The organism is Salinicola sp. CPA57 (genome assembly GCF_003206035.1).
GTDB lineage: Bacteria > Pseudomonadota > Gammaproteobacteria > Pseudomonadales > Halomonadaceae > Salinicola > Salinicola socius.
This window is the reverse complement of sequence record NZ_PZJR01000018.1, coordinates 56,617-102,590: the sequence shown is the minus strand read 5'-3', so window position 1 is coordinate 102,590 and position 45,974 is coordinate 56,617. Positions and strand designations below refer to the sequence as shown.

General features: G+C 63.4%; 41 protein-coding genes and 1 tRNA gene (1 of these 42 running past the window's edge). 14 read left to right on the top strand and 28 right to left on the bottom strand.

Features of this window, described 5'->3' with window-relative positions; translation table 11 throughout:
• Nucleotides 1–51: 51 nt before the first annotated feature.
• Both pssA and ilvC read right to left on the bottom strand, forming a co-directional pair.
• Nucleotides 52–939 carry a CDP-diacylglycerol--serine O-phosphatidyltransferase gene (pssA, locus tag DOM36_RS18715; RefSeq protein WP_075570186.1) on the bottom strand — a complete coding sequence of 296 codons (888 nt, stop codon included), beginning with the start codon at nt 937–939 and terminating at the stop codon, nt 52–54.
• A gap of 175 nt (nt 940–1,114) precedes the next feature.
• On the bottom strand, nt 1,115–2,131 hold the full coding sequence (gene ilvC / locus DOM36_RS18710; protein WP_075570187.1) for a ketol-acid reductoisomerase: 1,017 nt from the start codon (nt 2,129–2,131) through the stop codon (nt 1,115–1,117).
• Nucleotides 2,132–2,341: 210 nt separating this feature from the next.
• Here ilvC and ilvY point away from each other — a divergent pair, with 210 nt between their 5' ends.
• A complete protein-coding gene (gene ilvY / locus DOM36_RS18705; RefSeq protein ID WP_075570188.1) occupies nt 2,342–3,226 on the top strand; it encodes an HTH-type transcriptional activator IlvY in 885 nt (294 codons plus the stop codon).
• Nucleotides 3,227–3,306: 80 nt separating this feature from the next.
• On the opposite strand, the gene ilvN is transcribed toward ilvY, so the two are convergent.
• Together ilvN and DOM36_RS18695 are read right to left on the bottom strand one after the other, a co-directional pair.
• A complete protein-coding gene (gene ilvN, locus DOM36_RS18700; RefSeq protein ID WP_075561369.1) occupies nt 3,307–3,798 on the bottom strand; it encodes an acetolactate synthase small subunit in 492 nt (163 codons plus the stop codon).
• Entirely contained in the window at nt 3,798–5,522 is a 1,725-nt protein-coding gene (locus tag DOM36_RS18695; RefSeq protein WP_110643998.1) for an acetolactate synthase 3 large subunit, read from the bottom strand. Before DOM36_RS18695 ends, ilvN begins: the two co-directional genes overlap by 1 nt.
• Nucleotides 5,523–6,120: 598 nt before the next feature.
• Here DOM36_RS18695 and DOM36_RS18690 point away from each other — a divergent pair.
• Nucleotides 6,121–7,464 (top strand): sugar porter family MFS transporter, encoded by a 1,344-nt coding sequence (locus DOM36_RS18690; RefSeq protein WP_110643997.1) that lies wholly within the window; start codon nt 6,121–6,123, stop codon nt 7,462–7,464.
• A gap of 108 nt (nt 7,465–7,572) precedes the next feature.
• Here the strand turns inward: DOM36_RS18690 and clpB are convergent, their stop codons facing one another.
• The 3 genes from clpB to rluD form a co-directional block, all read right to left on the bottom strand.
• The gene (gene clpB / locus DOM36_RS18685; RefSeq protein WP_075570191.1) at nt 7,573–10,158 is read right to left on the bottom strand and encodes an ATP-dependent chaperone ClpB; all 2,586 of its coding nucleotides are present in this window, start codon (nt 10,156–10,158) and stop codon (nt 7,573–7,575) included.
• A gap of 181 nt (nt 10,159–10,339) precedes the next feature.
• Nucleotides 10,340–11,092, bottom strand: a complete 753-nt coding sequence (gene pgeF / locus DOM36_RS18680; RefSeq protein WP_232823926.1) for a peptidoglycan editing factor PgeF — start codon at nt 11,090–11,092, stop codon at nt 10,340–10,342.
• Nucleotides 11,093–11,145: 53 nt separating this feature from the next.
• Nucleotides 11,146–12,102, bottom strand: a complete 957-nt coding sequence (rluD, locus tag DOM36_RS18675) for a 23S rRNA pseudouridine(1911/1915/1917) synthase RluD (RefSeq protein ID WP_075570192.1) — start codon at nt 12,100–12,102, stop codon at nt 11,146–11,148.
• Nucleotides 12,103–12,273: 171 nt separating this feature from the next.
• Between rluD and DOM36_RS18670 the strand changes: the two genes are divergently transcribed.
• A complete protein-coding gene (locus tag DOM36_RS18670; protein WP_075570228.1) occupies nt 12,274–13,086 on the top strand; it encodes an outer membrane protein assembly factor BamD in 813 nt (270 codons plus the stop codon).
• Nucleotides 13,087–13,190: 104 nt separating this feature from the next.
• Here the strand turns inward: DOM36_RS18670 and DOM36_RS18665 are convergent, their stop codons facing one another.
• Both DOM36_RS18665 and thiO read right to left on the bottom strand, forming a co-directional pair.
• Entirely contained in the window at nt 13,191–14,831 is a 1,641-nt protein-coding gene (locus DOM36_RS18665; protein ID WP_075570229.1) for an NAD+ synthase, read from the bottom strand.
• 191 nt (nt 14,832–15,022) lie between these two features.
• Entirely contained in the window at nt 15,023–16,138 is a 1,116-nt protein-coding gene (thiO, locus tag DOM36_RS18660) for a glycine oxidase ThiO (RefSeq protein ID WP_075570193.1), read from the bottom strand.
• Between the two features lie 59 nt (nt 16,139–16,197).
• On the opposite strand from thiO, the gene DOM36_RS18655 reads away from it, so the two are divergent.
• The gene (locus DOM36_RS18655; RefSeq protein ID WP_083941772.1) at nt 16,198–16,728 is read left to right on the top strand and encodes a prepilin-type N-terminal cleavage/methylation domain-containing protein; all 531 of its coding nucleotides are present in this window, start codon (nt 16,198–16,200) and stop codon (nt 16,726–16,728) included.
• Nucleotides 16,729–16,755: 27 nt separating this feature from the next.
• Here DOM36_RS18655 and DOM36_RS18650 read toward each other — a convergent pair whose 3' ends face one another.
• From DOM36_RS18650 to rplU, 17 genes are all read right to left on the bottom strand, one after another.
• The gene (locus tag DOM36_RS18650) at nt 16,756–17,028 is read right to left on the bottom strand and encodes a hypothetical protein (RefSeq protein ID WP_075570194.1); all 273 of its coding nucleotides are present in this window, start codon (nt 17,026–17,028) and stop codon (nt 16,756–16,758) included.
• Complete coding sequence (locus tag DOM36_RS18645; RefSeq protein ID WP_280952812.1) at nt 17,022–17,450, bottom strand: type IV pilin protein; 429 nt, start codon at nt 17,448–17,450, stop codon at nt 17,022–17,024. Before DOM36_RS18645 ends, DOM36_RS18650 begins: the two co-directional genes overlap by 7 nt.
• The gene (locus tag DOM36_RS18640) at nt 17,447–20,560 is read right to left on the bottom strand and encodes a PilC/PilY family type IV pilus protein (RefSeq protein WP_110643995.1); all 3,114 of its coding nucleotides are present in this window, start codon (nt 20,558–20,560) and stop codon (nt 17,447–17,449) included. Before DOM36_RS18640 ends, DOM36_RS18645 begins: the two co-directional genes overlap by 4 nt.
• A complete protein-coding gene (locus DOM36_RS18635; protein ID WP_110643994.1) occupies nt 20,557–21,096 on the bottom strand; it encodes a hypothetical protein in 540 nt (179 codons plus the stop codon). Before DOM36_RS18635 ends, DOM36_RS18640 begins: the two co-directional genes overlap by 4 nt.
• Nucleotides 21,089–22,006, bottom strand: coding sequence for a prepilin-type N-terminal cleavage/methylation domain-containing protein (locus DOM36_RS18630; protein WP_110643993.1), 918 nt, complete (start codon nt 22,004–22,006; stop codon nt 21,089–21,091). Before DOM36_RS18630 ends, DOM36_RS18635 begins: the two co-directional genes overlap by 8 nt.
• A complete protein-coding gene (pilV, locus tag DOM36_RS18625) occupies nt 22,003–22,512 on the bottom strand; it encodes a type IV pilus modification protein PilV (RefSeq protein ID WP_157958684.1) in 510 nt (169 codons plus the stop codon). Before pilV ends, DOM36_RS18630 begins: the two co-directional genes overlap by 4 nt.
• A gap of 105 nt (nt 22,513–22,617) precedes the next feature.
• The gene (gene ispH / locus DOM36_RS18620) at nt 22,618–23,589 is read right to left on the bottom strand and encodes a 4-hydroxy-3-methylbut-2-enyl diphosphate reductase (protein ID WP_075570200.1); all 972 of its coding nucleotides are present in this window, start codon (nt 23,587–23,589) and stop codon (nt 22,618–22,620) included.
• A 51-nt stretch (nt 23,590–23,640) separates the two neighbouring features.
• Nucleotides 23,641–24,108, bottom strand: a complete 468-nt coding sequence (gene fkpB, locus DOM36_RS18615; protein WP_110643991.1) for an FKBP-type peptidyl-prolyl cis-trans isomerase — start codon at nt 24,106–24,108, stop codon at nt 23,641–23,643.
• Nucleotides 24,105–24,653, bottom strand: coding sequence for a signal peptidase II (gene lspA / locus DOM36_RS18610; RefSeq protein ID WP_110643990.1), 549 nt, complete (start codon nt 24,651–24,653; stop codon nt 24,105–24,107). The genes fkpB and lspA overlap by 4 nt, the downstream gene beginning before the upstream one ends.
• A 37-nt stretch (nt 24,654–24,690) precedes the next feature.
• Entirely contained in the window at nt 24,691–27,540 is a 2,850-nt protein-coding gene (gene ileS / locus DOM36_RS18605; RefSeq protein WP_110643989.1) for an isoleucine--tRNA ligase, read from the bottom strand.
• Between the two features lie 181 nt (nt 27,541–27,721).
• Nucleotides 27,722–28,849 carry a bifunctional riboflavin kinase/FAD synthetase gene (ribF, locus tag DOM36_RS18600; RefSeq protein WP_110643988.1) on the bottom strand — a complete coding sequence of 376 codons (1,128 nt, stop codon included), beginning with the start codon at nt 28,847–28,849 and terminating at the stop codon, nt 27,722–27,724.
• Nucleotides 28,850–28,923: 74 nt separating this feature from the next.
• On the bottom strand, nt 28,924–30,489 hold the full coding sequence (gene murJ / locus DOM36_RS18595; protein ID WP_110644000.1) for a murein biosynthesis integral membrane protein MurJ: 1,566 nt from the start codon (nt 30,487–30,489) through the stop codon (nt 28,924–28,926).
• Between the two features lie 234 nt (nt 30,490–30,723).
• A complete protein-coding gene (gene rpsT / locus DOM36_RS18590) occupies nt 30,724–30,990 on the bottom strand; it encodes a 30S ribosomal protein S20 (protein WP_075570205.1) in 267 nt (88 codons plus the stop codon).
• 243 nt (nt 30,991–31,233) lie between these two features.
• The gene (proB, locus tag DOM36_RS18585) at nt 31,234–32,370 is read right to left on the bottom strand and encodes a glutamate 5-kinase (RefSeq protein WP_110643987.1); all 1,137 of its coding nucleotides are present in this window, start codon (nt 32,368–32,370) and stop codon (nt 31,234–31,236) included.
• Nucleotides 32,371–32,421: 51 nt separating this feature from the next.
• Nucleotides 32,422–33,615 (bottom strand): GTPase ObgE, encoded by a 1,194-nt coding sequence (gene obgE, locus DOM36_RS18580; protein WP_075570207.1) that lies wholly within the window; start codon nt 33,613–33,615, stop codon nt 32,422–32,424.
• 129 nt (nt 33,616–33,744) lie between these two features.
• Entirely contained in the window at nt 33,745–34,002 is a 258-nt protein-coding gene (gene rpmA, locus DOM36_RS18575) for a 50S ribosomal protein L27 (protein WP_110643986.1), read from the bottom strand.
• Nucleotides 34,003–34,034: 32 nt separating this feature from the next.
• A complete protein-coding gene (rplU, locus tag DOM36_RS18570; protein WP_075570209.1) occupies nt 34,035–34,346 on the bottom strand; it encodes a 50S ribosomal protein L21 in 312 nt (103 codons plus the stop codon).
• 328 nt (nt 34,347–34,674) lie between these two features.
• On the opposite strand from rplU, the gene ispB reads away from it, so the two are divergent.
• The 3 genes from ispB (at nt 34,675) to DOM36_RS18550 (ending at nt 36,460) form a co-directional block, all read left to right on the top strand.
• The gene (gene ispB / locus DOM36_RS18560; RefSeq protein ID WP_110643984.1) at nt 34,675–35,667 is read left to right on the top strand and encodes an octaprenyl diphosphate synthase; all 993 of its coding nucleotides are present in this window, start codon (nt 34,675–34,677) and stop codon (nt 35,665–35,667) included.
• A gap of 93 nt (nt 35,668–35,760) precedes the next feature.
• Nucleotides 35,761–35,837 (top strand) — tRNA-Pro (locus DOM36_RS18555).
• A gap of 275 nt (nt 35,838–36,112) precedes the next feature.
• Nucleotides 36,113–36,460 carry a hypothetical protein gene (locus DOM36_RS18550; protein WP_075570212.1) on the top strand — a complete coding sequence of 116 codons (348 nt, stop codon included), beginning with the start codon at nt 36,113–36,115 and terminating at the stop codon, nt 36,458–36,460.
• A 50-nt stretch (nt 36,461–36,510) separates the two neighbouring features.
• Here DOM36_RS18550 and DOM36_RS18545 read toward each other — a convergent pair whose 3' ends face one another.
• Nucleotides 36,511–36,738 carry a hypothetical protein gene (locus tag DOM36_RS18545; protein WP_110643983.1) on the bottom strand — a complete coding sequence of 76 codons (228 nt, stop codon included), beginning with the start codon at nt 36,736–36,738 and terminating at the stop codon, nt 36,511–36,513.
• A gap of 178 nt (nt 36,739–36,916) precedes the next feature.
• Between DOM36_RS18545 and rapA the strand changes: the two genes are divergently transcribed.
• Nucleotides 36,917–39,871 carry an RNA polymerase-associated protein RapA gene (gene rapA, locus DOM36_RS18540; RefSeq protein ID WP_110643982.1) on the top strand — a complete coding sequence of 985 codons (2,955 nt, stop codon included), beginning with the start codon at nt 36,917–36,919 and terminating at the stop codon, nt 39,869–39,871.
• Nucleotides 39,872–39,931: 60 nt separating this feature from the next.
• Here rapA and DOM36_RS18535 read toward each other — a convergent pair whose 3' ends face one another.
• A complete protein-coding gene (locus tag DOM36_RS18535; RefSeq protein ID WP_075570215.1) occupies nt 39,932–40,837 on the bottom strand; it encodes a TIGR01777 family oxidoreductase in 906 nt (301 codons plus the stop codon).
• 288 nt (nt 40,838–41,125) lie between these two features.
• Here DOM36_RS18535 and DOM36_RS18530 point away from each other — a divergent pair, with 288 nt between their 5' ends.
• The 6 genes from DOM36_RS18530 to DOM36_RS18505 all read left to right on the top strand — a co-directional run.
• Nucleotides 41,126–41,299 (top strand): CbiX/SirB N-terminal domain-containing protein, encoded by a 174-nt coding sequence (locus tag DOM36_RS18530; RefSeq protein WP_110643981.1) that lies wholly within the window; start codon nt 41,126–41,128, stop codon nt 41,297–41,299.
• 412 nt (nt 41,300–41,711) lie between these two features.
• A complete protein-coding gene (locus tag DOM36_RS18525) occupies nt 41,712–42,629 on the top strand; it encodes a MerR family transcriptional regulator (protein ID WP_110643980.1) in 918 nt (305 codons plus the stop codon).
• A gap of 136 nt (nt 42,630–42,765) precedes the next feature.
• On the top strand, nt 42,766–44,202 hold the full coding sequence (phrB, locus tag DOM36_RS18520; protein ID WP_110643979.1) for a deoxyribodipyrimidine photo-lyase: 1,437 nt from the start codon (nt 42,766–42,768) through the stop codon (nt 44,200–44,202).
• 42 nt (nt 44,203–44,244) lie between these two features.
• Entirely contained in the window at nt 44,245–44,688 is a 444-nt protein-coding gene (locus DOM36_RS18515) for a nuclear transport factor 2 family protein (protein ID WP_110643978.1), read from the top strand.
• 50 nt (nt 44,689–44,738) lie between these two features.
• Nucleotides 44,739–45,530, top strand: coding sequence for an SDR family NAD(P)-dependent oxidoreductase (locus tag DOM36_RS18510; RefSeq protein ID WP_110643977.1), 792 nt, complete (start codon nt 44,739–44,741; stop codon nt 45,528–45,530).
• Nucleotides 45,527–45,974: the 5' portion of an FAD-dependent oxidoreductase gene (locus DOM36_RS18505; protein WP_110643976.1), read on the top strand. It continues 881 nt past the right edge of the window; the window shows 448 of its 1,329 coding nt (coding positions 1–448); its start codon is at nt 45,527–45,529; its stop codon lies beyond the right edge, outside the window. Before DOM36_RS18510 ends, DOM36_RS18505 begins: the two co-directional genes overlap by 4 nt.

Below are 45,974 nucleotides of genomic sequence, written 5' to 3'. Positions count from 1 at the left end.
CGACGCCCGCGCAGGGCGGGCGTTTCAGCAATGCGAGAGCAATTTCAGATTTTAATCATCCTGGGCGTTCTGGCCGCCCGCTTCGCTTCGCCGCTTCTCTCTACGCGCCTTGTTCAAGCGTCCCAGCGCCAGAACCGGACCGGAAACGACATAGCAACCGAACAGTGCCAGCAGCATGACCGAGGGTTCGATAGAGATCAGCACGAACAGCAGCACGATCGCCAACAGGAAGACGAATGGCACCGGCCCCTTGAAATCGATCTCCTTGAAGCTGTGATAGCGAACGTTACTGACCATCAACACACCAGCCGCGGCTACCACGATGATCATCAGCACCTTGAAGCCCAGCGATTCGGCATCGAAGGTGTGAAAGACCCAGACGCAAGCCGCCACGACTGCCGCTGCCGAGGGACTGGGCAAACCGACGAACCACTTCTTGTCGACACTGCCGATCTGGACGTTGAACCGCGCCAGACGCAGGGCGGCACCCGCGACGAAGATGAACGCCGCGATCCAACCGAGCTTGCCGACGTCCTGCAGAATCCAGGTAAACGCGACCAGAGCCGGCGCCATGCCGAACGAGACCATGTCGGCGAGGCTGTCGAACTCGGCGCCGAAGGCGCTCTGTGTATTGGTCAACCGGGCTACGCGCCCGTCCAGTCCGTCGAGGACCATGGCGACGAAGATAGCGATGGCCGCCTTGGCGTAGTCCCCGTTCATGGCTGCCACGATGGAATAGAAACCCGCGAACAGTGCCGAGAGCGTGAACAGGTTGGGCAGCAGATAGATACCGCGACGGCGTATCCGCTTGCCGTTTTCGACCGTCTCCTCGATGACTTCATCTTCGTCGTCATACAACGGAGAGTCGTACAGTGGGGAGGTAGCACCGATGGTTATGGTTTCGGGCTCTTGCTCGTGGTGGCGGTCATCCTGCGTCATGAAGCGAGTCCTATTAGTGGCGAGTGCGCTCGGGCATAAAAGCCGGCTCATTCTACAGCCTAGCGGGAATCTCGACAGATGCCTGTATAAAAAGCCGCGTCCCCCACCGACGGATGCGCAAAAAAACAGGGGCGCGACCCTCGTCGCGCCCCTGCTGGAACTCACGGATCGAGCTTCAGTTCTTGCTCTTGTCGACCAGCTGGTTGGCGGTGATCCACGGCATCATGCCGCGCAGCTTGGCACCCACCTGTTCGACCGGGTGTTCGGCGGTCTGACGACGGCGTGCGTTCAGGGAGGCGTAGTTACAGGCGCCCTCGGCAATGAACATCTTGGCGTATTCACCGTCCTGGATGCGCTGCAGCGCCTTTTTCATGGCGGCGCGCGATTGATCGTTGATGATCTCGCGACCGGTCACGTACTCACCGTACTCGGCGTTGTTCGAGATCGAGTAGTTCATGTTGGCAATGCCGCCTTCATACATCAGGTCGACGATCAGCTTGAGCTCGTGCAGACACTCGAAGTAGGCCATCTCCGGCGCGTAGCCGGCTTCGGTCAGCGTTTCGAAACCGGCCTTGACCAGTTCGACCGCGCCGCCGCAGAGAACGGCCTGCTCACCGAACAGATCGGTTTCGGTCTCGTCCTTGAAGGTCGTCTCGATGATACCGCTACGGCCGCCGCCGATGGCCGCCGCGTAGGAGAGTGCGATCTCCTTGGCCTGGCCGGACGCATCCTGATGGATGGCGATCAGATCCGGGATGCCGCCACCGCGGACGAACTCGGAGCGCACGGTATGGCCCGGCGCCTTGGGCGCGATCATGATGACGTCGAGATCGGCGCGCGGTTCCACCTGACTGTAATGGATATTGAAGCCGTGAGCGAAGGCGATCGTGGCGCCCTCTTTCAGGTTCGGCTCGATATCCTGCTCATAGATGACCTTCTGGTTTTCGTCCGGCGCGAGAATCATGACCACGTCGGCGGTCTTGCACGCCTCGGCGACGCTCGCCACCTTGAGGCCGGCGCTCTCGGCCTTGGCCGCCGAGGAAGAACCCTTGCGCAGACCGACCGTCACGTCAACGCCGGACTCTTTCAGGTTATTGGCATGGGCATGGCCCTGGGAGCCGTAGCCAACGATAGTGACCTGCTTGGCCTGGATCAGCGAAAGGTCGCAATCCTTGTCGTAATAAACGTGCATATCGAACTCCGGAAATCGAATCTGGTGAGCGTGGCGCTCGGAACTGTCATCGTCGAAAAACAGACGTCTTTACAAAAGTGACAGCGTTGACGGCCGCCGCCGGCGTCTGCCGCGACGGGCTTCGTTCTAGCCTGGCGCCACGATAAGCCAGGCAACGTGTTGCGTAAAACGCTATATTTGCAACACGACATTTCGATAAATGAAACGACCATGGATTACCGTCCCCTCACCCAGTTCCTCGCCTTGGCCGATCATCTTCACTTCGGCCGAGCCAGCGATGCCTGCCATGTCAGTCCATCCACGCTGAGTCGTTCGATCCGCCAGCTGGAGGAGACGCTCGGCGTCACGCTGTTTGAGCGCGACAACCGTCATGTCACGCTGACGCGGGAAGGTCAGCTGTTTCACTCCTACGCTCGGGAAACCCTGGAGCAGTGGCAGGCGATGCAGGCCACGCTGATGGCGGAAACCCGCGAGCTGGCCGGCGAGATCAGCATCTACTGCTCGGTCACCGCCAGCTACAGCTTCCTCTACCGATTGTTGAGCGAGTTCCGCCAGCGTCATGCGCGTATCGAGATCAAGCTGCATACCGGCGATCCCGCGGACGCCATTGCCCGGGTCCAGGCCGAAAACGAGGACATCGCCATCACCGCGCGCCCCCGTAGCCTGCCGGACGCACTGGCCTTCAAGCCGCTGACCACCTCGCCGCTGGTGTTCATTGCCCCGCGTGATGGCGCCGACTGGCTGCCCGCCACGCCGGAAACGCCAACGCCCTCGCAGTGGAAAGGCGTCCCGATGATCCTGTCCGAATCCGGCCTGTCGCGGGATCATGCCGATACCTGGTTCCGAGCCATGGGCATCAGCCCCCGCATCTATGCCCAGGTAGCCGGTAACGAAGCGATCGTCAGCATGGTCGGACTGGGTTTCGGAGTCGGTATCGTGCCGCGCATCGTGCTCGACAACAGCCCCCTGCTGGATCGGATCACGATTCTGCCGGTCAAGCCGGAGCTACCTCATTACGATGTCGGCCTGTGCGTGCTCAAGCGCCGCTTGAAGAGTGCGCTGATCGAGGCGCTGTGGGCCCAGCTGCCTAACTGACCCGGCCCCGACGCGTCTGAAAACGCAAAACGCCCGACAGAATCGCTTCTGCCGGGCGTGGGTCTGGCGATGGATCGTAGTTACAGCGTGAGCAGCTTGTCCCCACGGGCAATGCCCGAGACGCCGGTGCGTGCCACTTCCAGAATGCCGATCGGCGCCATCGCCTGAACGAAAGCATCGAGCTTGCCGGCATCGCCGGTAATCTGGACTGTGTAGACGCTCGGCGTGACGTCGACGACCTGCGCGCGGAAGATGTCCGCCGTACGCTTGACCTCGTCGCGGGCCGCGCCCAGCGCCTTGACCTTGACCAGCATCAGTTCGCGCTCGATGTGATTGCCCTCGGTCAGGTCGACCAGCTTGACCACGTCGATCAGCTTGTTGAGATGCTTGGTGATCTGCTCTATCACCCGGTCATCGCCCACCGTGGTCACGGTCAGACGCGACAGCGACGGGTCTTCGGTCGGCGCCACGTTGAGGGTTTCGATATTGAAGTTGCGCTGGGAAAACAGCCCCACCACGCGGGACAGGGCGCCGGGTTCGTTTTCCAGCAGGATCGAGATGATATGGCGCATCAGGTCCGCTCCGTCTTCGAAAGCAGCATGTCACGCATGGAGCCCAGCGGCACCTGCATCGGATAGACGTGCTCGAATGGATCGACATAGATATCGAGGAACACGAGCTCGTTGGTATCGGCGAAGGCACGCTCCAGCGCCGGAGCCAGCTCGTCGTGCGTCTTCACCTTGATCGCGGTGAAGCCGTAGGCCTCGATCAACTTGGTGAAGTCCGGCAGCGACTCCATGTAGGAGTGGGCGTGGCGCGACTTGTAGTTCAAGTCCTGCCACTGGCGCACCATCCCCAGCGATTGGTTGTTGAGGTTGACGATCTTGACGCCGACGTCGAACTGCTTACAGGTCGACAGCTCCTGCATCATCATCTGGAAGCTGCCTTCGCCGGTGAAGCAGACCACGTCGTCCTGCGGATAGCTGAGCTTGACGCCCATCGCCGCCGGGAAGCCGAACCCCATGGTGCCGAGGCCGCCGGAGGTAATGAAACGGTTGGGCTTGGCGAACTTGTAGTACTGCGCCGCGAACATCTGGTGCTGACCCACGTCGGTGGTCACGAACGCCTCGCCGTGGGTGGCGCGATAGACCGCTTCGATCACCTCCTGCGGCTTCAGCGCTTCGCCTGGCTTCGAAGGCTCGTAGAGCTTGCCTTCGCGCTCGGAACGCCAGCCCTCGATGCTCTTCCACCACTCGCCCAGCGACTCTGCGTTGGACGCCTCGCGGCCCTGGATCAGGCTGATCATCTCGTCGATGACGCTGCCGGCCGCACCAACGATCGGCACGTCCGCGCGCACGGTCTTGGAGATCGAACTGGGATCGATATCCACATGCACGATCTTGGCCGTGGGACAGAACTTCGAGGTGTTGTTGGTGACGCGGTCGTCGAAGCGCGCGCCGATGGCGATGATCAGATCGGCATGATGCATCGCCATGTTGGCCTCGAAACTGCCGTGCATGCCGAGCCAGCCCAGCGACTGGCGGTCGCCCTGCGGATAACCGCCGATCCCCATCAGCGTGGTGGTGATCGGAAAGCCGAGCCGCTGGACCAGATCGGTCAACGCCTCCGACGCCCGGCCGGTGACGATACCGCCGCCAGTGTAGAACACCGGCCGGCGCGCCTTGAGCATCATGTCGACGGCCTTCTTGATCTGGCCGCTGTGCCCACGGGTCACCGGGTTGTAGGAACGAATCTTGACCTTCTTCGGATAGACGTATTCATAGCGCTCGGTGGGCGCGGTCATATCCTTGGGAATATCCACGACCACCGGCCCTGGCCGACCGGTCGCGGCCAGGTAGAACGCTTTCTTCAGCACCTCGGGAATCTGGCTGGGGTGCCTGATCGAGAAGCTATGTTTCACCACCGGCCGGGTAACGCCGACGATATCGGTCTCCTGAAAGGCATCTTCGCCGATCAGGTGACTGGCGACCTGGCCGCACAGCACCACCATCGGGATCGAATCCATGTAGGCGGTAGCGATGCCGGTGACGGCGTTGGTCGCGCCGGGGCCGGAGGTGACCAGCACCACGCCGGGTTTGCCGGAGGCTCGGGCGTAGCCATCGGCGGCGTGGGTCGCAGCCTGTTCATGCCGAACGAGAATGTGTTGAACGCTATCCTGACGGAACAGGGCATCGTAGATGTGCAACGCCGCTCCGCCCGGGTAGCCATAGATACGCTCGACGCCTTCGTCTTTCAGAAAGCGGGCGATCATATCGGCGCCGGAAAGTAATTCCACTGGTGAGTCTCCCCTGGAAGTTCGAGTGCCGCTTCGCGGTTTTGATCACAAAACCCGATCCGTGAACGATTGGCGCGATACACGGAAACGAAGCTCAATCACGGCGGTAAGCCGCTGTCGACCTGCGGTCGACGCCTGATGCCATATCCTGGCGTCCTGGGCCCGGGGTGAGGACCCGCACTCATAGGAATCGGTCGCGCCTGGGCGTTGGCGATTCCTGATACGGCAGATCGCCGCATCGGGGTTGGCGGGGAACAGGCGTTTGGCCCGCGCCCTTGGTTTCCCAACAAAGCTGAGAAAGGTCTCCTTCGACAGGCGGGTAGAGGTCACTGGGAACCTACCCTTCACGCAGCGGCCGGGGATCACCCGTCATTGGCTGCGCCCGCAATCAGGAATCGCATAGATTCCCCCAGCACTCCGGGGCTGTCAACCTTCGACGCCGCCAGTCGAGTCTTCGGCGGGAATATCGTCTGAATACCGCGGCTGACGCCGACTAAAGTTGGATCGCTTTGCGCGGCGCCAACGAGACATCACTGCTGTACTGGATGTGAGCATCGATGATGATCGGCAGACAAACCCACTCGTTGGAGTAACGCGCATGTCCCCCATTGTGAAATGGTCCGCGTTCGTGGCCATGGCCGGCTTTCTATTCGGCTTCGATACCGCGGTGATCTCCGGTGCCGACAAACCCATCCAGGCGCTGTGGGGGCTGAGCGATCTCGAGCATGGCCTTTTCATCATGTCGATGGCGCTGTGGGGCACGGTACTCGGCGCCATTTTCGGCAACTGGCCGACCGACCGGCTAGGCCGACGCACGACGCTCTTCGTCATTGGCGTGCTCTATTTAGTTTCCGCCGTGGGATCGGCGCTGGCGACCGATCCGTTCTGGTTTTCGTTCTTCCGTCTGATCGGCGGCTTCGGGGTGGGGATGTCCTCGGTCGCGGCGCCGGCCTACATTTCCGAGATCGCGCCGGCTGAACGTCGCGGCAACCTGGTCGCGCTGTATCAGTTCAACGTCGTGTTCGGGATCTTCATGGCCTACGTCTCCAACGCCATTCTGGGCAGCCTGCTCGGCGACGACGCCTGGCGCTGGATGGTCGGCATCGAAGCCGTCCCGGCCCTCGTCTACACGCTGGCACTACTCAAGGTGCCGGAGAGTCCGCGCTGGCTGATTCTCAACCGCAACGACACGCGCGCCGCTGCCAAGGTGCTCGATCAGATCGACCCGCAACGCGATAACCAGGCCCAGATCGAGGAGATCCAGGCCGCCGATCGCGAAGACAGCAAAGTCCAGTCGCGATTTTTCTCGCGCCGCTACCGACTGCCCATCACGCTGGCTTTCCTGATCGCCTTCTTCAACCAGTTCACCGGCATCAACTTCGTGCTCTATTACGCGCCCCGCATTCTCGAGTCGGCGCAGCTGGGCGACAACGCCGCCCTGCTCTCCACCGCCGGCATCGGGCTGATCATGGTGCTCTTCACCATGATCGGCATGGCGCTGATCGATCGCTTCGGGCGGCGAACGCTGATGTACATCGGCTCGGTGGGATACATCATCTCGCTGTCGGTCATCTCGCATGCGTTCTTTACCGATAACCTCGGCGGCGCGCTGATTCCGTTGCAGTTGTGCCTGTTCGTGGCTGCCCATGGCATCAGTCAGGGCACGGTGATCTGGGTCTTCATCTCGGAGATATTCCCCAACCGTGAACGCGCCCGCGGACAATCGCTCGGCAGTTTCACCCACTGGTTTTTCGCCGCCGTCATCACCCTGGTCACGCCTTGGGTGCTGAGCGTATTCAACGGCGGGCCGGTGTTTGCGTTCTTCGCCTTCATGATGGTGCTGCAGGTCGTCTTCGTCGCCTTCCTGATGCCCGAGACCAAGGGCGTCGCGCTGGAGAAAATGCAGGAGAAGCTGTCGCCGCGGGGCGAACCACGCTCGTAAAAAACCCGTGACGTTGGACGCCACGGGCGGGAAGACGGTCAGGACGCGACCGTTTGACTTGAAACGTTGGAAACGATGATCGGCCCGGCGCATCGCCGGGCCGACCCGTTACTTGTCGAAGACCAGGTGATCGCCGTCGGCGCGGACACGGATGGTGTCGCCCGGCAGGAAGCGGCCCGACAGCAGATCCTGCGCCAGCGGGTTCTCGATCCGGCTCTGGATCGCACGCTTGAGCGGACGCGCGCCGAACACCGGATCGAAGCCGACCACCGCCAGTTGCGCCATCGCCTCACTGCTGACCTCGAGCTCGAGGTCACGCTCGGCGAGACGGCTGCGCAGGCGATCGAGCTGGATCGAGGCAATCGCCTGAATCTGCTCCTGGCCCAGCGCATGGAACACCACGACCTCGTCGATACGGTTGATCAATTCCGGCCGGAAGTGGTTGCCTACCACCGTCATCACCGCATCGCGCATTGCCGAGTATTCCGTTTCCTCGCCACCCATGCGCTGGATGATGTCGGAGCCCAGGTTGGAGGTCATCACGATCACGGTATTGCGGAAATCCACCGTGCGCCCCTGACCATCGGTCAGGCGGCCATCTTCCAGCACCTGCAGCAGGATGTTGAACACATCCGGATGCGCCTTCTCGACCTCGTCCAGCAGCAGCACCGAGTAGGGCTTGCGGCGTACGGCCTCGGTCAGATAACCGCCCTCCTCGTAACCGACATAACCGGGAGGCGCACCGATCAGGCGAGCGACGGAGTGCTTCTCCATGAACTCCGACATGTCGATGCGCACCATCGACTCTTCGGTATCGAACAGGAAGTTGGCCAGCGACTTGCACAGCTCGGTCTTGCCCACGCCGGTGGGGCCGAGGAACAGAAACGAGCCGTTGGGCCGGTTCGGATCGGACAACCCGGCACGCGAGCGGCGTACGGCGTTGGCCACCGCCTTGACCGCTTCGTCCTGGCCGATGACCCGCTCGTGCAGCGCGTCCTCCATGCGCAGCAGCTTGTCACGCTCGCCCTCGAGCATCTTGGCGACGGGAATGCCGGTCCAGCGCGAGACGACCTCGGCGATCTCCTCCTCGGTGACGTTGGATCGCAGCAGCTGGTGCTTGGCGGGATCCGGGCCCTCGCTATCGTTGCTCTCGGCGATCTGTCGTTCGAGTTTGGGAATCACGCCGTACTGCAGTTCGGACATCCGACCCAGGTCGCCCTGACGTCGCGCCGCTTCGAGATCGATCCGCACCTGCTCGAGCTCGGCTTTGTACTGAGCCGCGCCCTGGATGCTGGCCTTCTCGGATTTCCACACCTCTTCGAGGTCGGCGTACTCGCGCTCGAGCTCGTCGATCTGGGCTTCGAGATTGTCGAGCCGCTTCTTGGACGCCTCGTCGGTCTCCTTCTTCAGCGCCTCGCGCTCCATCTTGAGCTGGATCAGGCGCCGGTCGAGCCGATCCATCTCCTCCGGCTTGGAGTCGAGCTCCATGCGGATGCGCGATGCCGCCTCGTCGATCAGATCGATCGCCTTGTCCGGCAGTTGGCGATCGGTGATGTACCGGGTCGACAGCTTGGCCGCGGCGATGATCGCCGAATCGGTGATATCGACGCCATGATGAACCTCGTAGCGCTCCTTGAGGCCGCGCAGGATGGCGATGGTGTCCTCCTCGGACGGCTCGTCGACCAGCACTTTCTGGAAACGGCGCTCCAGCGCGGCATCCTTCTCGATATACTGCCGGTACTCGTTGAGCGTGGTGGCGCCGACGCAGTGCAGCTCGCCGCGCGCCAGCGCCGGCTTGAGCATGTTGCCGGCGTCCATGGCACCTTCGCCTTTACCGGCGCCGACCATGGTATGCAGCTCGTCGATGAACAGAATGACGCGCCCTTCTTCCTTGGACAGCTCGCTGAGCACGGATTTCAGCCGCTCCTCGAACTCGCCGCGGAACTTGGCGCCGGCCAGCAGCGAGCCCATGTCGAGAGACAGCACACGCTTGTCCTTGAGCCCCTCCGGCACTTCACCGTTGACGATACGCTGCGCCAGCCCTTCGACGATGGCGGTCTTGCCCACGCCGGGCTCGCCGATCAATACCGGGTTGTTCTTGGTCCGGCGCTGCAGCACCTGAATCGTACGACGGATCTCGTCGTCGCGGCCGATCACCGGATCCAGCTTGCCTTCGGTGGCACGGGCGGTCAGATCGAGCGTGTACTTCTCCAGCGCCTCGCGTTTCTCCTCGGCGTTGGCGTCATCGACATTGGCCCCACCGCGCAGCTCACTGATCGCACTGGCGAGACGCTTACGATCCAGCCCGGCTTGCGTGAGTACCTTGGTCAGCCCGTTCTTCATGTCCAGCGCGGCGAGCAGCACCAGCTCGATGGCGATGTACTGATCGCCGCGGGTCTGGGCTTCCCGATCGGCCAGGTTGAACAGCCGTGCCAGATCCTGGCTCATGCCGACATTGCCATCGAACTGACCCACTTCGGGAAGATTGCCGAGATATTGGGTCAGCCCTTCGCGTAACCGGCTGACCTCGCCCCCGGCCTTCTGCACCAGCCCTTTGATGCCGCTGTCGCGTGACTCGAGCAGCGCCATCAGCAGATGGCCGGGGTCGAGTTGGTTATGCCCACGCCCTACCGCCAGCGACTGTGCTTCGGCGAGCGCGTTCTGCAGCTTGGTTGTCATGCGATCCATACGCATAGGTCTACCTCCAGCAGCCGACACGAGAGTTCTCGGCGGCCCGTCGTTTTCATTAGTTGACACTTAAATGGAGGTATGTTGGATCTTTTCAAGCGAGGCGAATGAAAAATTCGCCGCGACAGAACGCCACAGACGAATGAAATTCATGAAAAGAGAGCGGGCCAGCGACAGGGCAGGCGACTCAGCGCAACCAGATCGCGCTGGCCATTCGCCCCGTGTGGCCATCATCGCGGCGATGGGAGTAGAAGCGAGACTCGCAGGCCGTGCAGAAGTGTCCACCGCTGATCGAGACGATGCCGATGCGCTCCAGTCGCAGCCGGGCGAGGCGATAGAGGTCCGCCATGTAATGGTTCAGGCGATAGGGGCTGCGCTCGAACGCGTTTTCGGCTTCGGGCTGCATGGCGACGAAAGCCTCGAACACCTCCGGGCCGACCTCGAACTGGGCGTTGGAGATCGCCGGGCCCATCCATACCATCAGCTCTTCGGGATCGACGTTCAGTGCCGCCACGCTGGCTTCCAGCACGCCGCCGGCGAGACCGCGCCAGCCAGCGTGGGCCAGTCCGACACGTGTCCCCTGGCGATCGCAGAAAAAGACCGGCAGGCAATCCGCGGTCAGAATGACGCAGGCATGACCGCGGTCGAACGCTACCGAGGCATCGGCCTGCGGAGGTTGTCGACGATAGCTCGGCCGGTCGCGCTGAACGACGCCGGCGCCATGCACCTGATCGAGCCACAACAGCGGCCGCTGATCGCCGATCTCGGTGACCAGCCGATCTCGACAGCGGACCACGGTCTCATGATCGTCACCGACGTGAGCCGCCGGATTGAACGCCGCGAAATCGCCGCGGCTGGGGCCGGTTTCACGCGTGGTGACGAAAGCGCCGACCGTACTCGGCGCGGACCAGTCAGGCAGCAGCAGCGTCGGCGCGTCCATTGCCGATGTCTCGGGCTCGTTCGTCAGCGTCGACGAACACGATTCTGAATGCATCAATCGGCCTCCTGATCCTCGCGAAGCGCGTCCAGCAGCAGAAACATGTCATCCGGCAACGGCGCCTTGCACTCGATCGGCGCGCCGCTGACAGGATGCTCGAAGCGCAGTTTATGCGCATGCAGGGCCTGCCTCGGAAATTCTCTCAGCAGCGTCTTCAGGGATTCGCCAGCGCCGGGGGGCAGCTTGAACCGCCCACCGTAGACCGGATCACCGATCAGCGGATAACGAACGTGGGCCAGATGCACCCGGATCTGGTGCGTGCGGCCGGTCTCGAGTCGACAGCGAACGTGGGTATGGCCACGAAAACGCTCCTGGACCCGATAGTGCGTAACCGCCGGTTTGCCCGACTCGGTCACGGCCTGGCGCTGACGATCCTTGGGGTGGCGGCCGATCGGTGCGTCGACCTTGCCCCCCGCGGTCATCGCGCCAACCACGATGGCGTCGTACTCACGTGACACCGTTCGCGCCTGCAGCTGTGCCACCAGCGCCGTCTGCGCCCTCAACGTCTTGGCCACCATCATCAATCCGGTGGTGTCCTTGTCGAGCCGGTGGACGATGCCCGCACGCGGAATCGCCGCCAGCGCGCCATGATGATGCAGCAGGGCGTTGAGCAGGGTGCCGTCGGGGTTGCCGGCGGCAGGATGGACGACCAGACCGGCAGGCTTGTCGATCACCATGACGTCGTCATCCTCGAAGACGATGGACAAGGGAATTGCCTGAGGCTCCCAGCGAGTTTCCTCCTCGAGCTGGGTGTCGAGCGCTAGCCGCTCGCCGCCGATCACCTTATCCTTGGGCCGGGCTTTTTGCCCGTCGATCGTCAATTCCCCCTGCTGTATCCACCCCTTGAGGCGTTCTCGCGAGAATTCAGGGAACATTTCAGCGGCAGTCTGGTCGAGACGTCGCCCGGCCAGGTGCTCGGGTACGCGTTCGTCACGCTTTAGGATGTCGGCCATACGTGGGGGTCGGTTCCGTTCGCCGGTACGTTTTGCCGGTACGTTTCGTCGGCGCGTTTCGTCAGTACGTTTTGTTAGTACGTTTCGTCAGTACACGGGTTTGCTTTATAGTGAGCCGGATTCGGCGGATTCTAGCACGGCCGCCAAGGAATGGTTGATACGAGGATGATGATGCGATTTTCTGCGCGATGTTCCGCTCTGGCCGCCCTGTTGTTGGCAGGCGCCCTGCTCGCTGGCTGCGCCAGCAACGAGCCAGCCCCCGACATGCAGGAACAGGATCTGTACCAGCAGGCCCAGAGCTCCCTCGATGCCGGCCGTTACAGCGCTGCCGTGACTCAGCTGGAAGCGCTGGATACTCGTTTCCCGTTCGGGCGCTATGCCGAACAGGCCCAGCTCGAACTGATCTATGCCTATTACGAGGTCGAGGATTGGGAGAAGACCCGCGCGGCCGCCAGCCGATTCATCCGTCTTCACCCGGATCATCCGCAGGTCGATTACGCCTACTACATGCGCGGGCTCGGTGCTTACCAGGCGGGGCGTTTCAGCCTCGAGAGCCTGGCACTGATCGATATTTCCAAGCGTGATCTCGGCGCGTCCCGCGATGCCTACGTCGATTTCGGCGAACTGGTGCGGCGTTTCCCCGATAGCGCCTACGCCCCGGACGCTCGCCAGCGCATCATCTATTTGCGCAACGTCATGGCGCGCCACGAGCTGCAAGTCGCCGACTTCTATCTTCGTAAAGGCGCCTACGTCGCCGCGGTCGAACGCGGTCGCTGGGTCATCGAGCACTACCCGAAAGCCGCAGCAACGCGTGACGCCCTGGCGGTCATGGTGGAAGGCTACCTCGGCTTGAACATGCGAGACCGCGCCGAGACCGTGCTCCAGACGCTGATCGAGAACGATCCCGACAACAGCCAGCTCGATGGCGACACCTTCGTGCCAAGGCATGTCGACGTCAATCCGCCGCTGACGTTGAACGGCTAGACACCAGGAGTCACGAGCTACGAGCTACGAGCTACGAGCTACGAGCTCAGGAATAAAAGCGCCGCTTGCNNGCAAGCGGCGCTTTTCGTGGGTCACGCGGTGATCTAAGCCCCCGGCTGCCAACCGTTGACGATGGGATAACGCCGATCGCGGCCGAAGCCCCTGAGTGTCACCCGAACCCCCACTGGCGCCTGGCGTCGCTTGTATTCGCTGCGATCGACCAGCTTGACCACCCGATAGACGTCGTCGCGCTCGAAACCGGCTTCGATGATCGCCTCGGCGCTCATGTCGCGTTCGATATAGCGTTCGAGAATCGCATCCAGCACGTCATAACCCGGCAGGGAATCGCTGTCCTGCTGATCCGGCGCCAGCTCGGCAGACGGCGGACGCGTGATTACCCGCTCGGGGATCGCCGGCTCCTGAGCATTGCGCCAGTTGGCCAGGCGGTAGACCCAAGTCTTGTAGACATCCTTGAGTGCGTTGTAGCCACCGACCATGTCGCCGTAGAGCGTGGCATAGCCCACTGCCATCTCGCTCTTGTTGCCGGTAGTCTGAACCATCAGCCCCTTCTTGTTGGAGATCGCCATCAGCAGCACGCCGCGCACGCGGGACTGCAGGTTCTCTTCCGTCGTGTCGGCCGCCAGACCGCTGAAACTGTCGGCGAGCGTTGCGGTGAACGCTTCGACCATCGGCGCGATCGGCATCACCTCATAACCGACACCCAGCATCTTCGCCTGTTCGGCGGCGTCGGCCTGGGAGATCTCGGCGGTATAGTGATACGGCATCATTACCGCATGGACGCGATCCGGCCCCAGTGCATCGACCGCAATCGCCAGCGACAACGACGAGTCGATACCGCCGGAAAGCCCCATTACCACGCCCTTGAAGCCGCTCTTGTTGACGTAGTCGCGAAGCCCGGTGACCAGCGCGCAGTAGAGATTTTCCTCGGCGCCAAGCAGCGGCTCTCGCTCGCCGCCTTGCGGCTCCCAGCTCGCTTCATCTCGCGTGAAGCGCACCGGCATCAGCCCGACCTGCCAGAACGGGGCGCGAACGGCCACCTCCCCTGCGGCGTCAAGCACCAGCGAGCCGCCATCGAACACCAGTTCGTCCTGCCCGCCGATGGCGTTGACGTAGACCAGCGGCCTGCCGACTTCCCGCGCGCGCTCGGCAAACAGACGCTCGCGCTCGGCAGGCTTGTCGAGATGAAACGGCGAGGCATTGAGCGTCACCAGAATGTCGGCGCCAGCCTCGGCCGCTTGACGCACCGGCGCACCGTCCCAGAGATCCTCGCAGATCAGAATGCCGAGCCTGGCGCCTTTATGCTCGATCATCAGCGGCTCGTGCCCCGGCTCGAAATAGCGATCCTCATCGAAGACCTGATAGTTGGGCAGCGCCTGCTTGGCATACTCGCCGCGCCACTCACCGCCCAGCAGCACGCCCGCCAGATTGTAGCGCTGGCCGCGACGCACCCCCGGGTAGCCGATGATGACCAGCGTCTCCGGGGCGATCTTGTCGATCTTGCGTGCCATCTCTTCCAGCGCGTCCTGCAGGCGTGATTCCATCGCCTCGCGCAGCAGCAGATCCTCCGGCGGGTAGCCGGTCAGAAACAGCTCGCTGAACACGACGACATCCGCACCGTGTTCGAGTCGCGCCTCGCGCACTGCCTCGATGGCCGCCGCGGTGTTAGCGGCGATATCACCTACCATCGGGTCCAGTTGCGCCATCACCAGGGTCAGATCTTGCATCGCCATCGATTTCTCCAAGCAGGTGGGCTTCTCCGGATCGCGGTATCCACAGATCGAAAGCCCTCCAGATAAGCAGCGGCGCGCTGATCACTGTTCAACGGGAACCACCATCCAACGGGAAACCGTCGCTGCGGCAACCCTTTGGGCCATTTTCGCGCATGCGATCCATAGAGGCAAAACCCCATCGATGCTCAACCTGCCGGCCGCTCGGAATGGGGCGGACAAGAGCCAGGCAAGTAGGGGCGAGGGTCGACGATCGGTTCACAGCCAATCAACTGGTCCACCAGCAGCCGGGTGGCGGCCGGCGCCAGCACCAGGCCATTGCGGTAGTGGCCGGCGTTGACATGCAGCCCCTCGAACGCTGCCACGGCCCCGATCATCGGCACGCCGTCGGGCGAGCCCGGACGTAAACCCGCCCAGTGATGCTCGACCGGACAGTCGGCCAACGCGGGAACGATGGAGAGCGCGCTGGCACGAAGCGAGGCATAGGCCTCTCCGGTCGTCTGCTTGTCGAAGCCGACCTCCTCGAGCGTCGACCCCGCCAGCACCCTGCCGTCCCCGCGGGGAATCACGTAGCGTCCGTCCTTGAGCACGACACGCTCGATTAGCCCCGGCGGCGCCTTGAACAGAATCATCTGGCCCTTGACCGGCCGGACTGGCAGTTCGACGCCGATCTCCGCCAGCAGCGCTCGCGACCAGGCGCCGGCACAGACGACGGTGTGGCCGGCGCGGATCGCGCCTTGGGGCGTCGCCACGCCCCGAATGGCATCCCCCTCGCGAATCAGCGCCGATACCTCGCACTGCTCGTGCAGATTCACCGTCGGCATCTGCAGCAGGCGTGCCCGCAGCGCCTGACCCAGCCGCGGATTGCGGATGCTGCCGAGCGTCGGCATCCATAACGCGCCATCGAAGCCCGGTGCCGCATTGGGCTCCTTGGCATAGAGCCTTTCGGCATCGATGCGCGCCAGCGGTTTGGCGACGTCCCGCGCCCAGGCGAGGGCGATGTCGACATCCTCGACTCGTAGATAGAGCAGGCCTTTCTGGCGATATTCGGGATCGATGCCGGTCTCCTCGAGCAGCCGCCCGGCCAGCTCGGGGTAGCGCCCCTCGGACCAGCTGGACAACGCCGAGATCGCTTTCGAGTAACGCCACGGGTAAAGCGGCGAGACGATACCGCCGCCGGCCCAGGAGGCTTCACGGCCACACTGGCCGCGCTCGACCAGCGCCACCGAATGGCCGGCATCGGCCAACTGCAGCGCCGTCATCATGCCGATGACACCCCCGCCCACGATCAAGAAATCCTGCATGCTGTCGATATCCTGACAAAAGGGCGATTCTACCATTCGCCCGGCACCCGGACCGCATCATGCCCTCAAGCCAAGGCGCGAAGAGCGCTTTCCACCGCCAGCGTGGCTTCACTCTTATCGAGTTGATGGTCACGTTGGCGGTCATGGCAATCGTGGCCGGGATCTCCCTTTCGGCCAGCGGATGGATAGACGCTCACCGTCTTCGCGTGGAAACGCAAGCATTGCAGCAGCGGCTGGAGGGACTACGTCAGCTATCGACTTCGACGCGCCGCTCATGGCAACTGTGTCCAGTTACAGCGTCTGGCATCGCGGGCTGTGGCGATGATTGGCTGGCGGGTTATCAGTGGGATCTGGCGGACGGCAACGCCAACCGTCTGTCGGGCAGGCACGAAGTAGAAGGGGTTGAACTGCGCCGAAGCAGTTCCAGCGCCATCGTCTTCCCCAGCGCCCCCTGGCAACTTCACACATCAATGACAAGCTTCACACTGTGTAATCACAGTGGTAGCAACAAAGTCATCGTCAACGACGCGGGCAGAATCAGAGTGGAGTACGGCAATAGCGCGGGCTGTGTGGTGGCCCCCGAGCCGTGAGCCATTGATAGGTTAGCGGTCGCAGGCTCAGCGTGGCGACTTTGCGTCCCTCTCACGCGCCTTCGCCGAGTCAAAGTGCCTTCCCAGATCGATGCAACTTTCCACAATCTGTCCCGGCCGCTCATGCGCATCCAAGTAGTGCTGGAGCGTAAACGTCGCCTGGCGATCATCGGCAATCTCGATATGGCGGATCTCGAGCCCGCCACCGGGCTGGCGTACCAGGCACTTCTGCTCGTCGGCGAGAGCCGCGGCGCTTATGACGGTCATCGCCATAAAAAGATACCGAAATCGTGTCACCATGGCCCCCACTCCATGCCATTGCGGATGATCCCTCTATCACCCCGCGAATCAAGCCATAGAATGCCGTCACCCTGCTGCGGGCTATCGGCTAACGGCGTGGCGGTCATCCGCACGTATTGATCGTCGTCGGCATCGTTGCAACCTGCCTGATCGCCGCAGACCTCGATTCGATAATCGTCGGTATCGAGTGCGCCGGCCTCGTCGCTCGTCAGCACCTCGACGCTTGGCGCATAAGTCAGGTATTGGCTGTAGTAGGCCTCCTGGCGTGCCATGGCACTCTGCAAAGCCGCCTGGCCAGCGCTGCGGCGCGAACGCTCGACGTACTGCTGATAATTGGGAATGGCAATCGCCGCTAGAATGCCCACGATAGCGACGGTGATCATCAACTCGATCAGCGTAAAGCCGCGCTGCGTCCGCATCATGGTGAAGGCTCCTCCATTTCATACCAGTAGGTCCGCCGTGTGCGATAGGGCAGCGCGAGGCCGCCGGCGTCGCCACGCGCGTCCTCGCCGACGAGTTGAGCCAGATTCGCCGTCCCGATTCCCTGCAGGAAAAGCTCGCCATCACGTACGATCAGCGATGGCCGGCCAAGCAGATACTCCCCTGCCTCGACCGCCCGTGTATTGCGATCCAGCCTGTCGTCGGGAAGATTCACCCTTCGCGCCCCATGGGCTGTCAGCAGCGCCAGTCCAAACAGATAGCTGCGGCCGATGACTGGCACGCAGATCGATGTTGGCACTTCTGGCACGTAGGCGGAAAAGTAGGTCACGCCGTTGATGGTCACGCTTTCGGAAAGCACCTTGGCACCGGGGAGCGGCAGCGCATAACCGTTATCCAGGTACATGATCCACCCGGCCTCCCGCGCCCAGACATCGGCACAGAGGCGGTCGCGGTCGCTGCGGTCGTGGCTGCAGTAGGCGTCGTTGGTGACGTCGACAAGCTGATCGGGGTCGACCGGCTTGACCGGCTCGTCAGTGGAAAACTGCGCGTCGCTGACCGCATCGCGTATCGCAAAGAAGGCATCACGTACCGGCGCCCCACGCCCGCCCTCGCCGCCGGATTTGGGATTGGCGCGATCCCCGCTGCCAATCAGAAGTAGCGCCTGGCGGCGGCCTCCTGCCACTTGGCTGACGAAATCCACGCTGTTGAAGAAGCGACGGTTGTTACGCCCACTGCCGCCCAGCTTCGCAACCTGAAGGATGTGCCACGCATCGGCGCTCACGGTCGGATCGAGATCGAGCCGCCAGAGATTGCCGCCGACATCGGCGAGATAGATACGATCGGCGACGCCGTCACTGTCGATATCCACGACCTCGGGGGCTGCCGGCATGGCGTGGCCAAAAATGCCGTCGCCGATGAACCGCTCTGGCATGGACGCATCGGCGCGATAGACCAGCGAGCCGTCGAGGGCATCGACGATATAGACCGCCCGTCCCATGGCGTCCGGGTCATTGGCATCCCGCGTCGGGTCGTCGCGTCCGGTGTCATAGCCGCCAGTGATCACGAAGACCGGATTGGCATGTCCCGGCACGCGGGTCGGGATCGGCGCCGCCCAGCTCTGCCCAAGCTCTGCGAAGTCACCCTTCGGCTCGATTTCCCAGGCGAGCCGGGGCGCGAGAGGATCGCTGACATCGATTGCATAGTAGCGATCTCCGCCACGGCGTAAACCGAATGCCAGGATGACTCGGTCGCCGTCACTGGCACGAATGCGCCCATCGCCGTTGGCATCGATACGAACGTAGGCCGGTGGGCCATCAATGCCGTAAGGGTGCTGCAAGGTCTCATCCGAGGAGATCACCTCGCGGTTCTCGCGCAGCACCGCATGGAGCGGCCCGAGTGCTCGCGGCGTGAAAGCCCACTGTTCATCCCCGGTATCGCCGTCCACGAAGTGCAGGTAGCCCGCATTCGTCCCGAAGGCGAGATACAGCTTCTCCGCGTCCTGGCTCTCCCCGCCGTAGTTGAGCGCGATCGGGTCTGAATGGAGGATGTCGCCGAGAAGCCAAGGACGCGCCTCCTGGCGATTGCCGTCGCCATCCTCGTCCTCGGTATCCCGGCCCCGACTCCAGTCGATCAGCGTCGCCAATGCCGCAGCCGGGGTCTCCGCCGCCAGGCCCCAGGCCGCGGGATCACGCATCCATCCTTCCCCGGCGCGAAAATCGACCAGGGCACCCTCGACGTCGGTAACGATCTGGCGCCCATCATGGTCGGTGGTTCGCAGCGCCCGGTCGACGGTTTGGCGCAGCAGTCCGCCGACCCCGCCCGCCTCGACGGTATTGCCGTCCGGCTCGTCGAGATCCAGCCTGTCGCTCCACCAGGTGGAAGCCGTATCCAGAATGTCTCCGGTGGAAGCGTTGAAGGCGTCGCGGCCCAACCGATCCGTCCAGGAGTCTTGCGCCACGAAGCGCAAACGCTTGAGATTGCCGCTCCAACGCGGCGTGTTACGTGGCAAAAAGCGCGGCAGGTAGAGCCTGTCGAAGCTCTGGGTGTTACTGGTAAAGGCGGCGGAGACCGCCGGCGCGGAGAAGGTCGTGCTGCGCGAGAGCACGTCGTCGATCGCCACCTGGAAGGCCGTGTATAGCTGCTCGGCATTGGTGGCCGTGAAATAGCCCACGCAGGCACCAATGCCGTGATAGCGCGTATCCTGACGCGCAACCGGGCAGCTATCGCTATCGACGTTCAGCGGCGAGGCAGTATCCGCCAGCAGTTGCTGATCGGTGTCGAAGCCGATGGTATAGGTCGTGACGGGGCCGCGCGCCAGCTCGCCGTCGGAGAACGTCTGGAGCTGCTGCATGTACTCGGCCAGCTCAGGCATGCAATTTCGAGAGACCGTTCTCCGTGCTTGAGAGTCCAGCGCATCATAACGTCCACAGCCACGGTAAAACTCGCTGCCAGCAACCAGACGGGTAATCGACGAATTCGCCTCGGTGTCATTCTGAGGGACGCCGTCGGTCATGTAGATCACGTAGATCGGCTCGCAGGGACGCAGCGGAGATCGATAACGCCCGTTGGCGATGGCGGAATCCGCATAAGTCGGATTGAGATCGGCACCCTCGCGCCGTCGCGTGCCATTCCACGGCGCTTGCCCAGCGAAATAGCGATAGACCTCGTAATACGCCTCGCAGAGCGGTGTCGAGGTGCGAGGGTCCAAGTTATGAAGCGTATCAAGCAGCGCGACTTGCTGCTGGTCACTGCTATCGAGCCCCTCTCCCGGCAAAGGAAAAATGATCCGTCCACCGTCGGGCGAGGGGCCATTGTAGTTGAAGATCGACAATCCGAAGTTAACCTTGGGGTTATCTCGCACCAGGCTGTCGACCACCGATCTGGCAACGGCAATCTTGGTCTGATTGCCCTGCTGGCCGGGGATGACATCACGCATGCTCCCGGAGGTATCGAACAGGATCATCACCTGCGGGTTACCGCCTCGCTCTTCGATGTCATAAAGACTGCGATAGATATCGGTGTCGTCGGCCCCCGCGACGCAGGCGACAGCCGCCAGCAACAGTATCGGCAGGCCGCGGAGCACGATCCTCATGGTGTCTGCTCTCCTCGATGACCGGTGAATATTCCGGCGCGACTGTCGCCCCCGGAGGAGACGTTGATCGTTTCAACGACAAGACCCAGTGCCTGAAACGAATCGGCCTGACCGGCCGCCCGCTTGCCTTCCCCGCGCAGCTCCATCGGCAGGCAGCTACCGCTGGAATAGCCAGTGACAAGACAGTCGTAACCGGGCCTCAGCAGCTCGACCGAGAGCGACAGCATCTGGTCACCGGGCGCCGACGGTTGCAAGTCGGGCCCGGCCTCGGCGCGCTGTGGCCAATCGAGCGGCTCGCCTGCCTGCGCGGTCTGGGTAACCGTGCGGAGCGTGGTGTTGTCATGACTGGCAGCTTCCAGTCGGCCATGGAGGGAGTGAAACAGGCTGCGCGCCTGCTGATGCACAACCCCGAGGCGGTTCTGCGATGTCACGGTGTTTAGCAGCGCCGTTGACGCCAGCGACAGCAGCAGCAGGAAGATCAGGCTCATGATCAACACCACCCCCTGCTGGCGCCTGGCTCCGAGACGACTACTCATCGCCGTCTCCGAACCGGTGCATCTCCAGGGGAACCACAAAGGAGAAATGCCGGTAGCGCTGGCCCGGTTGCGTCGCTACCACGCGACCATCCCTCAACGGATAGGAGCGCGAGTCATGATAAGTGGCGCGGGTCTCGGTCGAGACGACCGCTTCGATTTCGACGCCGTCGACCTGCTGCATTCGGCTGACGCTCAATTGATCGGTGTTCACCCAGCCGCCATTCTCATCCTCATTGGTGTCGTGCCAGCGATAGCTCAACGCCTCGACACCGCGCAGAATTTCCTGGTTTCTCAGATTGCTGCCGGAAATTCGAAGACGCCACAGCGTGCTGTCGCGTTTCAAGTAGTAAAGGCTGCCCTCGTACTGCCAGTTATCATCGCGGTTGGCGCGCTCCGGCAGCGCGGGGGCGTTGCCCGTGAAGAAATAGATGGAAGGGTAGAAACTACGCACGGAGGGAGAATCGCAGCCGGAGGAACAGGAATCGCCAGCGTAGCGCAGCGCCACGTAGCTTTGATCGTCCATCGCCTCATCGATGTTGCAGCCATCAGGCTTCGCGTCGGCGGCCCAGATACCCAGAGGCTGATACGGCTGACTCTCCCCGTTGCGCCCGAAAGCGAACTCGCCCTCGCAATCCGCGCCCAGCGTCAGCTCGCCGAGCCTGGCCGCGTCTGCCGGCACCCGCCCCCAGAAGTCGGCACGACGAAACTCGAAGTCGAAACGCTCACGCAGCAGCCGCATCTTGTCGGTCAGTGCCGCGTGGGCTTCTGCCTCTCGGACACTTTCAGCACTGGAGAGATAGACCCGCGAAAGCGCCAGGATCATGATCAGGCCGATGACCATTGCGATCATCAACTCGATCAGCGTCACGCCTGACTGGCGGTGCGCGCTCGCTTCCAGTCGCATTCTCATATGGCGGCCGCCCAGGTGGTCAGCTCCACCCAACGCTGCTGCTGGCGCGAATCCCGGGTCGAAACACAGGTCGGAAGGTCATCTGGCGGCGTCATTTCGAGACGAGACCGCCACACCACGGTCACGCCGATCTCACTCCCTGTTCCATCCCCGGTAGACACTTTTCGGGAACACACTTTCGCACCGGGAAGGGCATGACGACGGACCCATGTCGCCGCCCAGTCGCGCAGTCCACCGGGCGCTTCAACGCCTTCGTCATCGTCAGGGCTAGCCCCGGCATCGGCAAACTCGTAATCGCCGAGATAGCGATCGACATCGGCGTCCTCGAGCTTGACACGCTCGAGCAGGTCCTCCGCCATCAACGTGGCGGTCGCCCGAAAGCCAGACTCCTGTTCCAGCTGATGTTGCTCGACGATCAACCGCGCCGCACCCAGCAAGCCCACGCTGAACACGACGATGGCAATCAAGACTTCGATCAGCGAGAGTCCGCGCTGCGAATGCAACAAGGCCGATAATCCCAAAAGTTGAGAACGAGTCTGCTGGTCAACTGCCAGCGCGCTTCATTCGTTACTTTTTGTTATCGGCCTGGTATCAGGAAGATTGAGCGGCAGTCACACTTCGCTGGCAATCACGCGTTCGCGCAGTTCGCGGGGCATGGAGAAGGTGATGGTTTCGGCGCGACCGGAAAGTTCCTCCGGCACGCTGGCGCCCAGCGCCTGGAGCTTGTCGATGACGCCTTTGACCAGCACTTCCGGCGCGCTGGCACCGGCGGTGATGCCGATGGTCTCGACACCTTCGAGCCAGTTCGAATCGATCTGTTCGGCGTCGTCGATCAGGTAGGCCGGCGTGCCGACACGTTCGGAGAGCTCGCGCAGTCGATTGGAGTTGGAGCTGTTGACGCTGCCCACGACCAGCACCAGGTCGGCACCGGTCGCGAGTTCACGCACGGCATCCTGACGGTTCTGGGTGGCGTAGCAGATGTCATCGTTGCGTGGCCCCTGAATCTCGGGAAAATGTTCGCGCAGCGCATCGATCACCTTGGCGGTGTCGTCCATCGACAGCGTGGTCTGGGTAACGAACGCCAATCGCGAGGGGTCCCGCACCGGCAGTTTGGCGACATCCTGCTCGTCCTCGACCAGATAGATCGACCCGCCGTGGCTGTCGTCGTAGCGCCCCATGGTGCCCTCGACCTCCGGATGGCCGGCGTGGCCGATCAGCACGCACTCCTGGCCACGCTTGGCGTAGCGCAGCACTTCCATATGGACCTTGGTCACCAGCGGGCAGGTGGCATCGAAAATCTTGAGCCCGCGACGCTCGGCTTCCTGCTGTACGGCACGCGAAACGCCGTGGGCGGAGAAGATCACGATGACATTATCGGGAACCTCGTCGAGTTCTTCGACGAAGATCGCCCCGCGTTCGCGCAGCGTCTCCACCACGAAGCGGTTGTGAACCACTTCATGGCGAACATAGATCGGCGGCCCGAAGACATCGAGCGCGCGATTGACGATGTCGATGGCACGATCGACGCCGGCACAGAAACCGCGGGGATTGGCCAGCTTGATTTGCATGGGAACCTTTGACATGGCGACCTCGCTTGATGCGCTCGGATGTCGGTAGAGAAGTCGGACCGGACCTCAGTGAGTCGTGGCGGGCCTCACATCCAGAATTTCCACCTCGAAGGTCAGGGTACGCCCTGCCAGCGGATGATTGAAGTCGACCTCGACATGACGCTCGTCGACGCTAGCGATCACCCCGGGCAGCTCGCCACCGGCAGCATCGGCGAACGACATCACGGTGCCCGGCTCCACCGCTTCCTCGAAGGCATCGCGACTTAGGCGTTGCACGTTCTGTGGATTGTGCTGGCCGAAGGCGTGTTCCGGCGTGACCTCGAAGGCACCGGCATCGCCCGCCGCCAAGCCCTTGAGCGGCGCCTCGAAGCCCGGCGGCAGGTTGCCGTCGCCAAGCTGGAACGTCGCCGGCTGCTTGTCACGGGTCGAGTCGACGACTTCGCCGTCCTCGAGTTTGACCGTGAAATGCAGCGTGATCTCCATGCCGTCGTCGATGCGATAGTCGCGATCGTCCTGTTGGCCGTTCTCGTTCATGAGTCACCCTTGGTTGAAGAGGATTCCCCTTTGGTGGAAGAAGGTTCGTCCTTGCTGGCGGCCTGAGAGGCTTTCGGCCGGCGCGAATCGAACAGTGACTGCAGCACCAGTCCGACCGCCCCCAGCGTGATCGCGGTATCGGCCAGGTTGAACGCCGGGTAGTACCAGTCGCCCCAGTGAAACGACAGGTAGTCGACCACGTAGCCGTGCACCAGACGGTCGTAGAGATTGCCGATGGCGCCGCCGATCACCAGCGTCAGCGAGATCGCGGTGAGCGTCTCGCCGCGTTTCAGTCTCGACAGCCATATCGTCAGACCGATACTGGCGCCGATGGCGATGAACGCGAACAGCCAGCGCTGCCAGCCCGCATGCTCGGCCAGGAAACTGAATGCTGCGCCGGTATTGTGCAAAAGCGTCAGATTGAAGATCGGCAACACTTCCAGCGGCCGACCGTAATCGAGATGGGCGGACGCCAGCGCCTTGATGCCCAGATCGAGCACGATGACCACCAGCGACAGCCACAGCCAGCGCAGCGGCCGCTGCATCGGCAGCGACCGGTCGATGGGTTGGGAAGACGTGGATTCAGGCAAAGCGACGTACCTCTCCCGGGCCATCCGGCAGATTGGCGATGGATCGGGCCGACAGCGTCGGATAGTCGGGATTCGCCCCCACGTCGGCACGGCGCTCCCAACTGCGCTCGTCCTTCTCATGCGGGCTCATGGCCACCGCGACCTTGAGACCGTCGAGCTCGGTGGCCCTGGCGTCGCCGGCCTGCGCCAGCGGCTGGAGCGTCGCCTCGGAGGTGATCAGCACGAAGCGCAGCTCATCCTCGAACCGTGACAGCAGCGCGTTCAGCGTATCGTCGACGTAGAGCGTCACTTCACTGTCCAGCGCGCCCTTGATGGTGCCAGCGTTGCGGGCATCCTCGAGCTGCTTGTTGACCGCCTGCTTGACCGCGATCACCTGCTCCCAGAACTGGCGCCCCATGGCGGCGTCTTCGGGCAGCATGGAGAGGCCGTCATAGTAGGTCTCGAGATGGACGCTCGCGCCGCGTTCGCCGGGGATGTTCTCGTAGATCTCTTCGGCGGTGAACGACAGAATCGGCGCGACCCAGCGTGCCAGCGCTTCGACGATATGATACAGCGCGGTCTGGCAACTGCGACGGGCCAGCGAATCGGGCTGGGTGGTGTACTGGCGATCCTTGATGATATCGAGATAGAAGCCGCCCATGTCCCGCGCACAGAAATCGTGGACCTGCTGATAGACATCGCGGAAACGATAGTCGCTGTAGGCCTTCTGAATACGCCCCTGCAGCTCGGCGGCACGATCCACCGCCCAACGATCCAGCGCCAGCATGTCGTCGAAGGCCACAGCGTCGCGGCTCGGCTCGAAGCCGGTCAGGTTGCCGAGCAGGAAGCGCGAGGTGTTGCGAATCCGTCGGTAGACATCGGCGGTGCGCTTGAGGATCTCATCGGAGACCGCCATCTCGCCGGAGTAGTCGGTCGAGGCGACCCACAGCCGCAGGATATCGGCACCCAACTTGTCCATCACCTGCTGCGGCGCCACCACGTTGCCCAATGACTTGGACATCTTGCGGCCTTTCTCGTCGACGGTAAAACCGTGGGTCAGCAGCGACTTGTAGGGCGGATGGCCGTCGATGGCGCAGCCGGTCAGCAGCGAGGAGTGGAACCAGCCACGGTGCTGATCCGAGCCTTCGAGATAGAGATCGGCGCGTGGCCCGTGTTCATGACCGAGCGGATGCGATCCGCGCAGCACGTGCCAATGAGTGGTGCCGGAATCGAACCAGACGTCGAGAGTGTCGGTGACCTTCTCATAGGCGTCGGCCTCGTCGCCCAGCAGCTCGCTCGGCTCGAGCTTGAACCAGGCTTCGATGCCCTCCTGCTCGACGCGGCTTGCCACCGCCTCCATCAGCTCGACGGTACGCGGATGCAGCTCGCCGCTCGCCTTGTCGAGGAAGAACGGGATCGGCACGCCCCAGTTGCGCTGACGTGAAATGCACCAGTCGGGCCGATTGGCGATCATCGAATGCAGCCGCGCCTGGCCCCAGCCGGGGATGAAATCGGTGGCATCGACGCCGGCCAGTGCCTTGTCGCGCAGCGTCTTGCCGTCGGCGCCTTCCAGGTCCATGCCCACGAACCACTGCGCGGTGGCGCGGTAGATCACCGGCGTCTTGTGGCGCCAGCAGTGCATGTAGCTATGGGTGATCTTGTCGTGGGCCATCAGCGCCCCGGCGTCTTCCAGACTGGCGACGATCTGCGGATTGGCCTTCCAGATCATCTGGCCGCCGAACAGCGGCAGATCGCCTGCGTAAACCCCGTTGCTCTGGACCGGATTGAGAATCTCGTCGAAGCTCATGCCGTAGGCGCGGCAGGTATGGAAATCGTCCTCGCCGTAGGCGGGCGAGGAGTGAACGATCCCGGTGCCCGCGCCCAGCTCGACGTAGTCGGCCAGATAGATCGGCGAGATTCGGTCGTAGCCGTCGTCCAGCCCCGCCAATGGATGACGGAAAGCGAGGTTCTCGAGACGCTCGCCCGGCGCGGTGGCGACGGTCTCGCCGGTCAGGCCGAAACGCGCGAGGCTCGACTCGACCAGCTCCTCGGCCAGCAGCAGCAGACGCTCGCCGGTGTCGACCAGGGCGTAGACGAACTCTGGGTGCACGTTCATCGCCTGATTGGCCGGGATGGTCCAGGGCGTAGTGGTCCAGATCACCGCTGCCGCCGGCTTGGGCAGCGATTCGAGCCCGAACGCGGCCGCCAGTTTGGCATCGTCGACACTGGGGAAGGCGACATCGATGGCATCGGACTGCTTGTCCTGATACTCGACCTCCGCTTCGGCCAGCGCCGACCCGCAATCGAAGCACCAGTTGACCGGTTTCAATCCCTTGAACACGTAGCCACCCTTGACCATCTCGGCAAGGGCCCGGATCTCGCCCGCTTCGTTGGCGAAATTCATGGTCAGGTACGGATTGCCCCAATCGCCCTGAACGCCGAGACGGACGAAGCCTTCCTTCTGCACTTCGACCTGGGCCGCGGCGTATTCGCGGCACAGCGCGCGAGCTTCGGCGGCCGGCAGATGCTTGCCGTGAGTGGTTTCGACCTTGTGCTCGATCGGCAGCCCGTGGCAGTCCCAGCCCGGCACGTAGGGGGCGTCGAAGCCGGCCAGACTCTTCGACTTGACGATGAAATCCTTGAGCAGCTTGTTGACCGCGTGACCGATGTGAATGCTGCCGTTGGCGTAAGGAGGGCCGTCATGGAGCACGAACCGCTCGCGGCCCTGGCGCGCTTCGCGCAACTTGGCGTAGAGGTTCATGTCGTTCCACTGCGCGATTCGACTCGGCTCCCGCGCCGGCAGGTTGCCGCGCATGGGAAAGTCGGTCGATGGCAGATTCAGCGTGTGCTTGTAGTCGCTCATGGCTATTTCGGTCCGCTCAAGGCTGGTTTCAGGTCGCTCAGGGCTGTTTCGAGTCGCTCAAGGCTGTTCGGATCGCTCAAGGCTGTGTTCGGGTCGCTCAGGCTGTAATCGGTCGCTCAAGGCTGTAGTCGGATCGCTCAGGGCTGTGTTCGGGTCGACCGGGCTGTCATCCATCGTCTATTCATTCGAGAGGCGCCGGGTTCACGGGCGCGTCGGTATTCGAGGTGTCCGGCGGCAGCGGTGCCGAGGCGAGCGGAAACTGCGCCTGAGGCAAGGTGGCGGCGCAGAGCCCTCCGGTCTTGGCCGCGTAGATCTCGGCATGCGACGTTTCGGGAACCTGCGCGGCCATCTGCCGGGGCGCCTGGAGAAAATAGTGACGAGCATCGTCCAGATCACGATGAATCTGGCTGACCAGCGCGTCGAACTCGTCGAATTTGGTTTCGCCGCGTAATTTGGCGCAAGGCACGACGGTGAGGGTCTGACCGTAAAGATCGAGTTCGCGATCCAGCAGGTGCACTTCGAGCATGGGCCGATCGGCACCGACGGTGGGTCGCCAGCCGATATTGGCGGCACCGGCGGCCCATTCACCGTTCGGCAGCCGGGTAGCGCAGGCGAATACGCCACGCAGCGCCATCGGTCGTCTCGTCAGCGGGATGTTGGCCGTGGGCACACCGATGGTACGGCCCAGTTGCCGATCACGGACGACGCGCCCCTGATAGCCATAGGGTCGCCCCAGCATGCGCGCGGCCTGGAAGAAGTTGCCGCTGGCCAGTAGTGTCCGCACCCGCGTGCTGGAGACGCGCTCGTCGTCGAGGGCAAAAGTCCGCGTATGCTCGACGGCAAAGCCGCGCTCGCGCCCGACCGCCTGCAATAGCGTGAAGTCCCCGGCGCGGTCGCAGCCGAACCGAAAGTCGTCGCCGACAACCAGGTGCTCGACCTGCAGGCCGTCGATCAACACGCGCTCGATGAACTGCTGGGCGGTCAGGCTGCGCAAGGCATCGTTGAATGGCAGACACAGAATGCGGTCGGCACCGTGCGCCTTGAGCAGCGCCACCTTGTCGCGCAGCCGGGTCAGCCGCGGCGGCGCCTGATCGCCTGCGAAATATTCCCGCGGCTGGGGCTCGAAGATCACCACCGTGACCGGCAGATCCTGCGCACGGGACAGCGTCTGCAACTGCTCGAGGATGGCCTGATGTCCAAGATGCACGCCATCGAAGTTGCCGATGGTCGCCACGCAGCCACGCGACGTCCGGCCCTGCGAGTCAGGGTTTCCGGGGGGCAAATTGTGCAAGCCTCGGATCAATTCCATGCCGACTCGCCATCCTCAAAGGGTGTCATTATAACCAAAGCGCTCGTCCCATCACCAAAGCGGCCCCGCTCGTGTCAGCCGTGCAGGCGAAAGTCCTTCAACCGAATCCCGCTGAGCGCCAGCCAACCGAAGTAGACGGCGGCGCCGCCAACCACCAGGGCTCCCATCATGCCGGCCCGATGCAGCGCGCTCCAGGTCACCCAGGTATGCCAATCCGGCGAGAACCACCACAGACCGCCACCCATCAGCAGGCAGCCGCCCAGGACCTGCAGTGCATAACGCCCCCAGCCGGGCTGGAAGCGCAACACGCCCTGCCGACGCAGCCCCAGCCCCAGCAGCCCGGCGTTGAGAAATGCCGACAGCGCAGTGGCCAGCGCCAGCCCGGCGTGAGCCAGCGGCACGATGAGAGCCAGATTCATGACCATGTTGGCGAACATGGCCACGATACCGATCTTGACCGGGGTCTTGGTGTCCTGACGGGCAAAATATCCCGGCGCCAGCACCTTGATCAGCATGAACGCCAATAGCCCCAGTGCATAGGCCCGCAGGCTGCGCGCGGCCATGATCACGTCGTGATCGGTCATCGCGCCGTAGTGAAACAGGCTGACCAGCAGCGGCTCGGCCAGAAGAATCAGCGCCAGTGCCGACGGCAACCCGATCAGCAGCACCATCCGCAGCGCCCAGTCGAGCATGCGCGCGAAGTGGTCCCGCGACTGATCGGCGTGGCGCTTGGAGAGCGCCGGCAGAATCACCGTGGCAATCGCGATCCCGAATACCCCCAGCGGGAGTTCCACCAGACGATCGGAATAGTAGAGCCACGAAACGCTACCGGAGACCAGGAACGAGGCCAGTACCGTATCCAGCAACAGATTGATCTGCGACACCGACACCCCGAACAGCGCCGGGGTCATCAAGCGCAGCACGCGTCTGACGCCGGGATGACGGAATCCCACCCGGGGACGTGGCATCAGCCCCAGGCGCACCAGAAAGGGTAGCTGGAACAGCAGCTGCGCCGCGCCGGCGATCAGCACACCCCAGGCCAGGCCCATGGCCGGGTCGCTCATCCAGGGCGTCAGCCAGAGAGCCGCCCCGATCATGCAGACATTGAGCAGTACCGGCGTGAACGCGGGTATCGCGAAACGCTCCCAGGTGTTGAGCACGCTGCCGGCGAACGCCGTCAACGAGATCAGCAGCAGGTACGGGAAGGTCAGCCGCAGCATCTCAGCGGTCAACGCCAGCTTGCCCGGGTCGGACTGGAAGCCGGGCGCGAACAGCCACGCGAGCCAGGGTGCGGCGGCGATGGCCAGCGCCGTGATCAGCGCCAGCACTACGCTTAAGCTGCCGGACACCGCATCGAGCAGCTCGCGGACCTCGGCGCGGGTACGCTGGGTGGCATATTCCGACAGTACCGGTACGAACGCCTGGTTGAACGCCCCCTCGGCGAACAGCCGACGCATGAAATTGGGGATCTTGAACGCCACGAAGAACGCATCGGCCCCGCTGCCGGCACCCAGCAGCGCGGCGATCACCACGTCCCGCGCCAATCCGAGTACGCGTGACAGCAGCGTCATGGTGCTGACCACCATACCGGAGCGCAACAATCCCCGGCGCGAGACAGGAGTCACCGTCTTCGCCGCCATCGCCTCGGTTACCGATTCATTGTCCGCAGGGTCGTCTGCAGGACCGTGCTGTTCGCTCATGACGCGCTGTCGCTCACTCCGGGAATCCGTCATCGCACGCTTCGCCATCCGTGTAGCGGCCACGCAATCGCCGTCTCGAAATCGTCGCCAAGGAGACACCCTCTCGACGCGAGGCCACGGAAGGCAGCCACAAAAAAACCGGCCGAAGCCGGTTTTTCGTCAAGCGCGTCCGGCTCAGGCAGCCAGCGCCTTAATTCGCTTGTTCAAGCGACTCTTGATACGCGCTGCCTTCTTCTTGGACATGGCGTCCTTGTCGGCAATGCGATCGATGACCGGCTGAGCGGCCTTGAACTCGGTGTTCGCCTGCGTCTGATCGCCGGCCTGGATGGCCTTGATCACGCGCTTGATATAGGTACGCACCATGGAACGCTGACTTGCGTTGAGCTTGCGGCGGTCTTCCGCCTGACGTGCGCGCTTGCGCGCCTGTTTGGTATTCGCCACCGTCGACTCCTTGGAGATGTTGACAGTCAATTCTGTAAGTTAAATCACCCAGGCCAGCCTCGAAACCGCTTCAGGCAAACCTGAATGATTCGGCCGAATGTTCAATGGCACCCGAATGTGAAGCGGTTCGGGAACCATTTTCGACTGCCGTTAGCGCAGTCTTCAACGGGCCATGTCTGAGAGGATGCGGGATTCTATCACACGCCCCCGAGGTGATCCAGCGCCAACTGGAGTGCCATCAGGTCAGATCACCACCAGATTGTCACGATGGATCAGCTCCGGCGCTTCCATGTAACCCAGGATTTCCGCAATGCGCTGGCTGGGCTGCCCCGCGATCTGCATGGCATCGACACTCGAATAGTTGATCAGCCCCTTGGCAACCCGCGCGCCCTGCTCGTCGACACAGACCACCATGTCGCCGCGCCGGAAGGTACCCTGCACCCGCTTGACGCCGACCGGCAGCAAGCTGGAGCCCTGCGAGCGCAACACGTTGACCGCGCCGGCATCCAGCGTCAGCGTGCCGCGTACCTGCAGCTGACCGGCAAGCCAGCGCTTGCGGGCGGCCAGCGGGGCATGATCCGGGTGAAGCAGCGTGCCCAGCGATTCACCTTCGAGCAGCCGAGTCAGCACTGACGGCTGACGTCCGCTGGCGATCGCCGTGACCGCCCCGGAGCGCGCCGCCAGCCGCGCCGCGCGCAGCTTGGTCGCCATGCCGCCCCGGCCCAGCGCGCCACCCCCGCCGGCGACCGCATCCAGCAGCGGGTCGTCCGCCTGACCTTCGCCGATCAGCCTGGCAGCGGGATCGTGCCGCGGATCGGCGTCGAACAGACCCTCCTGATCGGTCAGGATCAGCAGCGCATCGGCCTCGAGCAGATTGGCAACGAGCGCGCCCAGGGTATCGTTGTCGCCGAAGCGGATCTCGTCGGTGACCACGGTGTCGTTTTCATTGATCACCGGAATCACGCCGAGCTGAACCAGCGTGCGCAGCGCTGACCGCGCGTTGAGATAGCGCTTGCGATTGGAGAGATCGTCGTGGGTCAGCAGCACCTGGGCACTGCGTAGATGGTGGCGGGCGAAATGCGTTTCGTAGCATTGGGACAGCCCGCTTTGGCCGACGGCGGCGGCGGCCTGCAGCTCGTGCACGGCGGTCGGCCGCGTCTGCCAGCCCAGGCGTACCATGCCCTCGGCGATCGAGCCGGACGACACCAGCACCACCTCGACGCCATGCCGATGCAGCTCGGCCATCTGATCGACCCAGCCGCCGATCGCCGACTCGTCGAGCCCGCGACCATCATTGGTCAGCAAGGCGCTGCCGATCTTGACCACGACCCGCTTCGCGCCTTCGAGCACGCCACGCCCTACCCGCCGATCCGCCGTCATCTTTCTCTCCGCCTGATTGCCGGCCCCGAACCTCCGCCAGCCACGTTGCCGTTACCGCGTGTATTCGATCTCGACATCATGATCGTCGTCATCGTCGTCGAACTCATCGACGATTTCGCCCCGCTTGACGCGCAGGCGGGTCTGGTGCGCCTCCACCCGCTCCACCGACTCGGCCTCCATACGGCGGCGCATGTCGCGCTCACGTTCGGCAGCCTCCTCGTCTTCGTTCTCCAGCTGACGCTGCTCGGTCAGCCAGCGATGTGCCGCCTGAACCAACTCACCGGTGCCGTCGCTTGAGATCGCCGCAACCTGGAACACCGGGCCCTGCCAGCCGAGACGCGAAACGATATCCGCGACCCGCGCCTCGCGATCTTCCGCCGGCAACAGATCGAGCTTGTTGATCACCAGCCAGCGCGGCAGCTCCGAAAGCGTCGGCGAGAACTGCTCCAGCTCCTGAGCGATCGCCTCGACGGCCGCGACAGGGTCTGACTCGTCGAAAGGCGCCGCATCGACCACATGCAGCAGCAGCCGCGTGCGGGTCAAATGCTTGAGAAAGCGCAATCCGAGCCCGGCGCCATCGGAAGCTCCCTCGATCAGGCCGGGCACGTCCGCCATCACGAAATGCTCGTGAGTGCCGATCTTGACCACGCCCAGATTGGGTACCAGCGTGGTGAATGGGTAGTTGGCGACCTTCGGCTTGGCCGCGGAGACCGCGCGAATCAGCGTCGATTTGCCGGCATTGGGCAGCCCCAGCAGGCCGACGTCGGCCATCACCTTCATCTCCAGACGCAACTTGCGTCGCTCGCCTTCGGTCCCCGGCGTGGTTCGCCGCGGCGAGCGGTTGGTCGAAGACTTGAAGTGAATGTTGCCGAGCCCGCGGCGACCACCCTGGGCCACCAGTACCACCTGGCCTTCGGCGGTAACATCGGCGATCACCTCGAGGGTGTCCTCGTCGATCACCGTCGTCCCCACCGGCACCTTGACGTGCAGGTCGTCGCCGGCCCTGCCGCTCATCTGACGACCCTGACCCTGCTGGCCGCTCTGCGCCTTGTAGAAGCGCTGGAACTTGAAGTCGATCAGGGTGTTCAGCGACTCGTCGCCGATCAGGTAGACGTTGCCGCCATGGCCGCCATCGCCACCGTCGGGACCACCCCTGGGCACGTACTTCTCGCGCCGGAAGCTGAGACAGCCATTGCCGCCCCTGCCGGCTTCGACGGTGATCGAGGTTTCATCGACGAACTGCATGTCACTCTCCCGGCGGCGTGCGCCGCGCGCGTGGATGCTGCAAGACACTACCGCAAAAATGAAAAGGCACGACCGGAAAACGAAAAAGCCCCGCCTGGGCGGGGCTTTTCATGCAAGGTTCGTGACGTCTCAGGCGGAGACTACACTCACGAACTTGCGATTCTTCGGGCCTTTCTGCTCGAACTTGATGATGCCGTCACTCAGTGCGAACAGTGTATGGTCCTTGCCGATACCCACACCGGTTCCTGCATGGAACTTGGTGCCACGCTGGCGAACGATGATGTTGCCGGCTGTCGCCTTCTGTCCACCATACAGCTTGACGCCCAGGCGTTTGGATTCGGAATCGCGACCGTTACGCGTACTACCGGCGGCTTTCTTGTGAGCCATGGCGAATACCTCTCTCTGGGGGAATGTTCCGTTTAAACGGAGATTCCGGTGATCTTGACTTCAGTGAACCACTGACGGTGGCCCTGACGCTTCATGTGATGCTTCCGGCGGCGGAACTTGATGATCTGCACTTTATCGCCACGCCCGTGGGAGACGACCTCGGCAGTCACCTTGGCACCACCGATCAACGGTGCGCCGACATTGATATCGTCACCGTCGGCAACCAGCAGAACCTGGTCGAATTCCAGGGTGTCGCCGGTCGGCACTTCCAGCTTCTCGAGCTTCAGTGTCAGACCTTCCTGCACGCGGTATTGCTTACCGCCACTCTTGATAACAGCGTACATAAGATTCTCCAGGCACTCATCGGGGTTGGCGCTCTTTCATCGACCTGCGGCGAGTGGTGCCCCTTTTGGCAACCATCTGACAGGGAGCATGATGAGTTGGGCGGCGGATTATAACGACTCCACCAGCATCCGGCAACCTTTTAGCGCATCATGTCCGCGCCTGGAGCGCGTCTGCGTGGCGGCCGTGCGGTGCGCTTCCGCCCCGCTTCGGTTGACGCACCTGTAGGCGCCACCTAGCATACCCTCACACGTCCTCCTGCGGCCCAAGGCTTTCTTCAGTCCATGGCCGGTTTCGAGCGACCCCACCCGATTCATTGACAAGCCGACCATGCAATCCAACGCTGCATCCATCCATGCATCGGTGGCTGAGGACTTCGCCGCCGTCAATCGCACGATCCTCGATCAACTGACGTCGCGAATCCCGCTGGTCGAAACCATCGGTCAGTACATCATCGAGAGTGGTGGCAAACGGCTGCGCCCGCTGCTGGTGCTGCTCGCCGCGCGCGCGCTCGGCTATCCGCGAGACGGCGACGCCCCCGGTGACAAACATGTCACCCTGGCCACGCTGATCGAGTTCATGCACACCTCCACGCTGCTGCACGACGATGTCGTCGACGAGTCCAGCCGGCGGCGCGGCAAGGCCACTGCCAACGACACCTGGGGCAACGCCCCGTCGGTCCTGGTCGGCGACTTCCTCTATTCGCGCTCGTTCCAGATGATGGTCGAAGTCGGTTCGATGCGAATCATGCAGGTACTTTCCGGAGCCACCTGCGTCATCGCCGAGGGCGAAGTCCAGCAGTTGACCAACATCGGCAACGCCGACATCGAGGAAGCGGACTACTTCGACACCATTCAGGGCAAGACCGCGATGCTGTTCGAAGCAGCTTCCCATAGCGGCGCCATTCTCGCCGGCGCCGACGCCGAGCAGGAGCAGGCGCTGCGACTCTACGGCCGCTATCTGGGTCTCGCCTTCCAGCTGATCGACGACCTGCTCGATTACCAGGGTGATGCCAAGACCATGGGCAAGAACGTGGGCGACGACCTTGCCGAAGGCAAACCGACGCTGCCGTTGATCCATGCCATGCGCCGAGGGTCGCCCGAACAGGCCACCCTGATCCGTCGGGCGATCAGCGACGGTGGTCTGGAGCGGCTGGACGAAGTCCTTGCCATCGTGCGTGATACCGGCGCCCTCGAATACACCCAGCGCCGCGCCGAAGAGATGGCCGAGAAGGCTCGCGCACAGCTGGAGATTCTGGCGCCCAGCACCTATCGCGACAGCATGGAGACGCTGACCCGCGTCGCCGTAGAGCGCGACGTCTGAAAGGCAGTACGATCGGGGTTGCACCGCGTGCGCCGATGCGTATAATTCACCTCCGTCGAGCAAGCCGGACAGACAGCCACTCGACGGATCCATCGGAATATAGCTCAGCTTGGTAGAGCGCTGCCTTCGGGAGGCAGAGGTCGTAGGTTCGAATCCTGCTATTCCGACCAAGAATTTCAAAACGCCCGCTCAGGCTCTGCCTGGCGGGCGTTTTTATTCCTGGAACCGACCAGCACGCGCTTCGCTGCCGGGAAGATCGCCTGTTCGCGATTCGCTCCCCGGACGCACGCCGATGCAACCCGGCAATGCTGACTAGACAACGCAAGCGCCCGTCACACCTAAGATTAATGGCAATCGCCGGTGAAATCTCTAGAGTGAAAAAGAGCCCCCTCAGAAAGCGACTTTAGCAAAAGCCCGTTGAGGACTGCCCATCAGGAGAACGATCATGTTCATGTGGCTTCGTCCCTTCCCCGCCGTCGCGCTCTGCTTCACGCTCGCCATCACGGCACGAGCCCAGGCGCAAGACGACGAACCAGCGCCCCCGCCATGGTCGGCCAAGGCGGTCGCCGCGTCTCAGGCCCACTGTCGCGCCAACATGACTGCCAGCGGCATCGAAGGCCCCAAGGTCGAACGCTATTGCGAGTGCGCCACCGACGCCCTCCAGGCTCGCTTCACGGCGGCCGAGGTTCGCAAGATGCAGCGGGAGTACGATCCAGGCGACAAGGACGACAGCCGCCCACCCGAGCTCGACAAGACGCTCGATCAGTGTTCGCCAGTGCTGGAATCCCAGTAGCGGCTCTGCACCGCAGGGTTCATCGTGGAAGCGAGGCGCCGCAGCGCCAGTCAGACGTCGCCGCGCGCCTCGCGCCGGCGGCGTTGTCGATTACGCCGGTAGCGCCGCACCAGCGCCAGCCACGCCGCGGTCGCCAGCATCGCGGCGAGCGTCACGCCCTGCCACGGCCTGGCGGCATCGCCCATCACCGTCTCCAGCGTCAGGATCAGGATGAAACCCGTCGCCTGACTGGCAATCGCGATACGACGCAGATTGTCCCTCCGCCCTGTTCCTGCCATATCGTCTCCTCGTCACCTGGCCCACGGCCTGCCGGCCAAATCCCGCCGCGCGCCGGCGCAGTGTAACGCCATTGCCGTGGCACGCAGAATCGTTCAGTGCTTAAGGCCGCACGCGGTTTACGCTAGAATGCGTCGCCCATTCGATCCGTTCCCGCAGCGTACACACGACCGAGGCACCATGAGCGACTTCTCTCCCGGCCAGCGTTGGATCAGCGACGGCGAAACCGAGCTCGGGCTTGGCACCATTCTCACTGTCGATGCGCGCGCCGTTACCGTGCTGTTCACCGCCAGCCAGGAAACCCGCACCTACAGCGCGCGTCAGGCCCCGCTGACGCGGGTGGTCTTCGGCCCCGGCGACTGCATCGATACCGCTGACGGCGATCGACTGACCGTCGAGCGCATCGAAGAACGCGACGGCTGCGTGATCTATCACGGCCACACCGACGACACCGCGTCCGTCTCGCTCAGCGAAGCCAAGCTCTCCGACAGCATGCGCTTCCACCAGGCTCAGGATCGACTGCTGACCGGCCAGGTCGACCGCAATGATCGGTTCGAGCTGCGCTACCGCTCGCTGCACCATCATCAGCGCATCGCGCGCAGTCCGGCACTGGGCTTGGCGGGGCCGCGCATCGATCTGATCCCGCACCAGCTCTACATCGCCGATGAAGTCTCCCGCCGCCACGCCCCGCGTGTGCTGCTGGCCGACGAGGTCGGCCTGGGCAAGACCATCGAAGCCGGGCTGATCCTGCATCGTCTGCTGTTGACCGGGCGTGCCAGCCGGGCGCTGATCCTGGTGCCCGCCAGCCTGACGCATCAGTGGCTGATCGAACTGCTGCGACGCTTCTCGCTTTCGGTCACGCTGCTGGACGAAGCCCAGAGCGAAGCGTTCGACGAAGACAATCCATTCGACAGCGGCCAGTGCATTCTCGCCAGCCAGGAGTGGCTCTTCGCCAATCCGCAGCGCCAGCGGCAGGTCGAAAGCGCTCAGTGGGATCTGCTGATCGTCGACGAGGCTCACCACCTCGACTGGTCGCCTCAGGCCGAAGGGCCTGGCTACGCCTGCATCGAACGACTGTCGAAGCGCATCGCGGGCCTGTTGCTGTTGACGGCGACGCCCGAACAGATGGGGCTGGAAAGCCACTTTGCCCGGCTGCGCCTGCTCGACCCCGACCGCTATCACGATCTCGAACGTTTCCGCGAAGAAGAGAGCGGCTACACCGCCGTGGCGGAAGCGGTCGAGGCTCTCGAACGGCTGCCGGGAGAAGCCGCCGATCATGACCGGCTCGGCGCCATACTCGATGACAGCGACAGCCGCGCGCTGCTCGAGACGCTGCTGGATGCCGAGAGCGATGCTGCACAGCAGGACAGCGTCCGGCGCCAACTGCGCGAGCAGTTGCTGGATCGTCACGGCACCGGCCGGGTCATGTTTCGCAACAGCCGGCGGCATGTCGGCGGCTTCCCCGAGCGCCATCTGCATGTCGCGTCGCTGGCGATGCCGGCGGTGTACGCCGACCAGTTCGACGAGTTGCGCCAGGGCAACGACCATTTTGCCGCCCGCCTCACGGCCGCCGATCTGGGCACCCGCGACGCGCGCCTCTATCCCGAGGCGACCTATCGCGCACTTCATGATGCCGCCGTACAGAGCGACACGCCGTGGTGGCGATTCGATCCCCGCGTGGAATGGCTGATCGGCCAGCTCGACACCCTGGGCAGTCGCCAGAAGGTGCTGGTGATCGCCCACTGGCGTCAAACCGCCGTGGATCTGGCCGAGGCCCTACGGGTGCGTGCCGGCATACAGGCCCCGGTCTTCCACGAGGAGATGAGCCTGGTCGAGCGTGATCGCGCCGCCGCCGCCTTTGCTGACGACGACAGCGGCTGCCAGGTGCTGATCTGCTCAGAAATCGGCTCCGAAGGACGCAACTTCCAGTTCTGCCACCATCTGGTGATGTTCGATCTGCCCTGGCATCCCGACCTGCTCGAACAGCGTATCGGCCGGCTCGATCGTATCGGCCAGCTGCACCCCATCGATATCCACGTGCCGGTGATCGAGCGCAGTCCCAGCGCCACGCTGCTGCGCTGGTATCACGACGGCCTGGCCGCCTTCGAAGCGCCGCACGCCGCAGGTGGCGACGTGCTCGAAGCGTTCGGCGATGCGCTGCGCGAAAGTCTTGATGACGACGGTCTTGATGGAAACGGGAGCCTGGATTCCCTGATCGAGGAGACCCGCACCTTCAACGATGCCCGCCTGGCCGAGCGCGAAGCGGGCCGCAATCGCCTGCTGGAATGGAACGCCTGTCGCCCAGAGCGCGCCGACGCGGTGATCAACGCAGTGGTGGAGCAGGATAACGACAGCGCGTTACCCCGCTACGTCGATCAGGCGCTGGACGTCTTCGGCGTCGATAGCCGGGATCTTGGCAACGGTCAGATGCACCTCACCCCCGGTTCGCACATGATCGACAGCCTGCCGGGGCTGGCTCAGGGTGACGAGGGGTTTACCGTGACCTACTCGCGCACCCGGGCGCTGGCGCGTGACGACATTCAGCGCCTCTCCTGGGAGCATCCGCTGGTGACCACCGTGATGGAGCGTATTCTCGACTCGAGTCTCGGCAACACCGCGCTTGCGCTGCTCAAGCATCCCAACATCCCCGGCGGCCGGTTGATGCTCGAGCTGATCTTTCGCACCCACTGCCCGGCGCCCAGGCGGCTGCAGCTGGGGCGCTTCCTGCCGGATACAGGCGTCCGGGTACTGCTCGACGAGAGTGGCGCCAATCTGTCCGACAAGGTCACCTTCAGCGGCCTCTCGCGCAATCTGCAACGGGTCAAGAAAGGCGTTGCGCGGGAGTTGCTGAAATCGCGCCATGACACGTTGCGCGAGCTGCTGAAAAAGGGCGAGCAGGAGGCCCAGCGGGAGCTGCCGACGTTGATCGAACGCGCGCAACAGGAGATGCGGGAGGCACTCGACCTGGAACTGTCGCGACTCAAAGCACTGGCACGGCACAATGGCGCCATCCGGGACGACGAACTTCAGGCGCTCAACGACGAACGCCAGGCGCTCGACGTCGCCATCGAGGGCGCCTCGCTGCGCCTCGACGCAGTCCGGGTGATCGTCACCGTCGACAAGGATGCCCGCTAGACGGCTCCATCGCCGCGGTTTCCATTGCCTCCGCGCGCGGGCACGGGGGCGCGAGAGCACTCATCGCGAGACGATGGCGGCCAGTGCCTCGTCCAGCGTCGGGTAGCGGAAGGTGAAGCCGGCTTCCTGCAGGCGTCTGGGACGCATGCAGGCGCCGGTCAAGAGCAGACGGGACATCTCGCCCAGTCCGAGTTTCAGCACGGGTGCGGGGACGCACAGCACCGCCGGGCGATGCAGATGACGCCCCATGGCGCGGGTGAATTCGGCGTTGGTCACCGGGTTGGGCGCCGAGCCATTGAAGGCGCCGCTGAGGGTCGCCTCCTCGAGCAGAAACTCGATCGCGCCAATCAGATCCTCCCGGTGGATCCAGGGCATGTACTGACGCCCGTCCCCCAGCCGTCCGCCAAGCCCCAGCTTGAATGCCGGCATCATCTTGGCCAGCGTTCCCCCTCCCGCATCCAGCACCAGGCCGGTACGCAGGCACGCCACCCTCACCCCGAACGCCTCGGCCTTGAGCGCCTCCGTTTCCCAGGCCTGACACAGCCGATGGGCGAACTCGTCGTGCGGTGGCGTTTCCTCCGTCACGTCGCGCTCGCCCTGATCGCCGTAATAGCCCATGGCCGAACCGGAGACGAGCACTCGCGGCGCCTGGCCCCGCTGCGCCAGCTGTTCACAGAGCGCCACGACATCGCGCGTGGCGTGGCGGCGTGATTCGACCAGTCGGGTCTTCTGAGGATCGCTCCAGCGTCGGTCGGCGATCGGTTCGCCAGCGAGATTGACGATGGCGTCCGGGAGGGACGACACGAAATCCGTGGCATCGTCACCGATGCGCACGCTCTGCGGCAGCTGCTGGCGTGCGCGTTCCGGATCACGAGAGATCACCATGACCTCATGACCCGCCGCCAGGGCCCGCTCGATCAGTCGACGCCCGACGAAGCCCGTACCGCCCGTGACCAATAAACGCATGATGGATGCTCCCAGTTATACCAATGCGGTCATACCAATATTGTACAATTCGTTGAGTCTAGCAGGCCGTCGCGTGGCCGCTCGGCGTTCTCTGTGCCGTTCACCGCCGGATGGCCAGGCGACGATCCGAACCCACGACACGGGCGCATCTCGCGTGACCTGACAGGAGGCAGCATGCCACAGCCCGCCATGGTCCTGTTGACCCATGGTCAGAGCGATGTCGCTGGCGTGCCCCCTCGAGATGCTGGAGCGTAGCGGCAGCCACGGGTCGACAAGCCCGTCGTCCTCATGGCGTTGATCGGACCGCCGCTGGAAACCGGCGTGGCCGGGCTCGCCGCGCGGGGCGTTACCCGGATCGAGATACTGCCACTGTTTCTCGCGTCGGGGCGGCAACGGCGGAAAGGCTGGCGGGCCAGCTCGAAGAGACTGCCCGACACCATCCGCTCATCCTGCCACCGCTGAATTCGGTCGGCAGCATCCGGCCTTGGTCGTGCCCTCGCGGATATCGTCGAATTGCGGGCACAGGACCGATAACTGGCGCTGTTGCATTGCATGAAGATTGTACAAAGCGCTTGAACCGTACAACATATTCACCCATCCTTGGGTAATCGAGACGGTAGCATTCGTCTCGTCACGACTCGTCGAAGTCATCGACTCCGTGGCGACCGTTGCTGGATCTACCTGACGTCGGCAAATCATGAAGGCACTATTTCACGACGTAACATACCTTCAAGTCGTAACACTGCCGGCTGCGATAGACGAACGCGACCGATGCCCCAGCCACTCCGCCACACGCAGCGATGACTCGCAACATTGACATGAACCATCTCATTCGACGAGACGGCGCACGCAGAGACCTCGCAGGAGGATTTGCATGACTTACAAGGCCATGGATTCCAGTGCCGCGCCGCTCTATCCGATTCGTGAAGTATCGCGACTCACTGGAGTCAATTCCGTCACACTGCGTGCCTGGGAGCGCCGCTACGGCCTGATTCGCCCCCAGCGCACGCCGAAAGGTCACCGCCTCTACGGCCGTGACGATATCGAACGCGTCGAGCGCATCCTGCAGTGGCTCAACCGGGGCGTTCCGGTAAGCCAGGTGCGCGAACTCATCGATCAGCCGGAAACCGTCGAGACGCCTGCGCCGCAGATGGGCGACTGGGCCAGCCAGCGCCAGCATCTGATTCAGGCAGTGGAGGCTTTCGACTCCGGGCGACTGGAAGTGCTGTTCAACCAGAGTCTGGCGCTGTATCCGGTCAGTCTCTGCATCGCCGAGCTCTGGCAGCCGGTCATTTCGCAGCTGGAAGAGCGCTGGGGCGACCAGTTCGGCGCAACGCTTCAACGACGACTGCTGGAATCGTTTCTGCGCACCCGTATCGGGACTCGCATCTACCATGCCAATCAGTTGAGCAACGCCGGTGAGGTGCTGGTCGCTCGGCTGCCGGAAGACAGCAGTGGCTTCTGGGCGATGCTGATGGGACTGGCCGCTTCGGCCGCCGGCTACCGGGTACATTTGATGGATGGCGAGCTGCCATTGAGCGAGTTTCCACTGGCCGTCGAACGACTCGGCGTCACGGCGCTGCTGCTCGCCAGTGGTCATGCCGAGCGTAGCGACGTCATTCGCCGCCAGCTTCCCCGCCTTGCCGAACAGTCCAGGGCGCCGGTATGCCTGGTCGGCCCCATTGCCCGCATTCGCGTCGGCGATTTCGAGAACACCGCTGTCGCCGTGCTGGGTGAGGACATGAGCCAGGCATTGAGCCGATTGCGCGCGATGCTCGATGCCGACGGCTGAATCCGGTCTGCGGAGACGGGACCCGGCGTTCGCATCATTGGTCGAGACAACCGATCGGCAACCGGTTGCGGATTAGCGCGATGAACACCACGCGACGCAGGGACGCGTCGCTCACTTACCGGCAAGGGATGTGCCCATGTCCTCCGTGCAACTGGTCTGGTTTCGCAACGACCTGAGAACGCTCGATCATTCCGCGTTGAGCGCAGCGGCCGCCAAAGGTCCGGTCGTCGGCATCCATCTCGCCTGCAGGCGTCAGTGGCGCAGCCACGACCATGGCGCCAACAAGATCTCGTTTCTGCATCGTGGGGTCGTCGCTCTGCAGAAAGAGTTGGCCGCGCTCGACATTCCCCTGCTCTATGCGGATATCCACGATTTCGCCGCGGCTCCGAAGGCACTACTCGATGCTGCCCGACGCTGCGATGCCGAAGCGCTGCACTTCAACCGCGAGTACCCGCTGGATGAGCGCGTGCGCGACGAGAAAGTCGCCGACGCCTTCGAGCAGGCTGGGATATCGTCATTCAGCTACGCCGACCACATCGCTTTCGAACCGGGCGAGCTGCTGACGGGGCAGGATGAGTACTACAAGGTTTTCACTCCCTTTGCCAAAGCGTGGCATCAGCGTATCGATGCCGATCAGCTGGCATTGCGTGATACCCCCCGACGTCAGACTCGGCTGGATATCGCCAGCGACCCGATTCCCGAGCTTCCCGAACCGGATCGCTCTGACATTGTCTCTACGTCATCCTCCCGCGTCGAGGACGAGCCCTGGCCAGCAGGTCAGGAAGCCGCCGCCGACCGGCTATCCCATTTTCTGCAGCAGCGTGCCCGCCGTTACGACAACGACCGCGACTTTCCCGCCGTTGCCGGCACCAGCGAGCTTTCCGCCTATCTCTCGGCCGGGATGATCTCGTACCGCCAGTGCCTGCAAGCGGTGATGGCCAACAATGGCGGTCATCTCGCCGATGGTGATGCCGGCCTGGCAAGCTGGACCAACGAACTGGTCTGGCGCGAGTTCTATCAGCACATCGCGGTGGGTTTTCCCCGGGTCTGTCGGCGCCGCCCGTTCAAGCTCGAGACCGAGAAGCTGAACTGGCGCTACAGTGACAAGGATTTCGAGGCCTGGTGCGAGGGGCGCACCGGCTATCCGCTCGTCGATGCCGCCATGCGCCAGCTGGTCGCCACCGGCTGGATGCACAACCGCCTGCGGATGGTGACGGCCATGTTCCTGAGCAAGCACCTGCTCCTCGACTGGCGGCGCGGCGAATCCTTCTTCATGCAGCAGCTGGTCGACGGGGATTTCGCCTCCAACAACGGCGGCTGGCAGTGGGCGGCGTCGACCGGCACCGATGCGGCTCCCTACTTCCGGATCTTCAATCCGACCACCCAATCCCAGCGTTTCGACCCGGACGCTCGATTCATCGCCCGCTGGCTGCCGGAGCTGGCCGATCTGCCGGCCAAGCATCGCCATCAACCCAGTCCGGAACAGCGCCATCAAACAGGTTATCCGGCTCCGATCGTCGATCATCGACGCGCCAGAGAGCGGGCCCTCGAGGCATTCAAGAACCTGAGCTGACAAGCTCCCTTGCCATCGTCATCGGCGACGACCCAGGAGGTCATGGTGATCACGCCCGAAACTCCGAGTACCGAGTCCGTCACGCACTTCTGCGCCCTGTTCCAGCCGTTGACGGCCGATGGCCTGCCGGCACTGGCGGAGTGCTACAGCGACGACGTCGATTTCACCGATCCTCTTCATCACCATGTCGGCCGTGATGATCTCATGGCCTACTACGCCAAGCTGATGGAGGGCGTGCAACATTGTCATTTCGATTTTCATACGCGCCAATCGGTCGATGACACCAGTTTTCTGACCTGGACCATGCAACTGGCGCATCCAAGGTTGCGTGACGGACGTAACGTTACCGTGGCCGGCTGTTCTCATCTGCAGTGGCGGGGGCAACGCGTCTGCCGTCACCGGGATTATTTCGATGTCGGAGCGATGCTGTACGAACATTTGCCGGTGATGGGCTGGATGGTCAGGGGCGTCAAGAAGCGCCTGTAGTGGTCATCAGCGCTAGCGGATCGTGATTTTCAAGCAAACGAGGAAGGGTCATGGCGAGTCTATCGGGAACCCGGCGCATCTGGCTGACGGGTGCGACGTCGGGAATCGGTGAGGCGCTGGCCAAACGTCTGCTGGCCGAAGGTCACCGGGTGGCATTGACCGCACGCGGAGAAGAGGCGCTACAAGCGCTGGCCTCCGGCTACGACAACGCGCTGGTGGTACCGGCCGATCTCACCGATCGCGACGCCACGCGCCGCGCCGGCAACGCCATCGACAACGCCTTTGGCGGTCTCGACATCGCCCTGCTCAACGCCGGCACCTGCGAATATCTGGATGTTCGCCAGTTTGATGTCGAGCTGGTCGAACGGGTGTTCTCGACCAATTTCCGGGGAACGCTCCACGCCATCGAGGCAGCGCTGCCGCTGCTGCGCCAGGCGAAAGGCGGAGATCGTCGTCCTTTGTTGGCCGGCGTATCGAGCGCGGCCGCCTATCTGCCCTTGCCACGTGCAGAGGCTTACGGCGCTTCCAAGGCCGCCATCTCGCATTTTCTGGAGTCGCTGCGGCTCGATCTCGCGGCGGAGGCGATCGATGTCAGCGTGATTCATCCGGGTTTCGTCAAGACGCCGCTGACGGCGCGCAACGATTTCTCGATGCCGATGCAGATCGATGCCGACCAGGCTGCCGATTACATCATCGACGGTCTCGAGCGACGCCGGCTCGACATTCACTTCCCGAAACGTTTCACCTTCCTGATCAAGGCACTGGGGATTCTTCCGCCGACGCTTCGCCTCCGTCTCGGCCTGCGGGTCGCCAACCGGGATCGCGCCGGAGCATCGTCATGACGCCCCCCGCCCAGCGGATTGCCGTGATCGGCGGCGGCATCGCCGGCATGACCGCCGCGCACTACCTTTCCCGTCGGCACCAGGTCACACTGTTCGAGGCCGACTCACGCCTGGGCGGCCATACCGCAACGATCGATGTCGACACGGGTGCGGAACGGCAGTCGATCGACACCGGATTCATCGTCTACAACGATCGCACCTATCCGCATTTCGAGAATCTGATGGCCTCGCTGGGGGTGGCCGGCCAGGACACCGAGATGAGCTTTTCGGTTCACGAGACAGGTCGCGACTTCGAATACAATGGCCACACGCTGACCAGTCTGTTCGCCCAGCGCCGCAACCTGCTACGCCCGCGCTTCCATCGCCTGCTCAGCGACATCGTTCGCTTCAACCGGCGCGCAACTCGCGATCATCGGTCCGGCAGCCTGCCCGCGTCGCTGTCGC

Coding starts and splice junctions, on each gene's coding strand:
- ilvY (WP_075570188.1), top strand. CDS start 2,342: ATGGATTACCGTCCCCTCACCCAGTTCCTCGCCTTGGCCGATCATCTT.
- DOM36_RS18690 (WP_110643997.1), top strand. CDS start 6,121: ATGTCCCCCATTGTGAAATGGTCCGCGTTCGTGGCCATGGCCGGCTTT.
- rpmA (WP_110643986.1), bottom strand. CDS start 34,002: ATGGCTCACAAGAAAGCCGCCGGTAGTACGCGTAACGGTCGCGATTCC.
- DOM36_RS18545 (WP_110643983.1), bottom strand. CDS start 36,738: ATGGCAGGAACAGGGCGGAGGGACAATCTGCGTCGTATCGCGATTGCC.
- ispH (WP_075570200.1), bottom strand. CDS start 23,589: ATGTCAAAGGTTCCCATGCAAATCAAGCTGGCCAATCCCCGCGGTTTC.
- pgeF (WP_232823926.1), bottom strand. CDS start 11,092: ATGGACGCGCCGACGCTGCTGCTGCCTGACTGGTCCGCGCCGAGTACG.
- ilvN (WP_075561369.1), bottom strand. CDS start 3,798: ATGCGCCATATCATCTCGATCCTGCTGGAAAACGAACCCGGCGCCCTG.
- DOM36_RS18510 (WP_110643977.1), top strand. CDS start 44,739: ATGGCGAGTCTATCGGGAACCCGGCGCATCTGGCTGACGGGTGCGACG.
- clpB (WP_075570191.1), bottom strand. CDS start 10,158: ATGCGTATGGATCGCATGACAACCAAGCTGCAGAACGCGCTCGCCGAA.
- rapA (WP_110643982.1), top strand. CDS start 36,917: ATGAGCGACTTCTCTCCCGGCCAGCGTTGGATCAGCGACGGCGAAACC.
- DOM36_RS18645 (WP_280952812.1), bottom strand. CDS start 17,450: ATGATGCGGACGCAGCGCGGCTTTACGCTGATCGAGTTGATGATCACC.
- DOM36_RS18640 (WP_110643995.1), bottom strand. CDS start 20,560: ATGAGGATCGTGCTCCGCGGCCTGCCGATACTGTTGCTGGCGGCTGTC.
- DOM36_RS18655 (WP_083941772.1), top strand. CDS start 16,198: ATGCCCTCAAGCCAAGGCGCGAAGAGCGCTTTCCACCGCCAGCGTGGC.
- DOM36_RS18665 (WP_075570229.1), bottom strand. CDS start 14,831: ATGCAAGATCTGACCCTGGTGATGGCGCAACTGGACCCGATGGTAGGT.
- ileS (WP_110643989.1), bottom strand. CDS start 27,540: ATGAGCGACTACAAGCACACGCTGAATCTGCCATCGACCGACTTTCCC.
- rluD (WP_075570192.1), bottom strand. CDS start 12,102: ATGGCCGACATCCTAAAGCGTGACGAACGCGTACCCGAGCACCTGGCC.
- phrB (WP_110643979.1), top strand. CDS start 42,766: ATGTCCTCCGTGCAACTGGTCTGGTTTCGCAACGACCTGAGAACGCTC.
- lspA (WP_110643990.1), bottom strand. CDS start 24,653: ATGCAGCGGCCGCTGCGCTGGCTGTGGCTGTCGCTGGTGGTCATCGTG.
- ilvC (WP_075570187.1), bottom strand. CDS start 2,131: ATGCACGTTTATTACGACAAGGATTGCGACCTTTCGCTGATCCAGGCC.
- rplU (WP_075570209.1), bottom strand. CDS start 34,346: ATGTACGCTGTTATCAAGAGTGGCGGTAAGCAATACCGCGTGCAGGAA.
- ispB (WP_110643984.1), top strand. CDS start 34,675: ATGCAATCCAACGCTGCATCCATCCATGCATCGGTGGCTGAGGACTTC.
- obgE (WP_075570207.1), bottom strand. CDS start 33,615: ATGCAGTTCGTCGATGAAACCTCGATCACCGTCGAAGCCGGCAGGGGC.
- fkpB (WP_110643991.1), bottom strand. CDS start 24,108: ATGAACGAGAACGGCCAACAGGACGATCGCGACTATCGCATCGACGAC.
- pssA (WP_075570186.1), bottom strand. CDS start 939: ATGACGCAGGATGACCGCCACCACGAGCAAGAGCCCGAAACCATAACC.
- DOM36_RS18530 (WP_110643981.1), top strand. CDS start 41,126: ATGGCGTTGATCGGACCGCCGCTGGAAACCGGCGTGGCCGGGCTCGCC.
- DOM36_RS18630 (WP_110643993.1), bottom strand. CDS start 22,006: ATGAGAATGCGACTGGAAGCGAGCGCGCACCGCCAGTCAGGCGTGACG.
- DOM36_RS18635 (WP_110643994.1), bottom strand. CDS start 21,096: ATGAGTAGTCGTCTCGGAGCCAGGCGCCAGCAGGGGGTGGTGTTGATC.
- ribF (WP_110643988.1), bottom strand. CDS start 28,849: ATGGAATTGATCCGAGGCTTGCACAATTTGCCCCCCGGAAACCCTGAC.
- proB (WP_110643987.1), bottom strand. CDS start 32,370: ATGACGGCGGATCGGCGGGTAGGGCGTGGCGTGCTCGAAGGCGCGAAG.
- DOM36_RS18550 (WP_075570212.1), top strand. CDS start 36,113: ATGTTCATGTGGCTTCGTCCCTTCCCCGCCGTCGCGCTCTGCTTCACG.
- DOM36_RS18515 (WP_110643978.1), top strand. CDS start 44,245: ATGGTGATCACGCCCGAAACTCCGAGTACCGAGTCCGTCACGCACTTC.
- DOM36_RS18535 (WP_075570215.1), bottom strand. CDS start 40,837: ATGCGTTTATTGGTCACGGGCGGTACGGGCTTCGTCGGGCGTCGACTG.
- DOM36_RS18650 (WP_075570194.1), bottom strand. CDS start 17,028: ATGGTGACACGATTTCGGTATCTTTTTATGGCGATGACCGTCATAAGC.
- thiO (WP_075570193.1), bottom strand. CDS start 16,138: ATGCAGGATTTCTTGATCGTGGGCGGGGGTGTCATCGGCATGATGACG.
- murJ (WP_110644000.1), bottom strand. CDS start 30,489: ATGGCGGCGAAGACGGTGACTCCTGTCTCGCGCCGGGGATTGTTGCGC.
- DOM36_RS18670 (WP_075570228.1), top strand. CDS start 12,274: ATGCGATTTTCTGCGCGATGTTCCGCTCTGGCCGCCCTGTTGTTGGCA.
- DOM36_RS18525 (WP_110643980.1), top strand. CDS start 41,712: ATGACTTACAAGGCCATGGATTCCAGTGCCGCGCCGCTCTATCCGATT.